The 52,101-nt window shown below is 72.8% G+C and carries 31 protein-coding genes and 2 pseudogenes (1 of these 33 cut by a window edge); 19 read left to right on the plus strand and 14 right to left on the minus strand.

Annotated elements, in window-relative coordinates:
• Positions 1–946 carry the 5' portion of an acyl-CoA carboxylase subunit beta gene (locus ABEB03_RS17780; RefSeq protein ID WP_345649421.1) on the minus strand. It extends 629 nt beyond the left edge of the window, so the window shows 946 of its 1,575 coding nt (coding positions 1–946); it begins with the start codon at positions 944–946; its stop codon lies beyond the left edge, outside the window.
• Complete coding sequence (locus ABEB03_RS17785; protein WP_345649424.1) at positions 943–2,028, minus strand: 3-oxoacyl-ACP synthase III family protein; 1,086 nt, start codon at positions 2,026–2,028, stop codon at positions 943–945. The genes ABEB03_RS17780 and ABEB03_RS17785 overlap by 4 nt, the downstream gene beginning before the upstream one ends.
• 170 nt (positions 2,029–2,198) lie before the next feature.
• On the opposite strand from ABEB03_RS17785, the gene ABEB03_RS17790 reads away from it, so the two are divergent.
• Complete coding sequence (locus ABEB03_RS17790) at positions 2,199–2,804, plus strand: TetR/AcrR family transcriptional regulator (protein WP_345649427.1); 606 nt, start codon at positions 2,199–2,201, stop codon at positions 2,802–2,804.
• Positions 2,805–3,085: 281 nt separating this feature from the next.
• Entirely contained in the window at positions 3,086–3,715 is a 630-nt protein-coding gene (locus ABEB03_RS17795) for a TetR/AcrR family transcriptional regulator (protein WP_028801927.1), read from the plus strand.
• 597 nt (positions 3,716–4,312) lie between these two features.
• Here the strand turns inward: ABEB03_RS17795 and ABEB03_RS17800 are convergent.
• Complete coding sequence (locus ABEB03_RS17800) at positions 4,313–5,374, minus strand: type III polyketide synthase (protein ID WP_345649431.1); 1,062 nt, start codon at positions 5,372–5,374, stop codon at positions 4,313–4,315.
• 579 nt (positions 5,375–5,953) lie between these two features.
• Between ABEB03_RS17800 and ABEB03_RS17805 the strand changes: the two are divergent.
• The 3 genes and pseudogenes from ABEB03_RS17805 to proB all read left to right on the plus strand — a co-directional run.
• Positions 5,954–6,208, plus strand: a pseudogene (locus ABEB03_RS17805) (WhiB family transcriptional regulator); the annotation flags it as partial.
• Positions 6,209–6,510: 302 nt separating this feature from the next.
• A complete protein-coding gene (locus tag ABEB03_RS17810) occupies positions 6,511–7,509 on the plus strand; it encodes an alpha/beta fold hydrolase (RefSeq protein WP_345649433.1) in 999 nt (332 codons plus the stop codon).
• A 38-nt stretch (positions 7,510–7,547) separates the two neighbouring features.
• Positions 7,548–8,741: a glutamate 5-kinase gene (gene proB / locus ABEB03_RS17815; protein ID WP_345649565.1), complete on the plus strand. Its 1,194-nt coding sequence runs from the start codon at positions 7,548–7,550 to the stop codon at positions 8,739–8,741.
• A gap of 397 nt (positions 8,742–9,138) precedes the next feature.
• Here the strand turns inward: proB and ABEB03_RS17820 are convergent, their stop codons facing one another.
• The 5 genes from ABEB03_RS17820 to ccrA all read right to left on the minus strand — a co-directional run bounded on the left by ABEB03_RS17820 (position 9,139) and on the right by ccrA (position 14,045).
• The gene (locus ABEB03_RS17820; RefSeq protein WP_158690555.1) at positions 9,139–9,303 is read right to left on the minus strand and encodes a hypothetical protein; all 165 of its coding nucleotides are present in this window, start codon (positions 9,301–9,303) and stop codon (positions 9,139–9,141) included.
• A 16-nt stretch (positions 9,304–9,319) separates the two neighbouring features.
• Positions 9,320–10,684: a glutamate-5-semialdehyde dehydrogenase gene (locus tag ABEB03_RS17825; RefSeq protein ID WP_425589260.1), complete on the minus strand. Its 1,365-nt coding sequence runs from the start codon at positions 10,682–10,684 to the stop codon at positions 9,320–9,322.
• Between the two features lie 80 nt (positions 10,685–10,764).
• A complete protein-coding gene (locus ABEB03_RS17830) occupies positions 10,765–10,929 on the minus strand; it encodes a hypothetical protein (RefSeq protein WP_345649442.1) in 165 nt (54 codons plus the stop codon).
• A gap of 24 nt (positions 10,930–10,953) precedes the next feature.
• Positions 10,954–12,669, minus strand: a complete 1,716-nt coding sequence (locus ABEB03_RS17835) for a 3-hydroxyacyl-CoA dehydrogenase family protein (protein WP_345649445.1) — start codon at positions 12,667–12,669, stop codon at positions 10,954–10,956.
• A complete protein-coding gene (gene ccrA / locus ABEB03_RS17840) occupies positions 12,666–14,045 on the minus strand; it encodes a crotonyl-CoA carboxylase/reductase (protein ID WP_345649448.1) in 1,380 nt (459 codons plus the stop codon). Before ccrA ends, ABEB03_RS17835 begins: the two co-directional genes overlap by 4 nt.
• A 262-nt stretch (positions 14,046–14,307) precedes the next feature.
• Here ccrA and ABEB03_RS17845 point away from each other — a divergent pair, with 262 nt between their 5' ends.
• From ABEB03_RS17845 to ABEB03_RS17865, 5 genes are all read left to right on the plus strand, one after another.
• Positions 14,308–15,642 carry a cation:proton antiporter gene (locus tag ABEB03_RS17845; protein ID WP_345649451.1) on the plus strand — a complete coding sequence of 445 codons (1,335 nt, stop codon included), beginning with the start codon at positions 14,308–14,310 and terminating at the stop codon, positions 15,640–15,642.
• 210 nt (positions 15,643–15,852) lie between these two features.
• Positions 15,853–17,268, plus strand: coding sequence for a citrate/2-methylcitrate synthase (locus ABEB03_RS17850; RefSeq protein ID WP_345649454.1), 1,416 nt, complete (start codon positions 15,853–15,855; stop codon positions 17,266–17,268).
• A gap of 51 nt (positions 17,269–17,319) precedes the next feature.
• Positions 17,320–18,459: an acyl-CoA dehydrogenase family protein gene (locus ABEB03_RS17855; RefSeq protein WP_345649457.1), complete on the plus strand. Its 1,140-nt coding sequence runs from the start codon at positions 17,320–17,322 to the stop codon at positions 18,457–18,459.
• Complete coding sequence (locus ABEB03_RS17860; protein ID WP_345649459.1) at positions 18,456–19,931, plus strand: amino acid adenylation domain-containing protein; 1,476 nt, start codon at positions 18,456–18,458, stop codon at positions 19,929–19,931. The genes ABEB03_RS17855 and ABEB03_RS17860 overlap by 4 nt, the downstream gene beginning before the upstream one ends.
• 105 nt (positions 19,932–20,036) lie before the next feature.
• Complete coding sequence (locus ABEB03_RS17865) at positions 20,037–20,567, plus strand: flavin reductase family protein (RefSeq protein ID WP_345649461.1); 531 nt, start codon at positions 20,037–20,039, stop codon at positions 20,565–20,567.
• Positions 20,568–20,808: 241 nt separating this feature from the next.
• On the opposite strand, the gene ABEB03_RS17870 is transcribed toward ABEB03_RS17865, so the two are convergent.
• Both ABEB03_RS17870 and ABEB03_RS17875 read right to left on the minus strand, forming a co-directional pair.
• The gene (locus ABEB03_RS17870; protein ID WP_345649464.1) at positions 20,809–21,579 is read right to left on the minus strand and encodes a thioesterase II family protein; all 771 of its coding nucleotides are present in this window, start codon (positions 21,577–21,579) and stop codon (positions 20,809–20,811) included.
• A complete protein-coding gene (locus ABEB03_RS17875; protein WP_345649466.1) occupies positions 21,567–22,736 on the minus strand; it encodes a 4'-phosphopantetheinyl transferase family protein in 1,170 nt (389 codons plus the stop codon). Before ABEB03_RS17875 ends, ABEB03_RS17870 begins: the two co-directional genes overlap by 13 nt.
• A 184-nt stretch (positions 22,737–22,920) precedes the next feature.
• On the opposite strand from ABEB03_RS17875, the gene ABEB03_RS17880 reads away from it, so the two are divergent.
• The 7 genes and pseudogenes from ABEB03_RS17880 to ABEB03_RS17910 form a co-directional block, all read left to right on the plus strand.
• Entirely contained in the window at positions 22,921–23,190 is a 270-nt protein-coding gene (locus ABEB03_RS17880) for an acyl carrier protein (RefSeq protein WP_095937511.1), read from the plus strand.
• A 74-nt stretch (positions 23,191–23,264) separates the two neighbouring features.
• Positions 23,265–24,623 carry an NAD(P)/FAD-dependent oxidoreductase gene (locus tag ABEB03_RS17885; RefSeq protein WP_095937510.1) on the plus strand — a complete coding sequence of 453 codons (1,359 nt, stop codon included), beginning with the start codon at positions 23,265–23,267 and terminating at the stop codon, positions 24,621–24,623.
• A 252-nt stretch (positions 24,624–24,875) separates the two neighbouring features.
• Positions 24,876–33,587, plus strand: a complete 8,712-nt coding sequence (locus ABEB03_RS17890; RefSeq protein ID WP_345649475.1) for a type I polyketide synthase — start codon at positions 24,876–24,878, stop codon at positions 33,585–33,587.
• The gene (locus ABEB03_RS17895) at positions 33,587–38,980 is read left to right on the plus strand and encodes an SDR family NAD(P)-dependent oxidoreductase (RefSeq protein WP_345649478.1); all 5,394 of its coding nucleotides are present in this window, start codon (positions 33,587–33,589) and stop codon (positions 38,978–38,980) included. Before ABEB03_RS17890 ends, ABEB03_RS17895 begins: the two co-directional genes overlap by 1 nt.
• Positions 38,981–39,071: 91 nt before the next feature.
• The gene (locus ABEB03_RS17900; protein ID WP_345649481.1) at positions 39,072–40,739 is read left to right on the plus strand and encodes an NAD(P)/FAD-dependent oxidoreductase; all 1,668 of its coding nucleotides are present in this window, start codon (positions 39,072–39,074) and stop codon (positions 40,737–40,739) included.
• Positions 40,740–40,753: 14 nt separating this feature from the next.
• Entirely contained in the window at positions 40,754–43,003 is a 2,250-nt protein-coding gene (locus ABEB03_RS17905) for a hypothetical protein (RefSeq protein ID WP_345649484.1), read from the plus strand.
• A gap of 229 nt (positions 43,004–43,232) precedes the next feature.
• Positions 43,233–43,886, plus strand: a pseudogene (locus ABEB03_RS17910) (TetR/AcrR family transcriptional regulator); the annotation flags it as partial.
• Here ABEB03_RS17910 and ABEB03_RS45355 read toward each other — a convergent pair.
• The gene (locus ABEB03_RS45355) at positions 43,830–44,822 is read right to left on the minus strand and encodes a DMT family protein (protein WP_425589257.1); all 993 of its coding nucleotides are present in this window, start codon (positions 44,820–44,822) and stop codon (positions 43,830–43,832) included. The pseudogene ABEB03_RS17910 and the gene ABEB03_RS45355 sit on opposite strands and share 57 nt — an antisense overlap.
• Before the next feature lie 401 nt (positions 44,823–45,223).
• A complete protein-coding gene (locus tag ABEB03_RS17915; RefSeq protein ID WP_345649490.1) occupies positions 45,224–46,972 on the minus strand; it encodes an MFS transporter in 1,749 nt (582 codons plus the stop codon).
• Positions 46,973–47,292: 320 nt separating this feature from the next.
• Here ABEB03_RS17915 and ABEB03_RS17920 point away from each other — a divergent pair, with 320 nt between their 5' ends.
• Positions 47,293–47,778, plus strand: a complete 486-nt coding sequence (locus ABEB03_RS17920; RefSeq protein ID WP_345649493.1) for a hypothetical protein — start codon at positions 47,293–47,295, stop codon at positions 47,776–47,778.
• A 263-nt stretch (positions 47,779–48,041) separates the two neighbouring features.
• On the opposite strand, the gene ABEB03_RS17925 is transcribed toward ABEB03_RS17920, so the two are convergent.
• Positions 48,042–49,655 (minus strand): serine/threonine-protein kinase, encoded by a 1,614-nt coding sequence (locus ABEB03_RS17925; protein WP_345649496.1) that lies wholly within the window; start codon positions 49,653–49,655, stop codon positions 48,042–48,044.
• Between the two features lie 375 nt (positions 49,656–50,030).
• Positions 50,031–50,576 carry a TetR family transcriptional regulator gene (locus ABEB03_RS17930; protein WP_345649499.1) on the minus strand — a complete coding sequence of 182 codons (546 nt, stop codon included), beginning with the start codon at positions 50,574–50,576 and terminating at the stop codon, positions 50,031–50,033.
• A gap of 355 nt (positions 50,577–50,931) precedes the next feature.
• Here ABEB03_RS17930 and ABEB03_RS17935 point away from each other — a divergent pair.
• Positions 50,932–52,101, plus strand: a 1,170-nt coding sequence (locus ABEB03_RS17935) for a 2-oxoacid:acceptor oxidoreductase family protein (protein ID WP_425589261.1), incomplete at its 3' end; no start/stop codon positions are given.

Raw genomic sequence — 52,101 nt, forward strand, 5'->3', positions numbered from 1 at the left:
TGGCCGCCCAGCGTTCGTGGATCTCCAGGTACTCGCCGTCGTCGACGATCTCCTCGACGACCCGTCGCATGTCGTAGGGCCGGTGTCCGCCGGCGGGGACGAGGTCGAGGAGCGGGTCGCAGGGCCGGTCCACCGGGTCCTCGGGGTGGACGGCGGGCGCGGTCTCGCGGTTGTTCTGCGGGAGCAGGGAGAGGAGGTAGCGGACCTCCTCCAGGCAGGTCTCCTCGTCGTCGTACGCGAAGTGCGCGACGCCCGACACCTCGGCGTGCACGTCGGCGCCGCCGAGCCCGCCCAGGGTCACCTTCTCGCCGGTGACCGCCTGGACGACGTCGGGGCCGGTGATGAACATCTGCGAGGTCTCGCGGACCATGAACACGAAGTCGGTGAGCGCCGGAGAGTAGGCGGCGCCGCCCGCACAGGGGCCGAGCATCACGCTGATCTGCGGGATCACCCCGGAGGCACGGGCGTTGCGGCGGAAGATCCCGCCGTAGCCGGACAGCGCGGTCACGCCCTCCTGGATCCGGGCGCCCGCACCGTCGTTGAGCGAGACGAGCGGGGCCCCGGCGGCGAGGGCGCGGTCCATGATGCGGTGGATCTTCTCGGCGTGGGCCTCGCCCAGGGCGCCGCCGAAGATGCGGAAGTCGTGGGCGTAGACGAACACGGTCCGTCCGTGGACGGTGCCCCAGCCGGTGACGACACCGTCGGTGTGCGGCCGGCGGTCCTCCAGGCCGAATCCCGTGGCGCGGTGCCGGCGCAGCGGCTCCACCTCGGTGAACGTGCCCTCGTCCAGGAGGAGTTCGATGCGTTCGCGGGCCGTGAGCTTGCCCTTGGCGTGCTGGGATGCGGTCGCCTTCTCGTCCGGGCCGCGGCGGACCTGCTCGCGCAGTCCGCGCAGCTGCGCCACGCGTGCCCTGATGTCGGGGGCGGCCGGGTCGTCGGCGGTCACGGCGCGAGGGGGCCGACACGGCCGCCGACGGTGAGGAGGTGGGGGACGGCGGGGTCGGCGTCGGGCGCGGGCGCGCCCGCTCGGGGCTCCATCGACCAGTTCAGCAGGGCGATGCCGAGGCTCATCCCGCCGCCGAACGCTGCGAGCACGACGAGGTCTCCCGGTGCGGCGGCTCCGCTGCGGTTCATCTCGGCGAGGGTGATCGGAACGGAGGCCGCGCCGGTGTTGGCGTAGCGCTCCAGGGTGAGGTGGAGGGCGGCGCGGTGCAGGCCGAGGTCGGGCCAGAGTTCGGCGAGCATGATGCCGTTGGCCTGGTGCGGGACGAAGTGCTGTACGGCGTCGGCCGGGACGCCCGCCCGGCGCAGCAGCCGGCCGGTCTCGTGCGGCAGGGTGCGGGTGACGAAGTCGCGCACGCCCCGGCCGTCCATGCGGAAGTAGTGGTCTCCGTCGGTCACGGTCTGCGGGGAGGGCGGGCGGCGGCTGCCGCCCGCGGTGACCTCGATCAGCCGGTGCGCGTCGCCGCGGGAGACCAGCGATATCTCGCGCAGGCCGAGTCCGGGGGCGACGGGCCCGAGTACGGTCGCGCCGGCGCCGTCCCCGAAGAGGGCGGCGGTGCGGCGGTCCCCGTAGTCGAGGATGCGGGAGTAGATGTCGGCGCCGATGACGAGGCCGTGGCGCGGCTCGCCGTCGGGAGCGTCGCCGAGCAGTTTCTCCACGGTCTTGAGCGCGTAGACGAAGCCGCTGCACACCGCGTTGACGTCGAAGGCGGCGGCCCGGCGGGCTCCGATGCGGTGCTGCACGAGGGCGGCCGTGGCGGGCTGCGGATGATCGGGGGTGGAGGTGGCGACGACCACGTAGGCCAGCTGATCAGCCGTCAGGCCCGCACTCTCCAGGGCGCGTTGCGCCGCCGCGACGGCGAGGTCCGAGGTGGCCTCGTGCGGGGCGGCGCGGCGGCGCTCGCGGATTCCGGTCTTGCGGACGATCCACTCGTCGGTCACGCCGGCGCCGTGCCCGATCTCCGCGTTGCTGATGATGGCCTCGGGCAGGTAGGAGCCCACTCCGATGATGCCGATGGACTGCACGATTCCTCCTCGGGCAGCGGCGAGCCACTCCTTAACTCACCAGGCGTTGAAATCATCGCAGAGCCGCTTGACAAATTCAACACCGAAAGAGTTCACTGACGCATGAATTAATCGGCGCGCACCGCCCGCCCCGCCGACCGAGACGCCCCACACCAACGGGAGTTGCCGCGATGACCGCCACCGACACAGCGACCACGTCCGAGGCCCGCGCCGAGGCGACCCAGGCCCTGATCTCCGCGGGCCGCACCCTCTTCACCCGGCTCGGATACCGGCAGACCGCCTTCGCGGAACTGGCCGCCACGGCCGGCCTCGACGAGGACCGCGCGCGCGAACTCCTGCCCGACAAGGCCGCGGTCTTCGGCGCCCTGGTCGAACGGACCGTCAAGGTGGCCGGAATTCTTCGCCCCTCGGTGACCGAAGGCGTCGACGAGGACCTGCCCGTCCGCCTCGCCCGCACCTATCTGTCGCTGTGGGAGCCCGGCGAGGAGGACTCCCCGATGGTCGAGCTCTACCGGGTCGCACTCTCCGACCAGGAAGCTTCCCTGATACTGCGCGACCGGGTCAGCAGGGCCCTGAACAGCCAGGTCGACCACGAGCTGCCCGGCGCCGGGGCCGAGCTGCGCACCGCGCTCTTCGGGGCGCAGCTCGGCGGAGTAGCCTTCGTGCGACACCTCATGAGGGTGGACTCCGTCGCCGCGGCGGACCTGGAGACGGTCGTCGAGACGATCGCACCGGGACTGCGGCAGACTCTGCTCGGGAGCGACACCACGCGATGACCACACCCCGGCCGCGTCGGTGAACACCACCCGGACCGGAGTCGTCGCGCACGCCAACGCCCGGACATGACCATGTACTTGCCGAGCGCTTCCTGTGGATGGAATCCCGGGGGACCGCCTGATAGGATACTTTTCACTACTCAGTGAATTATTCGCTCACGGACCCCCCGAAGTGCAGTGATCCCATGACATCCAGGCGCACAGACGGTTCGCCCACCCCCGCCCGCAAGCCCGGCTCGCCTCGGCGGGCCGCCTCTCCCGCAGCGAAGAAGCCGCGCCCGGTGCGTGCGCGCAGCGGGCGCCGGCCCGGTGACAGCGGCACGAGAGAACAGATCCTGGAGTCGGCGCTCCAGCTCTTCGCCGACCGCGGCTACGCCAGGACCACCATCCGCGCCATCGCGGAGGACGCCCAGGTGGACCCGGCGCTGGTGCACCACTTCTTCGACAACAAGGAAGGCGTGTTCGACGCCGCGGTGAACTCGCCGCTCAGCGTCTCCTCCGTCTTCGACGAGATGCCCCCCTCCGTGGAGGAGACGGGCACCTCGGAGGCCTCCTGGCTCGCCCGCGCGTACCTGACCTTCTGGGAGAACGAGGAGACCCGGCACGGCATGACCGCCATCTACCGGGCCGGCCTCGCCGACAGCGCCACCTCGGAGACGCTGCGCGCCCGTGTCGAGGCGAGCACCAAGAGCTGGGCTGCGAGTTCGGGCTACAAGGACCGGCCGGACGCGGAGACCCGCGCCGCCCTGGCCTCGGGCCACCTCGTCGGCCTGGCCCTCATGCGGTACGTGCTCAAGATCCACCCGCTGGCCTCGATGGACTTCGAGGAGTTCCTCGCCTGGGTCGTACCGGCCCTGGAACAGCGTCTGTCCAGCGAGCTGGAGCCGCGCACGGCTCCGGCGCAGGACTGACGCGCGCGGCACGGAGCCGGGCTTCGGGCCCGGCTGTCACGTCGTACGCCCTTGCGGGCCGGGGTCGGCGGCAGGCCCTGCGGGATCGCCGGTCGCCACCGGGCCGGAAGGGCGTACGGGACGGCGCGCCCGGGGGCGGTGGTCGTGCGGTACGGCGGTACGGGGGCCGCGCGTCACGCACGGGCCCGCCCCCGCGTGGGCGACGCCGGTACCGGTGCCTGCCGCGGGTGCGGATTCGGGCACGGGCACCGGTGCGGGTACGAACGGACGGCCGACACGGTCGCGCGCGCCGTGGGGGTGCGACCGATACGGTCACGGATCCGTGCGGGTGCGGCCGACGCGGTCACGGATGCGCGCGGGTGGGGCGGCCGCGGTCACCGGCCCGTGCGGGTGCGGCCGACGCGGTCGAGGGACCGGGGTGTACGGCCGGTGCGGTCGCCGGGCCGCGCGCACCGGATCGGCGCGGTCGCGGGAGCGGAGGGCGAGAGTCGGGGCGAAGGCCGGTGCGGTGTGCGCTGCGCCTCGACGGCCCGACGCACACGGCGATGTGACCGTGTGTCAGGCGGGTGCCCATTGCGCGAGGCGCGCCGGCCGGGGTCACTGCCAGGGTCGCCAGACGGCCCGGGCCGCGAACAGGGAGACACCTGGGCCGGCCGCGAGGACGAGCCCGTGATCGCCCTCGGCGGGCGACTTGACGAAGGTCCGTTCCAGGACGTCGAGGACCGAGACCGAGCCCACGTTGCCCAGTTCGCGCAGCGAGTCGCGGGCCAGGTCCACCATCGCGGGGTCGCAGCCGAGGCCACCGACGATCGCGTCCAGGATGCGGGGGCCACCGGTGTGCGAGACCACGAAACGCGGCACGGGGTCCGTGCCGGGCGGCGCGACGCGCTCCAGCCATTCGAGGATGCGCGGCATCGTGCCCTCGATCACGTTCCGCAGCTTCGGGGAGTTGTAGGCATGCAGCCCGTCGCCCTCCGTACGGCTGCCGACCAGGTCGCGGCTGTCGGGGTGGAGGTACTCCCAGGAGTGGGTGAGCTCCATGCGGGGGCCCTGGGCCTCGGGACGCACGACGCAAGCGCCGGCCGCGTCGCCGAACAACCCCTTGAGGATCATGCCGTCGAGGCCGGTGTCCCCGCGGTGCAGATAGTGGCTGAACACGTCGGCGCAGACCACCAGGACCGTGGCGCCGGGGTGGGCCGCCACCATGTCCATGGCCCGGACCAGCGCGAACACCCCACCGCCGCAGCCGACCTGGGTGACGGGTATGCGCCGCACCGACGGGGGCAGGTCGAGTCGTTCCATCAGGAGGACGTCGAGCCCCGGCATGGTGTGGCCGGTGGCGCTGAGAACGACCAGGCCGTCGATGTCGGCGGCGGTCAGGCCCGCCTCGACAAGGGCTCCGCGCGCCGCCTTCTCCGCCAGGTCCAGGCTGTCCTCCAGATGCCTGCACGTACGCTCCGCGAGCGGCAGGGTGTCGTCGAACTGCTCCTCGAGCGGCCGGGTGTACCAGCGCGCACGGACCGTGGTGGACCGGATGACCCGCCGGGCGACGGCGAGACCGGGATGACCCTCGTACAGCTCCGTGATGCGGTCGAGCAGTTCGTCGGTGGTCACTTGATGGCGCGGCAGCGTGACGACGGGCGCGGTGACGACGGACATGGGACCTCCAAGAGCTCTCGGACAGGTGCGAACTGGGAACGAGCCCGCTCAGGACGGGGCGGCGACGGCCCGGATCATCCGAGCGTGGTGCCGGCCACCGGTGCGTTCGACAGCTCTCGCCATGGAAGTCTGCGCACGCGAAACACCCCCCAGGTGTCGACCGTGCTCCCCCCGTTGGGAGCGCCGTACAGCGCGGATGGAATACGTCGAGCTCGATGGCGCATGACGTTCAAGAACATTGGTTCGCGGCACTCCCCGCGAGCGCGCAGAGGACGGTGGGGGCGTCCGGGCACAGCCCGGAGCACGTCCGTCGGCGCTTCCCGAGGCCCCGTGCGGTGGGCCCGGCGGGTGAAGCCAACGTGACCGTACGCCAGCCGAGTTGATGCCAGCAAGCCCCTATTTCAACAAGCGTGGAATCCACAGGAAGACCGTCCCACCTTCAACTTTCCCCCTCTTCCACCCCCTCGGAGCACATGACTTCAGGCCAGATATCAACAACCATTGAAATCATTACGCGTTGAGTTTACTCTCGGTTCCGTGCCCACCGTCCCCGCCCACAACGAGGAAGGGCTGACCGCCATGCACGCACCGGCGCACCACCGCGCGGACATCGACCCCTGGGTGGAGCGCGCGGCCTGCCGTGACACCGACCCCGAGACCTTCTTCCCACCCGCCGGCGGCACGGACGAGGACCGGGAGAGCCTCGCCAAACAATGGTGCGCCGCCTGCCCCGTGGCCCGGCAGTGCCTGGACGAGGCGCTCCGCAACGGCGAGAGCACCGGCATCTGGGGCGGACTCAACGTCCGCGAACGCCGCGAACTGCTCCGCGTCGCCGCCACCCTCGGCACGATCAGCTCCGAACTGGCGGCGTTCCTCGCGAACGGCGGCCGGCGCATCGAGACGCACCCACGACAGCGACCGGCGTACGTGTGGTTCCTGCGGCGCCGCGGCTGGAGTCCCCGGCGGATCGCCGGCGCGCTGGGACTGACCTTCGGCCAGGTCCAACAGGCCTGGCGCACGGCCGAGTCGGCGTCCGTGTACGTTCGGTTTCCCGAGGAGCGCGCCGCGGGCCCCGCTGCCCACAGGCCGCGTACACGCAGGACCGGGGCTCTCGCCACCGGCCATGGCGGGGCGTCATGACCGCCCTCGCCCTCGACGGACCCCGCCACCTGGCCGGACCGGTCACCACCGACGACGGCGCCGAGATCGCCGTCTACGCGCACGGCGATCCCCACGCGCCCGTCACCGTCCTGCTGTGCCACGGCTGGACGACGTCCGCCCGGGACTGGCGGCCGCACATCGACGCACTGACCCGGCCCCGCCAGGGTTTCCCGGCGGTACGCGCGATCAGCTACGACCAGCGCGGCCACGGCCGTTCGACGCGCGGCGGCGCCGTGCTCGACATGGCGCTCCTCGGCCGGGACCTCGGCCGTGTGATCGAGGAGACCGTCCGGGACGACTCCGGCGTCGTGGTCCTCGGCCACTCCATGGGCGGCATGGCCATCCAGCAGCTGGCCGCCCGGCAACCCGCCCTGTTCGGGGCGCGGGTGACCGCGGTGGGCCTGGTCTCCACCTGCCTGAACGAGGTGGCCGAGGGCCTCACCGTCCCGGCCGACCGGCCCGGGGCGGCCGTGCGCCGGCTCACCCGGGCCCGGCAGCGGCTCGCGGACGGGCTGATGCGTTCACCGCGCTCGGCCAGGACCGTGCACCGGCTGCTCACCGGGCCGCTGTCGCACCCCAGTTCCGCGCCCCTGTGGCGGGCGGCGCTGGGAGCCGGGCCGCACACCGAGACGGTCCGCGAGGGAGCCCGCGCCTTCCGGGACATCCCCGCGATGGCCATCGCCGAGTTCTACGCCGCCCTGACCACCCACGACTGCGCGGGCCGCCTCGGCGCGCTGGCCCGGGTGCCCGTGCGCATCCTGGTCGGCGCCCTGGACTGTGTCACCCCGCCCGCCCAGGCGCGACGGCTCGCCGCGGACATACCGGGAGCGGTGCTGCAGACCGTGCCGGGGCAGGGGCACGACCTGCCGTACGAACGGCCCGTGCTCGTCGTGGAGACCGTGCACGCACTGCTGCGCGAGATGTCCCGGAGCCGGCCGGCAGAGCTCGCCCTGTCCGCCGCGGGCGCCCGGTGAACCGCCCTCCGCGCTCCGGCCCGACAGGTGAACCCGCCCTGCGCACCGATGTTCTGACGGCTCGTCGCATCGTCGTCAAAGTGGGCTCCTCCTCGCTCACCACCGCCTCCGGAGGCCTCGACTCCGACCGGGTCGACGCCCTGGTGGACGTCCTCTCGCGGTCGCGGACGACCGACACCGAGGTCGTCCTCGTGTCCTCGGGCGCGATCGCCGCGGGACTCGCCCCGCTCGGCCTCACCGAGCGGCCCCGGGACCTGGCCAGGCAGCAGGCGGCGGCCTGTGTCGGCCAGGGCCTGCTGGTCGCCCGCTACACCGCCTCCTTCGCCCGCCACGGGCTGCGCGTCGGCCAGGTCCTGCTGACCGCCGACGACATCAGCCGCCGCGCGCACTACCGCAACGCGTACCGCGCGCTGGCCCAGGTGCTCGCCATGGGTGCCGTTCCGGTCGTCAACGAGAACGACACCGTGGCCACCGCGGAGATCAGGTTCGGCGACAACGACCGGCTGGCCGCGCTCGTCGCCCATCTCGTCCGCGCCGACCTGCTGGTCCTGCTCTCCGACGTCGACGGCCTGTACGACGGCGACCCCCGCAGGCCCGGGTCACGGCGCCTGCGGGAGATCCGCGGCGGCCAGGACCTCGTGGGCGTGGAGATCGGCAGCGCGGGCAGCTCGGGCGTCGGCACCGGAGGCATGGTGACCAAGGTGGAGGCGGCCCGCATCGCCACCGACGCGGGGATCCCCGTCGTCCTCACCGCCGCGCGGCACGCCGCGGACGCACTCGCCGGACGCGAGACCGGCACGTTCTTCCACCGCACCGGGGAGCGGTCCGCCGACCATCTGCTCTGGCTGGAGCACGCGAGCAGCCCGCGCGGCACGGTGCGGCTCACCCCGCCCGCGGCCCGGGCCGTCCTCCAGCGCCGCGGGCCACTGCTCGCCGACGGCGTGACGCACGCCGACGGGGACTTCGTGGCCGGCGACCCGGTCGAGCTGCTGGACGAGAACGGGCGGGTGGTGGCCCGCGGGCTGGCCGGCCTGGACGCCCGCGAACTGCCCCGGCTCCAGGGCCGTTCCACGCGTGAGGTCGTCCATCAGGACGACCTGGTGCCGCTGGTACGGCCCGCGCCGTCCGGCGACGGGGCACCTGCGCCCGCGCCGGCCCGCGTGCGTGTCCGTATCCGGACTGCGGCGGAGTACGCCCGCGCGGGCACCGCGCCGGACCGCCCCGGCGACTGAGCAGCCCGTCACGCGCACACGTGTCGTCGTCCGCACGGCAGCCGAGCAGGTACCGCGCGAGGAACACACTCGACCGCATCGGCCGCCGAGCCGCCCCGCACACGTGTGCCTGCCCCGGCGCCACCCCGTCGTGCACGGTGCGCGGCACACGCGCGCCCCGGCCGTGCGTCCGGCGGCCGGTGCGGGAGTGTCCTCTCGACGCTCCCGCGCGGGGCGGAGTCCCGAGTCCAAGTCATCGGCCGCACACCTCCGTTGAAGGTCCGAGCGCCGGTGCACGGCGGAGAGGGCGGTGGTCGCCCCTCTCGGGGTGACCACCGCCCTCCCCGGCCGGACACACAGGTGTCGCGCCCGCCTCCCGGTCCGGAGGCGGGCGCGGGCGCGACACCCCGCGCGGGGCCTAGTCGATGCCGCGCACGATGTGGAACTCGGCCGGGTCGTCGTCGACCCCGGCGAGCACCAGCCTCGGCCGTGGCGCCGGCAGCACGTGCCGTTCCCGGCGCGGCTGCTCCTCGTAGAGCAGCCGGCCCGCGGGTTCCGTCGCGGTGATGATGCGTACGTACATGACCGGACCTCCCGATCTAGGGCAGCGGGGCGGCGGCTCCGCCCCGGATGTGCCCGTCGCCCACGAGGACGTACTTGGTGGTGGTCAGCGCGGTCAGCCCCATCGGGCCGCGCGCGTGCAACTTCTGTGTGGAGATGCCGAGTTCGGTACCGAGCCCGATCTCGCCGCCGTCGGCGAAGCGCGTGGAGGCGTTGACCGCGACGACCGCCGTGTCCAGGGCCGCGACGAAGCGGCGCGCGGCGCTGTGCGAGTCCGTGACGATCGCCTCGGTGTGTCCGCTGCCGTGGCGCCGGATGTGGCGGACGGCCGCGTCGAGGGAACCGACGACGGCGGCGGCGAGGTCCAGGGAGAGGTATTCGCGCCCCCAGTCCTCCTCGGTGGCGGCCACCACCGACGGGTGGAGGGACCGTACTCGTTCGTCGCCGTGCACGGTCACTCCGTGGTCCGCGAGTGCGGACAGCGCCCGGGGCAGGAAGGCCGGTGCGACCTTCTCGTGGACGAGCAGCGACTCGGCGGCGTTGCAGACGGAGGGCCGCTGCGTCTTGGCGTCGAGCAGGATCGCCAGGGCCTTGTCGAGGTCGGCGTGTTCGTCCACGTACACATGGCAGTTGCCCACGCCCGTCTCGATGACCGGAACCGCGGAGTCGCGCACGGTGGCCTGGATGAGGTCGTGGCCGCCGCGCGGCACGAGGACGTCCACCAGGCCGCGCAGCGACATGAGTTCGCGGACGCTGTCGTGGGTCGTGCCGGGCACGAGCTGGACGGCGTCGGCGGGCACGGCGGTGTCGGCGAGGGCTTCCCGCATGGCGTGCACCAGGGCCGCGTTGGTGTGCCGGGCCGTGGAAGAGCCGCGCAGGAGGGCCGCGTTGCCGCTCTTGAGGCAGAGCAGCGCGGCGTCGACGGTCACGTTCGGGCGCCCCTCGTAGATCATGCCGACGACTCCGAGGGGGACCCGTACGCGCCGTACCTCCAGGCCGTTGGGCATGACGGAGCCGCTCGCGGTCCCGCCGACGGGGTCGGGCTCGGCCGCCAGTGCGTCCGCCGTCCGCGCGAGGCCGGCGAGCTGCCGTTCGGTGATCGTGAGGCGGTCCAGCACGGTCGCGGACCGCCCTGCGTCGCCGGCCTCCCGCACGTCCTGCCGGTTCGCGGCGAGGATCCACGGGGCCCGCGAGGTCAGCCCGCGGGCGACGGCGGTGAGCGCGGCGTTCCGCTCCGCTCCCGTGGTGGTGGCCAGCCGGGTGGCGGCGGCGCGGGCGGCCACGGCCGCCCCACGGACGGTGGCCGCACCCGGGCTTGTCGTGCCCGGGGGCGTCGTGTCCTGCGTCGTCGTGCCCTGCGTCCGCGTACCCGGGGGCGTCGTGTCCTGCCCCGTCGCGCCCAGGGCCGTCGTGCTCGGCGTCGCGTCCCCGGTCGCCGGGTCCGGATCCGTCGTAGCGGTGACTCCCCCGGTGCCGACGGCGGTCACCGTTCCGCTCCGTCCTGTGCCGCGGTGTCGGCGGTGGCCGCGGGTTCGCCGGGCGCGGGGCCACCGAGGGCCCAGGCCACGTCTGCGCAGCCGGTCAGTTCGGCCAGCATGGCCCATCCGAGCGCGTCGGCGACGCTGCGGTCGGAGTCCTGGCTCGTCATGTGTTTCCTCCTCGGGGCGGGGCGTCAGCCATAGACCCGGAATCCGGCGCCGGACTTGCGACCCGCGCGGCCGGCGGCCACCAGGTGCCCCAGCAGGGGTGCGGGAAGGGTCCGGGGGTGCCGGTCGGCGTCGTGCAGGACCCGCTGGATGCTCAGCGAGATGTCCAGGCCGATGATGTCGAGCAGTTCGAAGGGGCCGAGCGGATAGCCGCAACCCCGCTTCATCACCTCGTCTATCTCGTCGGCGGTCGCGTAGTGACTCTCCGTCAGCCGCACCGCGCCGTTGAGATAGGGGAACAGCAGCGCGTTGACGATGAAGCCGGGCCGGTCCATGCACTGGACCGGATGCTTGCCGAGCCGGCCGCACAACTCCCGTGCCGCGTCGACGTGTCGGGGCGCCGTCTCCAGCGACGGGATCACCTCGACGAGGCGCATGAGGGGTGCGGGGTTGAAGAAGTGCAGCCCGATCACGTCCTCGGGGCGTCCGGAGGCCAGACCGCACTCGATCACGGGAAGGCTGGAGGTGGTGGTGGCGAGCAGGGCGCCCGGCCGGCAGAGCCGGCCCAGTTCGGCGAAGAGCTGCTTCTTGACCTCCAGGTCCTCGGCGACGGCCTCGACGACGAGGTCGCAGTCGGCCAGCCGGGTCCGGTCGCCGACGGGCGTCAGCCGCTCCAGGGCGGCCTGCCTCTCGGCCTCGGTCAGCTTTCCGCGGCGCACGGCCCGTGCCGTCGAGGCGGCGATGGCCTCCAGGGCGGTCCTGGCACGTGCGTCGGTGCGGCCGACGAGCACGGTGGCGATCCCGCTCTTGGCGAAGACCTCGGCGATGCCGGTGGCCATGGTGCCGGTGCCGACGACGCCGACGGTGCGCAGGACGTGGCCCGCGGGCGGGCCGACGGGTGCGGGCGGTGCGGCGGCGTCCACGGCGTCGGCGGGTTGCCGGTAGTCGTAGAATCCACGTCCGGACTTGCGGCCGAGCAGACCCGCCAGTGCCATGTGCCGCAGTCTGCGGGCGGGCTGCAGCGACGGCTCGGCCGAGCGGGCGGACAGGACGTCCAGGACGTCGCAGGCGGTGTCCGTGCCGATGAGGTCGAGGAGTTCGAGCGGTCCGAGGGGCAGTCCGCAGCCGTGGCGCATCGCCGCGTCGATGTCGTCGCGGCCGGCGAGCCGCTGGTCGTACATCGTGACGGCCTGGTTGAGGAAGCCGAACAGGAGCGCGGTGGAGATGAAGCCGGGCCGGTCGCCCACGGTGACCCGGCCCAGGCCGATGCCGTCGACGAGGTCGTGGACCCGGGTGAGGGCGCTGTCGTCGGTCATCACCGTGCGGCCGATCTCGGCGAGGCCGGCGGTCGGCAGGGCGAGGTGGAGGCCGACGAGCCGTCCGGGACGTCCGGAGGCCGCCGCGAGGTCGGTGAGCGAGAGGGCCGCGGCGGTGCTGGCCAGCACGGTCCCGGGCGGGCAGACCCGGTCGAGGGCGCGCAGCACCTCGGCCTTGGTGTCGCGGCGCTCGGGCACCGCCTCCAGCACCGTGGCGGCGGGTGCGAGTTCGTCCCAGCGGTCGACGAGACGGATGCGTCCGCGTGCCTCGGGGGTCGCGTCGAGGAGCCGCGACAGCCGCTCCTTCGTGCGCGCACCGGGGTCGAGGACGAGGACGGGGTGGCCGGCCGCGGCGGCCCGGGCGGCGATCGCGCCGCCGATGGTGCCGAGGCCGACGACGCCGAGGGTGTCGTGCCGGGCGCTCATGCCGCGACCTCAGTCAGTACGGGCGCCGTGGTACCGGGCCGAGGGGTGCGGAAGCGGTTGATGGCACTCTCGTGGAGTGCGCGGAATTCGGGGGCCGTGACGCCGAGTCCCTCGGCGGGGGCGAGGCAGCGCACTCCGACCTTGCCCTGGTGCTCGTTGCGGTGGATGGACTGGACGGCCCGGGCCACCTCGTCGAGCGCGTACGTCCGGGACAGCGTGGGATGGATCCTGCCCTTGGTGACGAGCCGGTTGGCCTCCCAGGCCTCGCGGTAGTTGGCACAGTGCGAGCCGATGATCCGCTTGAGGCTCATCCACAGGTAGCGGTTGTCGTACTCGTGGGTGTAGCCGGCGGTGGACGCGCAGGTGACGATGGTGCCGCCCTTGCGGGTGACGTAGACCGAGGCGCCGAAAGTCTCGCGGCCGGGGTGCTCGAAGACGATGTCGACGTCCTCGCCGCCGGTCAGTTCGCGGATGCGCCGGCCGAAGCGCTTCCACTCCTTCGGGTCCTGGGTGTGCGGGTCCCGCCAGAAGCGGTAGTCCTCCTCCTTGCGGTCGATGATCAGTTCGGCGCCCATGTCCCGGGCGAGGGCGGCCTTTTCTGGGGAGGAGACCACGCAGATGGGGTGGGCGCCGCCGGCCAGGGCGAGCTGGGTGGCGTACGAACCGAGGCCGCCGACAGCGCCCCAGACGAGGACGTTGTCGCCCTGCTTCATGCCGGCGCCGTTCGGGGTGACGAGCTGTCGGTAGGCGGTGGAGTTGACGAGGCCGGGCGAGGCCGCCTCCTCCCAGGTGAGGTGTTCGGCCTTCGGGAGCAGCTGGGTGGCCTTGACGAGGGCGAGTTCGGCGAGTCCTCCGTAGTTGGTCTCGAAGCCCCAGATCCGCTGCTCGGGGTCGAGCATGGGGTCGCCGTGGCCCTCGGCGTCCTCCAGTTCGACGGACACGCAGTGCGCGACGACGCGGTCCCCGGTGCTCCAACGCCGAACTCCGGGTCCGCACTTGAGGACCACACCGGCGAGGTCGGAGCCGATGACGTGGTACGGCTGGTCGTGCCGGGCGGCGAGACCGCCGAGGCGCGCGTAGCGCTCCAGGAAGGCGAAGGTGGGGACCGGCGAGAACAGGGCGCTCCAGACGGTGTTGTAGTTCACGGCGCTGGCCATGACGGCCACCAGCACCTCACCCGGGCCCGGGGCGGGGGTCGGCACGTCCTGGATGTGGATGGAGTCGGCGGGGCGCCGGTCGCGCAGTTCCACTCCCTCGAACATGCCGGCCTCCTCCTTGTGGAGGACGGCCGCCCGGAAGGACTCGGGGACTCCCAGGGCCGCCAGATCGGCCGGCGCCGAGTCCGGGGACTCGATCACCTCCACCAGTTCGCGCATGGTCAGGCACCACCTTCCGCGGTTCACACTCGACAAGAACTCAACAACTAGTGAACTCAACAAGTAGGGAGTTTTGCACGAAGCGGAGACCCGGGCAAGCCCCGACCCCTTTGCCCGGCACGGCTCTTGACTTCGGGACGGACATCCCGTCGACGCCCCTTGTGTGGGCACCGCGCCGCATGCAAAACTCATCAGCAGTTGAGTTCAACGGGCAGTGAATTAAGTTCAAAACGAGACCATTTCCGATGCCGGAGGACATGCCGTGACGCATCCGCACGCCGCCGAAGCACTGCAAGCCACCGCCATCGCCGGCATCGCCGTCATCCTGATCGCGGGTACGGCCCTCGCACATGCGGCACGACGCATACGCCAGCCCGCGGTGATCGGCGAGATCACCGCGGGCATCCTGCTGGGCCCCAGCCTGCTGGGACTGCTGCCCGGGAACCCGACGGACCGTCTGTTCCCCGACGAGGTACGGCCGTTACTCTCGATGGTCGCCCAGATCGGCCTGCTCCTCTTCATGTTCACCGTGGGCTGGGAGCTCGACTGGACGACGATGCGGCGCAGGAAGAGCTCCGTCGCCGGGGTGACCGCGGGCAGCATCCTCGCCCCGATGCTGCTCGGCCTCGGAGTCGCCGCGCTGATCTACCACAACCACTCGCACGTCAACGGCGAGAAGGTGCCCTTCAGTTCGTTCGCCCTCTATCTGGGCGTCAGCATGTCGATCACCGCGTTCCCGGTGCTCGCCCGCATCCTGAAGGACAACAACCTCAGCCGCACGAAGATCGGGGCGCTCGCACTGACCAGCGCGGCCTTCGGCGACGTCCTCGCCTGGTGCCTACTGGCCGGGGTCGTCGCCATCGTCACCGCCTCCGGCCCCTCCGGATTCACCGACACCCTCTGGATGTCCGCCGGCTACGGCGTCGTGATGATCGCCGTCGTCCGCCCGCTGCTCGCCCGGGCCGTCGCCTGGATGTCCCGTCGCGGCACCGGGCTGTATCTGGCGACCCTGGTCACGGCCGGCGTACTGCTGTCCGCGTACACGACGTCGAAGATCGGCATCCACCCCATCTTCGGCGCCTTCGCCTTCGGCCTGGTCATGCCGCGCAGGCCCACGGCGCTGCTGGAGGAGAAGATGCTCCGCCCCATCCAGCACGCCGGTGAACTCATGCTGCCCGTCTACTTCATCGTCACCGGACTCTCCGTCGACGTCGCCGGCATGTCGCTCACCGCCTGGGGCGAGCTCGGTCTCATCCTCGCCGCCGCCATCCTCGGCAAACTGTTCGGAGCCGGACTGCCGGCCAAGTCCTTCGGCCTCACCTGGCGGGAGTCGACGGGCGTCGGCGTCCTGATGAACACCCGGGGTCTGACCGAACTGATCATCCTCGGCGTCGGGCTCAGTCTGGGTGTGCTCGACCAGACCCTGTTCACCGAGATGGTCCTCATGGCGCTGATCACCACGGCCATGACCGGCCCCCTCCTCCCCTTCGTCCTCCCCCGTTCCCGGATGGACCTCATCGCCAGCCCGGCCAAGACCTCCCCGCTCGTCCGGATCCCCGGTCCGGCCGACGAGCAGGCATCCGACCTGGCCGGATGACCGGGCGCGGTCCGGACCACCGGGCCGCCCCGCCGGTCGGGCTCCGCGCGCCCGGTTCCCGGGCAGGCTCCGCCCTGCCCGCGCCCGGCCCTGCCCGGGGACCGGCGCCCTGCCCGTCCCCGGAGCCGACGGCCGGCACGGCCGCCACGCGCGACACCACCCCCCTTCGTCGCTCGGCACCCGCAGGAGAGGCGACGCACAGACAAGGAGATGGCCCAGGTGCACCCCGTCATCAGCACTCTTTCCCGCGTCTTCGACATGCCGTCGGAGTTCATCGGCGACGAGATGCAGCTCCGCGCCGTGGCCAGCTGGGACGACCTCACCGCCGTGGAACTCCAGGTCCACCTGGAGCACGAGTTGGGCACCACTCTCGACGACCACCTCATCGAGCACATCGACTCGGTCGGCCAGTTGCGCGCCTTCTACGACGACCGGCTCGCCGAACTCTCGTACGTCAAGGCCCCGCCGGACGCCTCCGCCATCGCACCCGCCCTGCCCGGCCCCGTGCCACCGGCCGTCGTGCAGGAGCTCACCGACATCTCCGACGTGGTCGTCGGTGAGACGGGCATCTCCGAGGTCGACCCGGTCCGCGGCAGGCTCGCCTACCGGGGCTACCCCATCGAGGAACTGATCGGCCGGGTCACCTTCGAGGAGGTCGTGCACCTGCTGATCCGCGGCTGGCTGCCCGACGCCGAGGAGCTGAGCGCCTTCAGGGCCCGGCTCGCCGCCGCCCGTGAACTGCCGCCCATGGTCGCCACGAACCTGGTGCTCAACGCCAGCTCCAGCACCTCGTCGGTGCTGCGCACCGCGGTCCCCGCGCTCGGCGTCGCCGCGGAGGCGAACGCCGACCCGGCCGCCCACATCGACCTGCGCGAGCGCCTGGTCGCCCGCATTCCGACGATCTTCGCGACCCAGCAGGCGGCCCGCGCCGGACGGCGGCTGCCGAAACCGGCGCCCGAGCTGTCGCACGCCGAGAACATCCTCTACATGCTCGGACTGCCGCACGACCCGGAGCGGGTACGGCTGGTGGACCTCTGCCTGATCCTCCAGGCCGAACACGGCTGCAACGCCTCGGCGTTCGCGGCCCGTGTCGCGGCCGGCACCGGCGCCGACACCTTCGCCACCATCACCGTCGCGCTCGCCACCTTCACCGGGCCGCTGCACGGCGGCGCCGCCCACCAGGTGATCGACCTCGCCCGCGAGGACAGCAGCCCGGACACCGCCGCCGCCTATCTGCGCGGGCGGGCCGACCAGGCGTCCGCCACCCGTACCCGGCCCGTCGCGCCCGCCGAGGAGGACCCCCGGGTCAGGCCGCTGCGCGACGCCGCCCGGCGCTTCAACGCGGGCCCCGGCAGCGACCGCCTCCTGCGGGTCCTGGACGCCGTACGGGCCGCGGCCCACCCGTCCAAGGGGCCCCGCCCCTATCTGACCGTCGACTGCTACGCGGCCGCGATCTACCACCTGCTGGGCATGCCCGCCGACCTGTTCGTCCCGATGTTCGCGGCGGCCCGGGTCCCCGGCTGGCTCGCCCACGTCGAGGAGCAGCGCGCCCGCCAGGGACGCATCCATCCACGGCTGCGCTACGTGGGCCCGCGCAACCTGCGTCACTCCCCCGAGCAGAACTGACCAGCATCCGATGAGGGAGGGCGCCCCCTTCCCCGTACCCCAGGAGAAGATGTGGAGTTCGGCTGGAACGAGGGCCAACAGGCCCGCTACGACGAGGTACTGGAGGCGACGCGGGCGGCCTTCCCCACGCCGCCCGGCGCGGGCCACGGCTTCTACACCCGCAAGGACTGGCTCCGGCTCGGTGAGATCGGCATGCTCGGGTCCTGTCTGCCCGAGGAGTTCGGCGGGCAGGGGCTCGGCGCGCTCGACACCGCTCGCGTCGTCGAGGCCGTGGGCCGCGGCTGCGCGGACACCGGCCTGGTGTTCGGCGCGGCGGCGCACACCTTCGCCTGCGCCGTACCGATCGAGCGGTTCGGCAGCGACGCCGTACGCCGTCGGCTGCTGCCCAAGCTGGCCGCCGGCCGGCTGATCGCGGGGAACGCGATGACGGAACCGGAGGCCGGATCCGACTCCTCGCGGCTCGCGATGACCGCGACCCCCACCGACGGCGGGTTCGTCCTCAACGGCACGAAGAGCTTCGTCTCCAACGGACCGGCCGCCGACGTGTTCGTCACGTACGCGACGGTCAACCCCAAGGCCGGATTCCTCGGTGTCACGGGTCTGGTCGTCGACCGGGACACGCCCGGCGTCGTCGTCGGCAAGCCCTACGAGAAGATGGGCATGCACTCCTGCCCCGCCGGTCCGGTCACCTTCGAGGACTGCTTCGTGCCCGAGGAGCAGGTGCTCGGCGGCGCCGGCGCCGGCGCGGCGATCTTCCAGCACTCCATGGGCTGGGAACGCGCCTGCCTCTTCGCCCTGTACATCGGCCTGCTCGACCGGCTCCTCGACCAGTGCGTCACGCACGCCCGCGAACGCCGCCAGTTCGGCCGCAGGATCGGCGACTTCCAGTCGGTGTCCAACCGGATCGCCGACATGAAGGTGCGCCTGGAGAGCGCCCGGCTGCTGCTGTACCGCGCCTGCTGGTCGATGGACCGGAAGGACCCGTCCGTGCTGCACATCGCCCTGTCGAAGCTGGCCGTGTCCGAGGGCGTCCTGGCCTCCGCCGCCGACGCGGTCCGGGTCTTCGGCGGCCGCGGCTATCTGCGCGAGGAGGGCATCGAGGCCGCCCTGCGCGACGCCGTGCCCAGCACGATCTTCTCCGGAACCTCGGACATCCAGCGTCAGTTGATAGTGAAGGAGATAGGACTGTGAGGCTCCACCAGCTCGTCATCGACTCGGCCCGGCGCGCCCCGGACGCCCCGGCCGTACGCTCCTCCCAGGGGGTGTTCAGCTACCGCGAGCTGGACGACCTCGCCGACCGGTACGCGGCGGCACTGCACCGTCGTGGGGTACGCCCCGGCGACCGCGTCGTGCTGTGGACCCACAAGACCCTCGACGCCATCGCCCTCATGCAGGGCGCGCTGCGCATCGGCGCGATCTACGCGCCGGTCAGCGCCAACAACCCGGCCGCCCGGGTCCGGCGGATCGCGGAGGGCTGCACCCCGGCCCTGGTGGTGGCCGACGCGGACGGGATCCGCCGCGCGGCGGACTCCGGCTGGGACGAGGCCCTGCCGATCGCCTCCTTCGCCGAGGTGCGTGCGGAGGCACCGCCCGAGGACGCTCCGCCGCCCTACGAGAACGAGCCCGACGAGCCCGCGTACATCCTGTACACCTCGGGCTCCACCGGCGACCCCAAGGGCGTCTGCATCAGCCACCGCAACGCCCTCTCGTTCGTCGAATGGGCCGCCGGCGAGGTCGGCGTGACCGCCGACGACCGGCTCTCCAACCACGCGCCGTTCAACTTCGACCTGTCGGTCTTCGACCTGTACGCCACCTTCCTGGCGGGCGCGTCCGTGGTCCTGGTGCCCGAGGGCCTCGCCTACGACCCGGCCCAGCTCGGCGCGCTGCTGCGCCGCGAGAGGATCACCGTCTGGTACTCGGTGCCGTCCGCGCTCGTCCTGATGATGCAGCGCGGCGAACTGCTCACCGGCGAGCCGCCGCAGGACCTGCGGGTGTGCGTCTTCGCCGGGGAGCCGTTCCCCGTCCAGCAGGTCCACGAGCTGCGCAAGGCGTGGCCGGACGTGCGGATGCTGAACTGGTACGGGCCGACCGAGACGAACGTCTGCACCAGTTACGAGGTCACCGACCGCGACCTGGGCAGCACCCGGCCGCTGCCCATCGGCACCGCCGTCAGCGGCGACCGCATCCGGCTCCACCCGCCGCGCGAGCGCGAGGGCGAGATCGTGGTCAGCGGTCCGACGGTCATGCTCGGCTACTGGGGCCAGGAGCCGCAGAAGGGCCCGTACTTCACCGGCGACATCGGCCGGATGGGGCCCGACGGCATGCTGGAGTACGTGGGCCGCCGCGATCACATGGTCAAGGTGCGCGGGCACCGCATCGAGCTCGGCGACATCGAGGCCGTCGTCGCCGCCAACCCCAAGGTCGCCTCCGCGGCGTGCATCGTGGTGGGCGAGGGCCTGGACGCGAAGATCCACGCGGTGGTGGTGCCGGAGGGGCCGCAGGGACCCGGCCTCCTGGAGATCAAGCGCGACTGCGCCGACCGGCTGCCGCTGTACATGGTGGTCGACGCCGTGCACTCGCTGCCCGAACTTCCGCTGACCGGCAACGGCAAGACGGACCGTCAGGCACTGCTCAGGCAGATCACCTCGCTCGACGCCCGGTGATTCCCGATGCCCGACGACCGGCACCGTCCGACGACCGCCACCCGGTGAACCCCGATGAGCTCCGCGGCCCTGACCCGCCTCGGCCTCAGAGACGAGGACCTGCCCATGTCTGAACGACTCAGCACTTCCGATCCCCTGCCGGACCAGGTGGACCTGCACACCTTCCGTTCCGTGATGGGGTCGCTGCCGACCGGGGTGAGCGTCGTCACCAGCCTCACCGCCGACGGCGAACCGCGCGGTCTGACCTGCAGCGCGGTGTGCAGCGTGTCGGCCTCGCCGCCGCTGCTCCTGGTCTGTGTGAAACAGCCCAGCGCGACCCTCCAGGCGATCCACGACAGCTCGGTGTTCGCGGTGAACTTCCTGTCCGCGGGCATGACCGAGACGGCCCGCACCTTCGCGTCACCGGTGCCCGAGCGGTTCGAGGGCGTCGGGTGGACGCCGGGCAAGCGCACCGAGGCACCGGTGCTCGACGACACCGTGGCGTTCGCCGAGTGCATTCTGACGAGCAGTCATCTGGCGGGCGACCACCAGGTGCTGATCGGCCGGCTGGTGCACGGCGACGTCTCGGCCACCCACACGCCGCTGACGTACTGGCGGGCCCAGTTCTCCGAACTCCAGGCCCACTCCGCCGCCTGATCCGGCCCCTCCCTGTGCCGCCGGCCCTCCCCCGCACTCCGGGGCGAGGGCCGGCGGCGTGCTGTGCGGCCGTGTCCCGCCACGTCGTCCGGCCGTCGCCCCGGGGTCTCGTCGGCCCCGGAGCATCGTCGGCCCCGAGGCGTCGTCGGTACCGGGCGGGCGGCCACCGGCCCGGACGGCGTCGGCCCGGCAGCGCAGGCCACCGCCCCCGGGCGGCGCGCACCCGGGGGCGGTCCGGCCGTCAGTGCGTCGTGCCGGTGCGCGGCAGGGTCCGCAGCACACCCGCGACGTACGCGTGGAACGCCGGGTCGTCGAGGATGAAGTGGTCGCCGGGCAGCCACTCGATGGCGACGTCACCGGCGCCGTGGTGCTCCCAGTCGCGCAGTCCCGCGTCGTCGACCATCGGGTCGTCGACGCCGGCGCACACCCACAGCGGGCAGTCGAGCGGCGGCCCGGGCAACGGTGTGTACGTCTCCGAGATGGTGAAGTCGGCGCGCAGCACCGGCGTGAACAGCTTGATCAGCTCGGGGTGTTCGAAGAGCTGCGGCGGGGTTCCGCCGAGTCGGCGTACGGATTCCAGGAAGGCCGGGGCCGACAGCGTGTGCAGATCGGGCAGGATGCGCCGGGCCGTGGGGCCGTTGCGGCCGACCACGACGACTCCGGCCGGGGGGCGGCCCAGGGCGCTCCAGTAGCGGCCCGCCTCGTACGCGAACGCCGCGCCCATGCTGTGCCCGAGGAGCACGTACTGCCCGGTGGTGTGCGGTGCGGAGCTGCGGATGAGGTCCTCGAAAACCGCGCCGAAGTCGTCGCGCACCGGCTCGGCCATCCGGCTGCCGTGGCCGGGCAGTTCCAGCAGGGCCGTCCGTGCCGCCCGCGGCAGCGCCGCCTCCAGGCCGGCGAAGGCCCGTGCGGCGCCGCCGGCGTGCGGCAGGCACAGCAGTGTGGGGAGGTCCTGGGAGGCGTCCTCGGCGACGGCGCCGGTGTCCGGGCCGGGGGTGCTCAGCTGCGGCATGACGGGGTCTCCTTCGTGGGGTGGGAGCCGGTGGCGGCCCGCGGCCGGTCACCGGACTCCGAAGGGCTCGCCGACCGCGAGGGCCAGGCGCGTACTGCGGGCTCCGGGGCACCGGGCGGTGCCCCGGACGCGGACTGGACGGCCCTGCCCGACGTACCGTACGGAGGGCGGGAGTCGGCGCCCGAGGAACCGGCCAGGGGCCGAATTCCACCGCCCGAAGAACCCGCCAGGGACCGGGTTCCACCGCCCGAAGAACCGGCCAGGGACCGGGTTCCACCGCCCGACGGACCGGACGGAGGCGGGGCCTCCGCACCCGAAGCGCCGGACATGGAGCGGACACCGGCGCCCGAGGAAGCGGGCAGCGACCTGGCGTCGGCGCCCAAAGGACCTGACCGGTAGGGCGGGCGGGGCCGCTCGCCCGGTTCGAGGGCGAAGAGCCGGACGGTTCCGCCCCCGCCCGCTACGGCGACGGCGGCCCTGAACTCGGAGCCCACGTCCACGAGCCGGAGGTTCCAGACGCGTGCGGCGGAACCGGGCGCGGCGTGCACCCGGACGGGTCCCTCGCGCCGTGCGCCCGGGTCGACCCGTACGGCGGTGAGGCCGCCGGCCAGCCCGCTGCCGAGGGCCTTGAGGACGGCTTCCTTGCACGCCCAGTGAGTGAACAGGCCGCTGTTCAGGGGGCCTTCGCGATCGGCGGGCCAGCGCTCGGCCTCCTCGTCGGAGAGCACCTGGCGGCGCAGTCCGGCGGGGTCCCGGAGCGGTCTGATCCGTTCGACGTCGACGCCGACGGGGCCGTCGCGGCTGACCGCCACCAGGGACACGCCCTCGGTGTGCGCCAGGCTGACCCGCAGGCCCGGGTCGCCGGCCACGTGCGGCTTGCCCAGCCTGCCCTGAACGAAGGCGACTTCGGACGGATGCTGCCCCGCGTAGGCGGCGGTCACCGAGCGCAGCGCGGCGTGCGCCGAGGCGTGGAGGGCACGCTGTGAGGGCACCATGGTGCGCCAGCGACGCAGCTCCCCCCGCGAGAGCAGGGACAGACAGCGCCAGAGCGCCTTCTCGTTCCCCGGGTCGGGCTCCCGCACCGCCCAGACGTGGACTTCTCCGGCGGGCGGTCCGAGCCTGCGTGCGGCCGTGGTCCGGGTCATCACTTGGGTCATCGCATCTCCAACCAGTCGGTCATCGCTGTCCGTTGGCCTCTTGACGATGAACTCAACACTAGTAGAGTTCATCAGGAAATGACATCATCAGGTGTTGAAATCAACGGGCGTTGAACTCCATCGGGTCCCCCGTTGACTCCCGGCGGGACCACCCGCCCCTCAACGCATCTCCAGGAGGTACGGCGTGGCCAGTGACCGCGACGAACTGATCAACCAGCTCACCGAGTTCATCCAGGAGCGGCTGCTCGCGGAGCCCGACGCCCAGGGCATCGCCCCGGACACCCCGCTGCTCGAGTGGGGAATCCTCACCTCGATCAACACCGCTCAGCTGCTCACCTTCATCCGGGACGAGCTGGGGACGAACATCCCGCCGACCGAGCTGACCGGCACCAACTTCCAGAACCTGGACAGCATCACCGACCTGCTGCTGTCCCTGCGCACGCCCGCTCACTGATCCAGGGCCTGCCCGACGGGCCCTCGCGGCCACGGCACAGCGCCACCCACCCGAATTCGCGACAGGAGATCACGTTGTCCGAGACATCGGCGAACTACGACTACGACATCGGCATCATCGGCGGCGGGCCGGCCGGCTCCACCGCCGCCTCCTACCTCGCCAAGGAGGGGCTGTCCGTGGTGGTCTTCGAATCGGAGACCTTTCCGCGCGACCACGTCGGCGAGTCGCTGGTCCCGGCCACGACTCCGGTGCTCATCGAGACCGGCGCCATGGAGAAGGTCGAGGCCGCGGGCTTCCCCAAGAAGTACGGCGCCGCCTGGACCTCCGCGGAGGACCGGGACATCGACCACATGGGCTTCCAGGGCCTGGACCACGACTTCCGCGCCGCCGAGGTCCTGTTCAGCGAGCGGGACCAGGCGGGCGTCGACCGGGACCACACCTTCCACGTGGACCGCAGCAAGTTCGACCAGATCCTGCTCCAGCACGCGGAGAGCCTGGGCGCGAAGGTCTACCACGGCGTGCGCGTGAACCGGGTCGACTTCACCGACCGGGACCGCCCCGTCATCCAGGCGAAGGTCGGCAACCAGTCGGTCGGCGTCCCCGTCCGCATGGTCATCGACGCGAGCGGCCGGCGCACCATGATGGGCAGCCAGCTCAAGGTCAAGGAGCCGGACCCGGTCTTCAACCAGTACGCGGTGCACACCTGGTTCGACGACTTCGACCGCAAGGCCCTCGCGGTCAACAAGGACCAGGCGGACTACATCTTCATCCACTTCCTCCCGCTGGAGGACACCTGGGTCTGGCAGATCCCGATCACCGACACCATCACGTCCATAGGTGTCGTGACCCAGAAGGCGCGCTTCAAGGAGGCCAAGAACGACCTGGAGACCTTCTTCTGGGACACCATCGGGAGCCGTCCCGCCCTCCAGGACGCGCTGAAGAACGCCAAGCGGGTCAAGGAGTTCAAGGCCGAGGGCGACTACAGCTACGCGCTCACCAAGATCGCCGACGACTCCCTCGTGATGATCGGCGACGCGGCCCGGTTCGTGGACCCGATCTTCTCCAGCGGTGTCAGCGTCGCGCTCAACAGCGCCCGTCTCGCCACCGCCGACATCATCGCGGCGCACAAGGCCGGCGACTTCCGCAAGGAGCGCTTCGACGGCTACGTCAACACCCTCCGCGGCGCGGTCAACAACTGGTACGAGTTCATCTCGATCTACTACCGCCTCAACATCCTCTTCACGGCGTTCGTCCAGGACCCGCGCTACCGCCTGGACGTCCTCAAGATGCTCCAGGGCGACGTGTACGACGGTGAGCCCAAGGCCCTCGCCGCGATGCGGGAGATCGTCGAGGCCGTCGAGAACGACCCCACCCACCTGTGGCACAAGTACCTGGGGACGCTCAAGGCGCCGTCCGCGGCGGCCAAGTTCTAAGGGCCCCGGGGAAGTCCCGGCACGCACCGGGCACCACGGAGCCGCACCGGCACCTCCCCGCCGGCACTCCACGGGTCCGCCGGGTCCGGTACCGGCGGCCCAGGGCCCGACCGGCCCCGTCCCGGCCGGCAGGCACCACGGCAGCCGACCGCTGCCGGGCACGACCCGGGTGGCGTGGACGCCCCTCCCGCCACCCGGCCCCGGACCTCGTCCGCACCCACTGTCCGTCGCACTCCCGGAGGGGGATCAGCCATGCCCGCCCGCAACGGAATCACCACCGATCCGGCCATAGCCCTTGTCGGCATCGGCTGCCGTTACCCGGGCGGGGTGGACGGTCCCGAGTCCTTCTGGCACGTCCTGCGGGACGGCGTCGACGTCATCGGGGAGATCCCGCCCGAACGATGGGGACCCGAGTACATCAGTGAGGACGGGGCCGCGCCGGGCACCGGCTACTGCCGCTACGCGGGAGTCCTGCCGGGGCTCGACCGGTTCGACGCCGACTTCTTCGGCATCTCGTTCCGCGAGGCGCGCGAGATGGACCCGCAACAGCGGCTCCTGCTCGAAGTCTCCTGGGAGGCCCTGGAGCACGCAGGGCTCACCAAGCCGCAGCTCGCCGGCTCCCGCACCGGCGTCTTCTTCGGCATGCTCGGCATGGACTACACGCTGCTGCACTCCAAGACGCGCGGTGTGAAGGCCATCGACCCGTACTACGCGAGCGGCAAGGAGTTCAGCTTCGCGCCGGGCCGCGTCGCCTACACGCTGGGGCTGCACGGGCCGGCGCTCGCCGTGAACACCGCATGCTCCTCGTCCCTGGTGGCCGTGCACCTGGCCTGCCGGGCGCTCGCGAGCGGCGAGGCGGATACGGCGCTCGCCGGCGGTGTGAACGTCCTCGCCGCCCCCGAACTGTCCATCTTCATGAGCAAGGTGCAGGCCCTGTCGCCCACCGGACGGTGCAAGCCGTTCGCCGCCGACGCGGACGGCATCGTCCGCGGCGAGGGCTGCGGCGTCGTCGTGCTCAAGCGGCTCGACGACGCGCTCGCCGACGGCGACCGGGTGCTCGCGGTCATCCGGGGCAGCGCCTTCAACCACGACGGCCGCAGCGCCGGCCTGACCGTGCCCAACGCCTCCGCGCAGGAGGCACTGCTGCGGGAGGCGCTGCTGCGCGCGGACGCCACCCCCGACGAGGTCGCCTTCGTCGAGGCCCACGGCACGGGCACACCGCTCGGCGACCCGATCGAGGCCTTCGCCCTGTCCGAGGTGTTCGGGCCCGGCCGCGACCCCGGTCACAGGCTCCACGTCGGCTCGCACAAGGCCAACTTCGGGCACACCGACGCGGCCGCCGGCGTGGCGGCGCTGATCAAGACCGTACTGACCGCGCGGCACCGGGTGATACCGCCGCAGCTGCACCTCGGCACGCCCAACCCCGCCATCCCCTGGGACGACGGCCCGCTGAGCGTCTCCGCCGAGGCCCGGCCGCTGGACGAGGACGCGGGCACGCTGTTCGGCGTGAGCGCCTTCGGCCTCAGCGGCACCAACGCCCACCTGCTGCTGTCCGCGCCTCCGGTCCCCGCCCCCGAGTCCGCCGCTCCCCCGCAGGACGGCCCCCGGGTGCTGCTGCTCTCCGGATCCACGGAGGCCGCCCTCCAGGCACGCGCACGGGACCTCGCCGAGACGCTCGACGGCCCACAGCCGCTGTCCGACGTGCTGCACACCGCGGCGGTGCGCCGCACTCACCACGAGGCGCGGGCCACCGTGATCGGCGCGGACGCGCACGAGCTGCGCGCCTCGCTGCTCGACCTGGCCCAGGGCGGCCAGGACGAGCGCACCGTCACCGGCACCGCTGAGCCCCGGCGACGCCACCACACCGTGTTCGTCTTCTCCGGGCAGGGCTCGCAGTGGCGCGGCATGGGCCTGGACCTGTGGGACCGCGACCCGGTCGCCGCGGCCTCTCTGGAACGCGGCGACGCCGTCCTGCGCGAACTGGGGCTGCCCGGCCTGCGCCGGCTGCTCGGCGACAGCGATCTCTCCGCCACCGAGCTCGCTCAACCGGCCCTCGTGGCGGTCCAGTTGGCCCTGGCCGAGGTGTGGCGCTCGCGCGGCGTGGAACCGACCAAGGTCGTCGGGCACAGTCTCGGCGAGATCTCGGCCGCCTGTTTCACCGGCGCCCTCGACCTGCCCACGGCGCTCGACCTGGCCGTGCGGCGCGGGCGCATCATGGCCGCCGCCGCGGGCACCGGGCGGATGCTCGCGGTGGCACTCTCCGAGGAGGAGGCGGCCGAGACCGTCGCCGGGACCGGCCGCGCGGTCACGGTCGCCACGGTCAACGGACCGGGCGCCACCGTGCTCGCCGGTCGTGAGGACGATCTGGCGGCGATCGCCTCGCTGCTGCGCGAGCGGTCCGTCCCGGCGCGCTTCGTGCCCGGCGACTACGCGTTCCACAGCCCTGCCATGGCGCCGTTCGCGGACGAACTGCGCGCGGAACTGGGCGACTTGACGGCCGACCGGCCCGAGGCGTTCGTGTCCACCGTCTGGCCCGACGAACCCCCGGCCACGCTGGACGCGGCCTACTGGGCCGCCAACGTGCTCCGCCCGGTCCGCTTCTGGCCCGCCGTGCGCACCCTCCTGAAGGACCGCGGCGCGGACTTCGTCGAGATCGGCCCGCACCCCACGCTCGTACGCCCGCTGACCGAGGCCCTCACGTCGTTGCGGCGCCAGGGCGTCGCGGTCGGTTCGTTGCGCAGGGACACCGACGGGACGGCGACGATGCTGTCCTCGCTCGCCACCCTGCACTGTGCCGGCGCCGACGTCCGCTGGGCGGACCTCGTCCCGGGCCGGCTCACGGAGCTGCCGCGGCACCCCTGGCAGCACGAGTCGTTCTGGCTGCCCGACGTGACCCCCGGCACGCAGTACGCGCCGGCCGCGCGGCCCGACGCACAGGCCGCGCCCGCCCGGCTCGCCGTACAGCTGCTCGACCCGTCGGGCAGACCGCTCGGGCCCGCGCGCCACCTCGACCTCGGCGGCACGCCCGAAGACGCCGCCACGAACCCGCCGGAGCCCCTCGGTTCCGGCGGCACCGCCCCGGTCGCCGCCCCGACCCCCCTCGGGGCCGACCGGGAAGCCGCCTCGTCCGTCACCGCCCCGTACCATCCCCCGGCGGGAGCGGTGGCGGACGGGACCGGAACCGGCCCGGCCACGACGGCGGCCGGGAACACCCGGGACGCCACGGCGCCCGGCTCCGCACCGGATGCGGCGAGCGCCGACCGCGAACGCAGGACCCTGATGCGCACGACGTCCGAGGTGCTCGCGGAGACCCTCGGCCAGGACCCGGGCCGGCGCATCCCGCCCCGGCGCGGCTTCGCCGACCTCGGTCTGGACTCGCTGAGCATCGTGGAGTTCGTGGACCGTCTGGGGATGCGGGTCGGCCTGGACATCCCGCTGTCGACCCCCTTCGAACGCCCCTGCCTGGACGAGCTGGTCGACCATCTGCTCCCGCAGGTGCTCGCGAAGAAGGCGCCGCGGCCGTCCTCCGCGGAGCCCGCCGCGACCGACCGGACGCAGACCCCGCAGGCCGGCGCGCCCGCGCCCGCCGACGACCCGATCGCGGTGGTCGGCATGAGCTGCCGGTTCCCCGGCAGCCCCACGGTGCGGGACTACTGGCGGCTTCTGCTCGACGGCCGCGAGGTCATCCGCGACGTGCCCGCGGACCGCTGGGACGGCCAGGCCTTCCTGTCGGACGGGCCGTGGACGCCCGGCACGATGACCTCGCTGCGCGGCGGGTACCTCGACGACGTGCGCGGCTTCGACGCGGCGTTCTTCCGGGTCTCGCCGCGCGAGGCCCGCAGCCTCGACCCGCAGCACCGGCTCTTCCTCGAAGTGGCCTACGAGGCGCTGGAGGACGCCGGCGCGACCCGCGACCGGCTGCGCGGTTCGGCGACGGGTGTGTTCGTCGGCATGAACAGCTCGGACCACGCGCAGCACGTCGGCAGCCATCTCCAGGACGTCGACCTCTACTACGGCACCGGGAACTCCTTCGCCGGAGCGTCCGGACGGCTCTCCTACTTCCTGGGCCTGACCGGGCCGAGCATGGCCGTGGACACCGCCTGCTCGTCCTCGCTCACCGCCGTGCACCTGGCCATGCAGAGCCTGCGCCAGGGCGAGAGCGACCTCGCGGTGGCCGGTGGCGTCAACGTGATCCTCAGTCCGGTGATCCCGGTCGCGGTGTCGGCCGGCGGCGCCCTGTCCCCCAGCGGCCACTGCCGTACGTTCGACGAGGCGGCCGACGGCTATCTGCGCGGCGAGGGGTCCGGTGCGGTCGTCCTGAAACGGCTGTCGACCGCGCTCGCCGACGGCGACCGGATCTACGCCGTGCTGCCCGGCAGCGCGGTGAACCAGGACGGGGCGAGCAGCGGACTGACCGTGCCGAACGGCACGGCGCAGCGCGCCCTGATCGAACAGGCCCTGAGTCAGGCGGGACTGACCGGACGCGACGTCGGCTACGCCGAGGCGCACGGCACCGGCACACCGCTCGGCGACCCCGTCGAACTGCGGGCGCTCGCCCAGGCCCTGCGCCCCGAAGGCGCCGACGGCGCCCCGCTCCTGGTCGGCTCCGCCAAGCCCAACATCGGGCATCTGGAGGCCTCGGCCGGCATGGCCGGGCTCATCAAGGCGGTCCTGTCGGTGCATCACGACCGGATCGCGCCGCACATCGGGGTGAGCACCACGCCGACGCGGCAGGTCGCCTGGGAGCGGCTGGGCCTGGAGATCGCCGAGGGAAGGGAGGCGTGGCCCGAGGACGGCCGGCGCCGGGTCGCGGGGGTGAGCTCCTTCGGGTTCACCGGGACCAACGCGCACGTCCTGGTCGCCCAGGCACCGGTGGCGGCGGAGAGCGGCGAGGCCCCGGCCGCGCAGAGCGGCGGCGAGCCCCCGGCACGCTTCGCGCTGCCGCTGTCCGCCGCGCAGGAGGCCGCGCTGCCCGCCGCCGCGAAGCAGTACCTCGCGCTGCTGGAGCCGGGCGACGCGACGGCCCTCGCCGATCTGGCGTACACAGCGTCGGCGCGCCGCAGTCACCTCGACCACCGGGCCGTCGTCGTCGGCCGGGACGTGGTCGGCGTCCGCTCCGCGCTGCGTGCCCTGAGCAAGGGCGAGGAGCACGCCCAGGTCCTCACCGGCACGGCCGAGCTGGAGCGCTCCTGCGTGTTCGTCTTCTCCGGCTTCGGCTCCCAGTGGGCGGGCATGGGCCGCCGGCTCCTCGAGAGCGAGCCGGTGTTCCGGGACGCGGTGCTGGCCTGCGAGGAGGAGATGCGGAAGTGGATCGCCTGGTCCCCGCTGGCCTCGCTGCGCGGCGAGCCGGACAGCCGCCCCTTCGACGAAGGCATCCCGCAGGAACTCATCTTCACCGTGCAGGTCGGCCTGGTCGCCCTGTGGCGCAGCTGGGGTGTGGTGCCCGAGGCGGTCGTCGGGCACAGCATGGGCGAGGTGGCCGCCGCCTGGGCCGCAGGGGCACTGACCCTGGCGCAGGCCGCGGAGATCCTGTGCCTGCGCTCGCGGCTCCTCGACACGCTCGTGGGCACCGGCGGTTCGATCGTCGTCGGGCTGCCCCGTGCGGAACTGGCGCCGTATCTGGTGCTGTACGAGGACAAGCTGGGCGTCGCGACGATCAACGGGCCGCGCACCACGGTCGTCGCGGGCGACGTCGACGCCCTGGAGGAGCTGACCGAGGAGCTCACCGAGGCGAACGTGTTCGTCCGCCGCGTCAAGGTACCGGTGGCGCCGCACTCACCGCTGATGGAGCCGCTGCGTGAGCGGCTGGTGGCGGGGCTCGCGGATCTGGTGCCCGCCGAGGCCCGCATCCCGTTCCACTCCTCCGTCGAGGGCCGCGAGGTGGCGGGATCCGCGCTCACCGCCGAGTACTGGGGCCGCAATCTGCGCAACACCGTGCTCTTCCAGGACGCGGTGAGCTCGGTGGAGGACCCGCAGGACCGGGTGTTCGTGGAGGTGTCCCCGCATCCCGTGCTGGTCTCCGGCACCGAGGAGTCCTTGCGGGCCGCCGGTGCGGCACAGCCCGTGGTGCTCCCGTCCCTCGTCCGTGACGAGGACGAAGTGGGCACGCTGCTCGGCTCGTTGGGCACGCTGCACGCACAGGGCGTGCCGGTCGACTGGGCGGCGTTCGCCGGTCCCGGTCGCGCGGTGGTGGACCTGCCCGGCTATCCGTGGCAGCGCAAGGAGCACTGGCTGCAGGACACGCCCGTGGACCGTGCCGGCGGCTCGGGCTCCCTCGTCGGCGCGCCGGTCCGGCCGACGACCGCGCCGTGGACGGCGCTGCTCCCGGTGACGGTCGACGGCACCCGCAGCCCGTGGCAGATCAGCGGCGCCGGAGCCGGTACGACGGTCTCGGCGCCCGCGCTCCTGGAGGCCGCCCTCGCCGGGGCCGCGGCGACGGGCTCCCCCGCGCCGGTGCTCCACGACGTGCGGTTCGGCACGCCGCCGCGAGCGGACGAGGACGGTCGTGCCGGTCTCCAGGCCGTCGTCGACACCCGGCAGGGCACGGTCGTGCTGCGCCGGCTGTCCGGTGACGGCGACGGCGACGGGCCCGCGCTGACCGCGTCGACCGACGGAGCGCACGGGCCCGCCGCGAGCGCCCCCGATCCGTCGGCGCTCGCCGACGACGAACCCCTCAGGGCCACGCTGGCCGAGCGTTTCCCCGCGCTCGGGGTGCGGGCGGCCGGCAGCGGCCGGGGCGGCGCGGACGTCACCGTGGAACTGGCGGACGGCGCCTCCCGGCACCGGCTGCCCGCCGAACTGCTGCGGCTGGCGCTGCATCTCGTCGCGGACGGCGCCGGCGGCGACGCGGGAGGGGACGGCGAACCGCGGCCGGCCGCCATCGCGTCGGTCCGGGTCCGCGCCGCCGTGGAGGGCACCGTACGACTGCTGCGGGGTCAGGTCCGGATGGGCTCGGACGGGCGGCCCGAGGCCGATGTGGCCGTCCTCGACGCGGCCGGACGTGCGGTCGTGGAGCTGGCCGGGCTGCGCCTGGCGGGCCCGCCCGAGCCGGCCGCGGCCGACGCGGACCGGGACCGGGTCGCCGACCTGCTGTACCGGATGGTCTGGCACCCCGCGGGCCAGCGGCCGGCGGGCCGCGACGGCGCGCAGGCCGCGCCCGCGACGCGCTGGCTGGTGTGCGGCGACACCGAACATCTGGCGGGTGTCGTCGCCGACGGGCTGCGGGCGGCCGGCTGCGAGGTGCGCCGGGTGCGCTCCGCGGACGTACCCGGCGAAGAGGGGCTCGTCGTCGATCCCGCCGACCGGGAGGCATGGCGGACGTTTCTCGCGGTGCACGCGAACGAGGGGACCACGGGCATCTGCGACCTGTGGCCGCTGGAGGACCTCGACTCCCGGCCGGACGGGTGGCGCGTCACGACCGCGCTGACCGCCGCCCTGGCAGAGGCCGAGGGGACTCCGCCCCGCCTGTGGCTGATCACCCGGCACGCCCTGCTGCCGGCCGGTCACGAAGGCTTCCCCGACGGGAACCAGGGCGCGCACGCCGGGCTCGGCCGGACCCTGGCGATGACCCGCCCCGAGGCCTGGGGCGGCCACGTCGACCTGAGCCGCGGCAGTGCCGAGGAGCTGCGGGCCCTGGTGACACGGCTGTTGTGCGCGCCGGGCGACGAACACGTCCGCGTCGAGCACTCCTCCGTCCAGGTGAGCGCGCTGGTGCGGGCCGACGTACCGGACCGGCCCGGCAGGCGGCCGCTGTCCGCGGAGCGCTGGCATCTGGTGACCGGTGCGGGCGGCGCCCTGGTGCCCCCGGTGGTGGACTGGCTCGTCGGCGCGGGCGCCCGGCGGATCGTGCTCGCGGACACCGAGCCCGAGCAGGCCGAGCGGCTGCCGGTCGACGACCGGATCGCCGGATGGCGCGCCGCGGGCGCCGAGGTCCGCACGGTCCGTACCCGCGGCGCACGCGAGGAACTGGCCTCGCTGGTGGAGGAGTTGCGTGCCGACACCGGGATCGCCGGTGTGGTGTGTGCGGCGGCTCCGGAGCTGGCGACCCCGCTGGAGGAGACCACCGAGGCCGCGTTGCGGGCGGAGTGGAACCGCGCGGAGACGGCCGAACTGCTGCACCGGCTGACCGCGAAGGACCCGGTGCGTCTGTTCGTCCTGCTGGGGTCCGTGCCCGGCACCTGGGGCGGCGCGGTGACGGGCGCCGCGGCGCCCTCCGACTGGTCGCTGCGGGCGCTGGCCGCGCGCCGCAGGGCCTCGGGACTCCCGGTGGCGCACGTCGAGCTGATGCCCCTCGAAGGCAGTCAACTCCTCGACGAGCGCACGACTTTACTGCTGAAGTCGAGCGGGGTCGCCCCGCTGCGCGAGCGGGACCTGACCACCGCCCTCGACCTGCTGGCCTGGGACCACACGGTGCACGCCTGCGTGGCCGACGTGGACTGGGAGCTGTTCGGGAGCGCGCTCGCCGACGCCCCGCACCGGGAGCTGTTCCGCACCGTCCTGGGGGCGGCGCGGCAGACCGGCGGCACCGAGTTCGTGGCCGGACTGCGGAGCCTGGATCCCGGGCAGCGCCGGGACCGGATGCTCGACTGGGTGTGCGCGCAGGTCGCCGCTGTGCTCGGGCTCGCGGAGGACGATCTCCGGGCCGACCAGGGCTTCTTCGAGCTCGGCATGGACTCGGTGATGTCGCTGACGCTGCGGCTGCGGCTGTCCCGGGAGCTGGAGACGGAGCTGTCCTCGACGGTCGCCTTCGAACACCCGACGGCGCTGGCGCTCACCGCGCACCTGCTGGAGCAGCTCGGCCTCCCGGCCGCCGGCTCCGACGACGCGGCCGCGGATCCGGTCGCGGTCGACGAGGACGGTGCCGAGCCCGCCGACGACCTGGACGACCTCGACGACGACGAACTGCTACGCCAGCTGGAGGCGGAGATCTCCGACTCACGGGCGCTTGGATTTGAGGAGAACTGATGACGAAGAGCCAAGCCGAGCAGCCGAGCCAGGAGGTCCTCCGCGGTCGGCTCAAGGACTCCCTCGGCACGATCCGCAGTCTGCGCGCGCGGGTTCAGGAGCTCCAGCAGCCACAGCCGCTGGCCGTGATCGGTCTGTCCTGCCGGCTGCCGGGCGGCGCGACGCCCGAGGCGTTCTGGGAGTCGCTCGCCGAGGGCCGCGACTCGACGTCCCGGTTCCCCGAGGAACGGCACTCCGTCGCGGGGTTCTACAACCCGGACCCGGACCACCCGGGTACCGCGTACACGCTGTCGGGGAACTTCCTCGACGGCCCGGTGGACACCTTCGATCCGACCGTGTTCGGGATCTCGCCGCGGGAGGCGGCGGGCATGGACCCGCAGCAGCGGCTGGTGCTGGAACTGGCCTGGGAGGCCATGGAGAACGCCTGTCTGCCGCCGAGCGAGCTGGAGGGCAGCCGGGTCGGCGTGTTCCTCGGCGCGAGTACCAGCGACTACGTACGGATGCGGCAGCAGAAGGGCTCGATGGCGGACGTCGACGCCTACCAGCTGATCGGCGAGCCGAGCTTCCTGGCCGGGCGGATCTCCTACACGTTCGGGTTCCAGGGTCCCAGCATGGTGATCGACACGGCGTGCTCGTCGTCGCTGGTGGCGCTGGAGCAGGCCGTCCTGTCGCTGCGTTCGGGCGCCTGCGACATGGCGCTGGTCGGCGGCGTGAACCTGATGCTGTCGCCGTACGGATTCGTCCTGGTGAGCAAGTTGCGGGCGCTGTCGCCGGACGGGCGGTGCAAGACGTTCGACGCCTCCGCGGACGGATACGCGCGCGGGGAGGGCGGCGCGCTGTTCGTGCTGAAGCGGCTGAGCGAGGCGGAGGCCGCCGGGGACCGCGTCCTCGCGGTGGTGCGCGGCGTGGCGACGGAGCACGACGGGCGCAGCAGTGGTCTGACGGTCCCCAACCCGGCCGCGCAGCAGAACGTCATCACCTCCGCGCTGAAGGACGCGGGGGTCTCCCCCGCCGAGCTCACCTACGTCGAGGCGCACGGCACCGGCACCCAACTGGGCGACCCGATCGAGCTCAAGGCGCTGAACGCGGTCACCAGCACCGGGCGTGCGGCCGACCGTCCGCTGCTCGTCGGCTCGGTGAAGACGAACATCGGCCATCTGGAGCCGGCCGCGGGAGCGGCGGGTCTGCTGAAGGTCGTCCTCGCCCTCCAGCACGACACGCTGCCCCGGCATCTGCACCTGAAGGACCCCAACCCGCAGGTCCCCTGGGACGCCATCAATCTGAAGGTGACCGCGGAGGAGACCGTCTGGCCGGACGGGCCGAGGATCGCCGGGGTGAGCAGCTTCGGGGCCAGCGGCACCAACGCGCACACCGTGCTCGCCGAGGCGCCCCGGCCCGCTCCCCGCGAGGGCACACCGCGCGAGGTGGGACTGCTCACACTGAGCGCCAACAGCCCCGAGGCGCTTCGCGCGATGGCGGGCGTGTACGAGGAGCGGGTGCGGGAGGCGGACCCGCGGACCCTGTCGGACATCTGCTACTCGTCGCACATCGGGCGGGCCCGGATGAAGCACGGCCTCAGTGTGACCGGCGATCGCGGTCAACTCGCCGCGGGGCTGGCCGCGTTCGCCGCCGGTGAGCGGGCCGACCAGGTCACGGCGCACGGCCCGTCGGGTGCCAAGGCACGCCGGCTCGGCTGGATGTTCACCGGGCAGGGCTCGCAGTACGCCGGGATGGCCGCCTCCCTCACGGCGACGGAGCCGGTCTTCGCGGACGCCCTGGCCCAGGTGGTCGAGGCCCTCGACCGCCACCTCGACGAGCCGCTCGGCCCGGTCCTGTCCGACGGCGAGCGCGTCAACCGGACGGGGTTCACCCAGCCCGCGCTGTTCGCCGTGCAGTACGCGCTGGCGAAGATGTGGGAGTCGTGGGGGGTCCGGCCGACCGCGCTGATCGGGCACAGCCTGGGCGAGATCACGGCGGCGTGCGTCGCGGGCGTGCACTCGCTCGACGACGCCGCGCGGCTGGTCACGGCCCGCGCCCGGCTCATGGAGGCACTGCCCGCGGGCGGTGTGATGGAGACCCTGGTCTGCGACGAGGAGACCGTGCGCGCGGCGATCGCCGAGGCGGGCCCGGTGCCTCTGGTCTCGGTGGCGGCGGTCAACGGCCCGACGGACGTGGTCCTCTCCGGGCCCGAGGACGAGGTCGCCCGGGTCGTCGAGGTGCTGGCGGGCCGAGGCGTGAAGCACCGCAGGCTCGTCGTCTCGCACGCGTTCCACTCCCCGCTGATGGCGCCGATGATCGACGAGTTCCGCAAGGTCACCGAGACGCTGACCTTCCATCAGCCCAGGTACCCGATCATCTCGAACGTGACGGGCCGCGAGTGGGGGCCCGAACAGCTGCGCCCCGCCTACTGGTCCGAGCACGTGCTGGCGCCCGTGCGCTTCTACGCGGGCGTCACCACCCTGTACGAGACGGGCTGCCGCACGTTCCTCGAACTCGGCCCGGCGCCGGTTCTCCTCGGTCTGGGCGCGCGCTGCCTGCCCGAGGACGGCGTCGGCTGGATCCCGTCGCTGCGCCGTGACCGCGAGGACGCGCACATCGTGGGCCAGGCGCTGGGCGCGCTGCACCACCGCGGTGTACCGGTCGACTGGAACGCCGTGCACCGCGACGAGAAGCCGCGCCGTACCTCGCTGCCCAGCTACCCGTGGCAGCGCGAGCGGTACTGGTTCAACGACGACGCGCCGGGCGACGCACCGGAGTTCGCGGCAGACGACGCGCCGGGGGCGCTCTTCGAGGGCCATCTGCTGTCCGGCGCGCCCACCTTCTCGCCCCAGCTGGACGACCTGTCCGACGTGTTCGTGCAGACGGGGCCGGACGGCCGGCGGTCCGTGTCGGCGGGCGGCTTCTGCCACTGGGCGCTGGCGGGCGCGGCGAAGCTGCCCGGGGCGCAGCCCCGCCTCGTGGACCGTTTCGTGGTGGGCGAGCCGCTGCTCCTCGACGCGGAGCACCGCCCCGCCCGCATACGGGTCTACGTGCTGCCGCAGGACGACGAGGGCCGCTCGCTGTTCCTGTGCTTCTCCCGGCAGGGCGTCGACTCGGTGGAGAGCGGCAGCTGGCGCCTGCACGCCCGCGGTGTGCTGGTGCGCCGTCCCACGGACACCCGGCGCGCCGACGGCGACCTCGACGCCGTACGGGCCCGGTGCGTGCCGGTCGACCCGGCCGACATCACGGTGCCCGGCTGGGCCGAACCGGTCCTCAACGAGGTGTACCAGGGACCCGGCGAGGTGCTCGCCGAGGTCAACCGTGCGGCCGAGGACCTGCCCCGCGGCGCCCTGCTCGACCTGACGCTGGGCCTGCTGCGCCAGTCCGAGAACGCCCCGCGTCCGGGCGGCACCCCGGTGCCCACTGCGGTGCCCGAGGGCACCCGGCGTTACGTCCACGGCTGGCTGGACCCGTCCGGGGAGGACGGTGAGCTGCGCGGCGGCCTGGAGATCCTGGGATCCGACGGCAGCGTGCTGATCATGATGCGGGACGTCCATCTGCGGTCGTCGACGCAGCCCGCGCCGGACGTGCCGCGCACCGCTCGCGAGGAGACGGTGTGGGAGCAGGTCTGGCGGCCCGCGGCCCCGGAGGCGTTCGCCGAGGGGAGTCTGCGCGACGAGCGGGTGCTGCTGGTCGGCTCGGGTGGCGCGGACACCGCACTGCTGGAAGCGGTGGCGAAGCAACTGACGCTGCGCGGCGCGGTGGTGGCACAGTCCGAGCCGTCGGCCGAGGCGGTGCTCCAGGCGCTGGACGCGGGCCGTCCGTACGGACATCTGGTCCTGCTCAGCGGCCTCGAACTCCCGCTGACCGGCTACGACGCCGGGTCCGTGGGACAGGCACGGGCCGCGGCGGAGCACGTCTTCCTGGCCGCCGCCCGGCAGCTCGCCCTCGACGGGGCGGCCACGCGGCTGTGGGTGGTGACCCGCGGCGCCCAGTGGACCGGCACCGGGCAGCACGAGATCTGTCTGCCGGCGGCTCCGCTGTGGGGTCTGGGCAAGGTGGCCGCGCTCGAACACCCGGAGCTGTGGGGCGGACTGCTCGACCTGGACCCGGCCGGAGAGGCGAACGAGGCGGAACGGGTCGCGGACCTCGTCGCGACCCGCAGCGCCGAGGATCTGACGGCCCGGCGCGGCGGCACCGTACTGGTGCCCCGGCTGGTGGCGGCCGGCTCGGGCGACGAGGACACTCCCCGGCCGTCCCCGCAGCTGAGCGACCTCGGGAGCTATCTCGTCACCGGCGGACTCGGCAGCCTCGGCCTGCTGATGGGCGAGTGGCTGGCCCGCAACGGCGCGGGCACCGTCGTCCTGGCCGGGCGGTCGGGTCTGCCGGACCGCGCGGCCTGGGACGACCCGCAGCACGACGACACCACCGCCTCCCGGATCGCCGGGGTGCGCCGTATCGAGGCCCAGGGCGCGGACGTACGGGTGGTGGCGCTGGACGCCGCCGACGAGACGGCGCTGCGCTCGCTGACCGACCAACTGGGCCTGGCGGGCCGTCCGTTGCGCGGTGTGGTGCACGCGGCGGGCCTGTCGGAGCCGCAGTTCCTGCGGGAGAGCGACCCGGACACCTACGACCGCTGCCTGCACGCGAAGGTGGACGGCACCTGGGCGCTGCACAACGCCACCGTCGACCAGGACCTGGAGCTGTTCGTCTCCTTCTCCTCGATCGCCTCGGTGTGGGGCTCGCAGCACCTGGCGGGGTACTCCGCCGCCAACGCCTTCCTCGACTCCTTCGCCCACTTCCGGCAGCTGCGGGGACTGGCCGCCACGACGGTGAGCTGGGGGCCGTGGGCCGCCAGGTCCGGGCTCGCGGACGACTCGGTGATGGCGTTCCTGCGCTCCATCGGGCTGCACCAGCTCAACCCCGACCACGCGCTGGAGCTGCTCGGTGAGGCCGTGGTCGACGGCGTCGCGCACCGCACCGTGTGCTCCGCGGACTGGACGCTGTTCCGCGACCTGATGGAGGCGCGCAGGGAGCGGCCCATGCTCAGCGAGGTCCGCAGCGCGCCGGCCGCGGGCCGGACGGACGACTCCGAACTCGGGCCGCTGACCGCGCGGTTGATCGGTCTGCGTCGTACCGAGCGGCTGGCCGAGCTCAACGAGTACATCCGCGTGCAGCTGTCGGAGATCCTGCGTCTGGAGCTCGACACCCTCACCGAGGACACCCGGCTCGCCGACATGGGCCTGGACAGCCTCATGGTGATGGAGCTGATCAGCCGGTGCCGCGACGACCTGGGTCTGGAGATCAACAGCCGCGACTTCTTCGCCTGCCCCGGCATCCACTGGGGCTCCTTCCTCCACGAGCTGATCGAGGAGAAGTTCCCGGCCGGCAGCCGGCCGACGGACCCGGCATGACACCCCTGGGTCCGGGGCGCGCGGCACGTGCCGCGCGCCCCGGACCCTCCCGTACCACCACTCCGCCCCGACCTCTGGAGGAACGAGCATCATGCAACCGCTGCCCGCGTCCGACTCGCCCGACAAGGCCGTCCACGACGTCGCCATCCTGGGCGCCGGAATCGCCGGCTCCATCCTCGCTGCCATCCTGAGCCGCAACGGGGTGAAGACGGTCCTGATCGACGCCGGCACCCACCCGCGCTTCGCGGTGGGCGAGTCCACGATCCCGTACACGTCCGTGATGCTGCGCATCCTCGCCGCCCGCTACGGAGTGCCGGAGATCGCGCATCTGAGCCACTTCTCGACGATGCGCTCCAAGGTGTCCTCGAACTCCGGCCAGAAGCGGAACTTCGGCTTCGTCTACCACCGCGAGGGCGAGAAGCAGGTCGCCAACGAGATCAACCAGTTCGTGATCCCGGTGGCGCTGTCCACCGAGTCCCACATGTTCCGTCAGGACGTCGACTCGTACATGTTCAACGTGGCCGTGCGCCACGGCGCGGTGCCGCGGCTCGGCACCCGGGTGTCCGAGGTCGAGGTGGACGGCTCGGGCGTCACGCTCGCCGTGGACGGCGGACCCTCGATCCGCGCCCGCTACGTCGTCGACGCGGGCGGCCACAACTCGCCGCTGGCACGGAAGTTCGGGCTGCGCGACGAGGTGCCGCAGCAGCGCACGCACTCGCGCACCCTCTTCACGCACATGATCGGGGTGCGTCCGTACGACGACTGTCCGGCCGGCCGGGCGCACGACAACCCGAGTCCGTGGCACCAGGGCACCCTGCACCATGTCTTCGACGGCGGCTGGGTGTGGGTCATCCCGTTCGACAACCACCGCGGCGCCACCAACCGGCTGTGCAGTGTCGGTCTGACGCTGGACCCGCGCAAGCACCCGAAGACGGATCTGCCGGCCGAGCAGGAGTTCGCGCAGTTCCTGGAGCGGTTCCCGGACATCGCCCCGCAGTTCAGGCACGCCAAGGCCGCCCGCCCGTGGGTGTCCACCGGACGTCTGCAGTACTCCTCGCACCAGGTCGTCGGCGACCGCTTCTGTCTGACCTCGCACGCCGCGGGATTCGTGGACGCGTTGTACTCGCGCGGACTGACGAACACCACCGACGTGGTCAACTCGCTGGCCTGGCGGCTGATCGAGGCGGCGAAGGACGACGACTTCTCCGCCGAACGGTTCGGGCACATCGAGACGCTCCAGCAGGGTCTGGTGCGTGCCCACGACGAGGTGGTCGCCTCCTCGTTCACGTCGTTCCGGGACTACGGGATGTGGAACGCCACGTTTCGTATGTGGGCGCTCGGCACGGTGCTCGGCACGCTCAACGCGCAGGACGCGCTCGTACGCTTCCAGCGTTCCAAGGACCCCATGATCTGGCGGGAGTTGGAGGCACAGCCGCACCCGGGGGCGCTGTTCCCCGCGAGTGTCGGCTTCAACAAGATCACCGATGCCGCGTGGGGGGCCTGCCGGGACGTCGAGGCCGGTCTGATGACCCCGGACCGGGCCACCGGCGAGCTGTTCGACCTGTTGCAGGACGACGGCTACGCGCCGCCGCCGTTCGGTCTGCACGACCCGGCGAACCGGTTCTACAACCCCAATCCGGCCCGCATGATCCGCACCATGCACTGGGCCCGGCGCGGCTCCGCGGCCGCGGACACCGGCCCCGTGGTGGCCGGCGCACTCGGCGGATTCCTGCGCTCCCGGCTGCGCAGGCACTCATGAGGAAGGACCGGCGCATGCCCAAGGAAGAACGCACGCAGCGACCGTCCCCGGCGGGCCCGGCCCGGCCGCCGGACCAGAGCTGGGCGGAGGGCGCCGAGGCGGTGGGAGCGGCCGAATCGGCGCTGCCCTACGAGCCGACGACCGGCGCGGAGCCGTCGAGCCGGGCGGGCGGGGCCGGCCCCCTGGCGGGCACGCCGGCGACGGCCGCCGCCCGGACAAGGACCGGCACGGCGCCGGCCGCCCCCCACTCGAAGACCGGCACGGCGCCGGCCGCCGGCGCCCCGGACAGCGGGTCGACCACCGGCACCCGCACGGGCGGTGACGCAACAAGCGCCGTCCGCACGGGCGGTGACGCGCCGGACTCCGTCCGCAGGGGCGCTGAAGCGACGGCCTCCGGCCGCAAGGGGGGTGACGCAACGGCCCCCGTCCCCGCGGGCGGTGACGCAACAGCGCTCGGCCGCACGGGCGGTGACGCGCCGGTCTCCGGCCCCACGGTCGGGACGGCGGACGCGTCGGCCCGGTCCGCACGGCCCGTCGGCGCGAGCGCACCGACCGGTGCCGCACAGCCTGTCGCCGCCGGCACGCCCGCGGGTGCCGACGCCTCGGCCCGCCCGGCGCCGCGGCCCGGCCCCGCACGCCCCGGCGGCCGGACGCGGCACACCGTGGCCGTGCTCGGCGCGCACCTCGGCGGCGGCATGCTCGCCGCGATCCTGGCCCGCGCCGGGATCGACGTGGTGCTGGTGGACTCGCCGCACGACGCGACGACCCCGGCGGGCGAGACGACCGTCCCCTACACCGCCGAGGTCTTCGAACTGCTCGCACGTCGCTACGACGTGCCCGAGCTGTCCGCCCTCGGTCACTTCGGGCAGCTGCCTGCGGAGGTGCGCAGGACCTCCGGGGTCAAGTCGAGCATCGGCTTCGTGTACGCGCGCCCCGGCGCTCCCGTACGGCCGCACCAGGTGGTGCAGTTCAACGTCCCCAGCGAGCACGGCGAGTCGCACCTGTACCGGCCCGACGTCGAGGCCTGGGTGCACCGCCTCGCGGCGGGACACGGCGCGAAGGTTCCTCAAGGCCGCCCGGTCTTCACCGAAGTACGGGGTGAGGCAGGCGACTTCACGATCGAACTGGCCGACGGAAGCGAGGTCGGGGCGGCGTTCGTGGTCGACATGTCCGGTCCCGACGCGCCGATGCTGCGCCGCCTCGGACCCGACCCGGCCCTGCGTCCGCTGCGCCATTCCTCACGGGTCCTCACCGCGCACCTGCGGGGGGTGCGTCCGCTGGAGCGGCGGGTGGACCCCGGCGAGGGCGGCACGCCCTGGACGGGCGGCACCACGCAGGTGGTCTTCCCGGGCGGCTGGATCCAGCTCGTCCCGTTCGGTGACGACCGTACCGGCGAGACCGGTCTGACCAGCGTGGCGGTCAGTCTCGACGCCAAGCTGTGGCCGCAGCGGTCGGCGTCCGCCGAGGAGGACTTCCAGCAGCTGATACGTCAGTTCCCGGATCTGGAATGGCAGTTCGCGAAGGCCACGGCGGTGCGTCCGTGGACCGGTTCCGAGCCGTGGCAGTACGGCGCCAACACGGCCGCCGGCGACGGTTTCGTGGTCCTCGACCGTTCCGCCGTGCGCTGCGACTTCACGTTGTCCCGGGACGTCACCCTGACCGCGGAACTGGTCCACGAGGCCGCCGCGCATCTCATCGCGGCGGCGGACAGCGGTGACTGGTCGGTGGAGCGCTTCCGGCCCCTGGAGTCCTTCCAGGACGCGCTGATCGAACACGGCGACCGGCTGCTGCGTACGGCACTCACCGCGACCACCGACTTCCGGCTCTGGAACGCCTTCTGCCGGGTCTGGCTGCTGCACTCCATGTTCGCCGCCCTCTCCCTCAAGCGGGCCCGCAACGACGCCCTGGCCGCGCCCGGACGGGCCGACCGGTGGCGGGAGCTGGAGCGGTACCGCGGCGCGGGGCTGTGGTTCCCGGTCTACCCGGGCTTCGTCGCCCTGTTCGACGACATGGACCGGCTGGCACGGCAGGTGGCCGACAACCGGCTGGCCCCCGGTGTCGCGGCCGAGCGGATTTTCGGCCAGTTGCGCAGGGCGTCCTTCGTGCCGCCGCTGTTCGCCTTCGGTGATCCCACCGACCGCTACTACAACTTCACCCCGCTGAAGCGGGTCAAGGTCCTGCTGTGGGCGAAACGCCGGGCACCGTACATGGTCCACCGGGTCCTCACCCGGGGGGCCACCGTACTGCCCGACGTGGAGCGGTAGGCGGACGCTTCGGGGAGATCGAAGGAATTCGGGCACACGAACCGCCGTCCCGCAAAGGCTCGCCCGAACGGGCCCGGGACGGCGGTTCCTTGTCGCGCGAGGGCCGCGGAGCGCGAAAAGGAACCGCCGCTGATCGGATCCGGCCAGCCCGCGCGCGGTCGCGCGATTCGGGCTCGACACCGCCGCGTCCTGCCGGAATGCTCCCTACCGGGGAGTCTTCCCATGTGGGATGCTGATATCGTCGATTTCCTACACGCATGAATTAATACCCGAAGGGGGACTGGTGAGCGCCGGAAACGGGATCCCCTGTGCCACGCAGGCGAACGCACAGCCGGGCGACGCAGCCCGTGGCAGGCGGTCGTCCGCACGCGGCGGAGGCCGGCGTCCGGGGCAGAGCAGCACCAAGGAGCAGATCCTGTCGGCCGCGCTCGCCCTCTTCGCCGAGAAGGGCTATTCGGGCACCACGATGCGTGGCATCGCACAGCAGGCACAGGTCGACCCGGCCCTCATCCACCACTTCTTCAGCAACAAGGAAGGCGTGTTCCAGGACGCCGTCCAGTCCCGCCTCGATGTGTCGGCCCTCTTCGACCCGCTGACGGACGACGACGCCGAGCCGGTCCTGGAGCGCCGCGGCGAGCGGATCGTGCGTACGTTCCTGTCGTACTGGGAGGACGAGTCGACGCGGCCCGCGCTGGTCGCGATCTATCGCACCGGGCTGTCGGACGAGTCGACCTCGAAGGCGTTCCGTGACCGCATCGAGGAGGGTTTCGCGGCCTGTGTGCGGCGGATCGTCCCCGAGCGGAGCGACCGCACCCAGGCACTGGCGTCACTGGTGTCCGCGCAGCTCGCCGGCCTGGTGATGCTGCGGTACGTCCTGCGGATGGAGCCGCTCGCCTCGCTCGACCTCGAGGAGCTCGTCGAGTGGTTCGCGCCCGCCGTGGACGTGCACTTCGACCGGCTCTCGGAGGGCTAGCCGCCCCCTGGCGGCGGCCTCGGTGTGCGTGCGCGCGAGGACGAGGACGCCCCGTGCGGCGGCGGCCGCCGCGGCACATCCCGCCAGCGCCGCGGGAAGGCCACCGGGGTAGCGGTCCCCCAGGACCAGGACCCCGACGACCACGGCGAAACCGGGGTTGACCAGCGTGAGGGTGGCCAGTGGCGCCTCCAGGCCTCCCCGGTAGGCGAGTTGGGACAGCGTGAGGCCCGCGACGGCCAGGCAGGCCACGCCGGCCGCGAGCGCGGCGGCGGAGGGCGGCAGCCGCAGGGCGCCGTCCCGGGTCAGTTCCAGGACCGCCGTCTGGGTGAGCGCCGAGGCCGCGCCGAACGCCACCCCCGCGGCCACCGCGTACCAGAGGCTGGTGGTGATGCCGCGCCGGGCGGTGGCAGCCGCCACGACGGCGATTCCGAGCACGGCGACGGTCAGGCCCAGGACGCCGGCCGTCTGCGCCGCGGTCAGTGTCCGGCTCGCCTGTGCGGACCGGGTCAGGAAGAGCAGTCCGGCGACACCGGCGACGGCGCAGGCGATGCCGGAGCACTGGGCCGCGGTGGTACGGCGCCGGCGCGCCGGCGCGGACAGCAGGGGCGCCGCGACCAGGGTGAGCACACCGAGCATCTGCACGGCCACCAGCGAACCGAAGCGCAGTGCCGCCGTGTGCAGCGCCGCGCCCAGCAGGTTGAGTGTCAGGGACACCCACCAGGTCGCTCCGCGCAGGGCGGCGCGGCGCCCGTGTCCGGTCGCCGTGGTGGCCACCGCCCGTTGTGCGACGGCCGCACCGGCGTACGCCAGCGCCGAGGCGGCGCCGAGCGCGAGGACCGACAACACGGTTCGTCCTACCTTTCAAGGGTGGTTGCTCTGGTCATTCGTAAGATCGGAGAGCCCAGGGGTTCTGGGTATGGCTGTCACGGTTGCGCCGGTTCGACGGCTCAAAGGACTTGGCCGCCCGGAGCCCCGCGACGACTCGACCGCCAATTGGGAGACGCGACTCGATCGCTGCTGTCCTTTCACCGCGCGGGCGCGGGTGCTGGAGGGCGGACCGGCACAGGGCCGGAACGAACGGGAGCACGGGGAACGGGCAACGGGGAACGGGAGAACGAGCAACGGAGTGGGAGGTGGGAAGGGTCGGCGGCGAGGGGCCGCGCACGACGGCGCCGCCCGCCCGGTCGCGACGGGCGTGTGCCCGTCGCGACCGCCGCCGGCGGCGTGCCGCTCCGCACCGGGCCGGGTCAGGCTCCCCCGGGCACGTCCTGGACGTCCTCGGGACGGATCTTCGGAAGGGCGAGGACGAGCAGGCAGGACAGGCCGAAGCAGCCGATCTGCCAGAACACCACCTGTTCGAAGCTGTCGCCGAAGTTGGACTTGCGCGCCTCCGGCACGGCCTTGCCGAGCACCGCGGCCTGCACCTGCGCCTTGGTCCGCGCCGGCACCGGCGCGCTCGCCATCTGCTTCTCGATGCGCGCGCAGCTCGCCGGTGTGGCGGTCAGGTCCTTCTGGTTCATCTTGTCGTGGAAGCAGGTCCGGAATCCGGTGGTGACCTGCGTCTGCTGCGCCTCGGAGAGTCCGGCCGCGGCGAGATCGGAGCGCAGTTCGGGCAGCGCGGTCCGGCTGGCGCCGTCGGCGTTCGAGCCGAGCAGTCCGTAGAAGAGGATGCCGGCGACGGCGATGCCGATGGCGATGCCGACCTGCTGCACGGTGGCGAGCATGCCGGACGCCGAACCGGCCTCGCGGGAGCGGATGCCGGCCAGGATGATTCCGGTGCAGGGGGCGAGGAAGAAGCCGCCACCGAGGCCGGCGACCATCAGCGACGGGACCAACTGGTAGCCGTGCAGGTCCGATCCGGCCCAGTGCAGGGTGCCGATCACACCCGACATGCCGACGAGCAGCAGGCCGGTGCCGACCGCGAGGGTCTTCGTGCCGAGCCGCTTCACGACGGCTGCCGAACGGGCCGAACCCACCGCGATGAGCGCGGCGAAGCCGAGGCTGACCAGTCCCGCGGAGATCGGGGTGTAGCCGAAGCCGATCTGCAGGCTCATGAAGAAGACCATGAAGAACGACGGGATGCCGGCGAAGAACACCACACTGATCACGAGGCCGACCGTGAACGAGCGCTCCTTGAACAGCCCGCTCGGCACCAGCGGTGACCTGTCGGCCAGCTTCGACAGCTTGTTCTCGTACACGAAGAACTCGGCGAGCACGAGCGGACTCAGCACGAGGAGCACCAGGCTCCAGCCGGGCCAGTCGTGTTCACGGCCGATGACCAGCGGCAGGATCAGGCTGAAGAGTCCGGCGCTGAGGATGATCGCGCCGGTGACGTCGAGCCGCCGGGCACCGCCGCCCGAGGACTCCGGGATCTTGGCGAGGCCGAGGAGCAGGGCGATCAGGCCGACCGGCAGGTTGACGTAGAAGATGGCCCGCCAGTCGGTGTCCATGATGTTCAGCTCGATCAGCCAGCCGCCGAGCACCGGACCGAGCACTGTGCCGAGTCCCACCGAAGCGCCGTACATCGCGAGCGCCTTGGGGCGCTCCTTGGCCGAGAACGTGACCTGGATGATCGACAGCACCTGAGGGAACATCAGGCCCGAGCACATGCCCTGGAGCACCCGGGACACGATCAGGAAGGTCGAGCTGGGGGCCGCGCCGCACAACGCCGAGGCGAGGGTGAAACCGAGCATGCCGATGAGGAAGATCTTGCGGCGCCCGTAGATGTCGCCGAGCCGGCCACCGGTCACCAGGACGCACGCGAAGGCGAGCGAGTAGACGGCGACGACCAGTTGGATCTCGGCGAACGTCGAGCCGAGGTCGCTCTGCAGCGAGGGCAGGGCGACCATCGTGATCGTGGTGTCCAGCATCTGCATGAAGATGGCGGACAGCGTGACGGCGAGGATCACCCAGCGTGCGGGGTTGGCCGGGGATCCCGGGACGGGCGAAGTGCCGGGCGGGGCCGCCGCCTTCACGCCCGCGTCAATCGATTCCATGTTCCCTCCTTGGGTACGCCGTCCGCTGACAGCACCCCGAGTTATTCATTCTCCAATGAAGTCTACGAGTACTGAATTCCAATCCGCAAGGTCGATGGCCGTGTTCCGGACAGCGTCCACCGCCGCAACGGCCGTTCATGTGCGTCTCGTTGACGTGCGGGTACTGCTGCGGGACAGTCAGGAGCGGCTGTGCGCACGTGCGTTCCGGATCAGCGACGGGCGGCCGAGTCCGGCCTCCTCGCGCTCCCGTGCCGTCGCCGGGTCAACACCTGCCGAACCGCCCGGCACCTGTGGCCGGACCGGCGTGACAGCATGCGGTCATGTCTGTCCGGCACCCCGGCGGCGCGCCCTGTGCGATCACCGTGCCGCACTCCGTGCCCGATGACGCCTGGTACCCGGAGCGGGAGCTCGTCGGCGAGCGACGAGCCCTGGTGACCGCGATCGTTCCCGACGAGGACCCGGCACGGGAGCCGACGGTCTGCTTCGACCCCGGGCGGCACCTGGACGTGCCGTTCGAGGTGATGCGCTGGTTCATGGACCAGGTCGAGGAGGAGATCCGCACGTCCCGCGCCTGGATGCGGCCGCGCCCCGAACTCGTCGAGGCCATCCACCAACTACGCCAGGAGCACATGGGCGTCGTCGACGACGACCGCTTCCCTCAGGTCCTGGCAGAGGTGCGCGCGGCGGTCCCGGAGGCGGATCTCCCCGCCGTGCTCGCCGCGGCGTTCGGGCGTGGGCCCGACGGGACCACCATGGACGGTCCGCGGGCGCCCCGGCCTGCGGACGACCAGGGAGCCGACACCTGAGTGGACTTCAGGAGAGGGCTCGCGACGCTTCCACGGCCTCGATCAGGCACGCGCGGCCGTCCGCGCCGATCACCCCGTCCGGCATCGTCCCGTCGTCCGCCGGCGCGCGCGGAGCGAAGGCGTGTGCGGCGAACGCGGCCCGGCGCCGGGCGCGTTCCGGGCCGGGTGATCGCGGTCGGCACCGAGGAGCAGCACCCGGCCTTCGTCGTCCGCGTCGGCGGGCCGGGACAGTTCAGCGGCGACGCATTCCGGCACGCCCGCCTTCAGGCCGCCCGCCAGACCGTCATGTCCGCGGTCAGGAAGCTGGACCCGCTCTCCGGCAGCGCGGTCGACTTCACCTGGATCACCAGCAGCGCGATGTCCCCGGAAGGGTGCTTGACGCAGATCTCGCTGCCGGCCGCCACCGCGGCGAGCGGCAGACGGTGACTGTCGGCGCCCTTGAGCGTGAGACGGCACGAATCGAGGGTGGCCCCCGGCTCGCCGTACACCATCGCGATCACGCTGCTGTCACTCTCCAGCGCGCAGGAGTCGCCGCAGACGAAGCGGACGTCCCCCTTGCGGTCCTTCCGCTCGACCGGTTCCTCGATGTCCAGCGAGTTCTTCTCGTCCAGCCACTGGAGGGGGTACGGGACGGCCCGCGGCGGCGCGGACGCGCTCTGGGAGGGGTGCGCGGCTCCGGCTGCCCGGCCGTCCGCTCCCGAGGTCGCCACGGATGCGGGTGAGGACGCCGACGAGCGTGCGGACGCCGCCGGACCGGACGCCGAGGGTCCGGCCGCGTTCCGATGGCCGAGCCGGTCCTTCACGTCCATCACCGTCCACGCCAGGCCGACCAGGCCCGCCAGCAGCAGCGCGCCCGCCGTGACGACGGCGCCCGTGACCAGTGCGGTGCGCCGGCGGCGGAACCGCCGGACGTCCGTTCCGGCCGACTGCGGGCCGGCGAGCAACGGCAGCGTGTGCACCGGGGTGGGGTCGGGGACCGGAGGGGGTACCGTCACCTCCGGCCCGGCGACCTCCCGCCACACGGACGGCCCCGCGCCCCTGTCGGCGTCCGGGCCCAGCCGCTGCCGGCACCAGGCGACGACCTCCGCCGGGGTCACCCGCTCCTCCGGATCGGCCGCCAGACACCGGGCGACGAGCGGACGCAGCTGCTCGGGAAGGAGGGACAGGTCGGGTTCCGAATGCACGATCCGGTAGAGCACGTTGACGGCGGGTCCGTCCCCGTACAGCGGCTCGCCCAGTGCCGCGAACGCCGCCGTCTGGCCGAGCGCGAAGACGTCGCTCGCCGCGGTGACCTCCCCCGCGGACGCCTGCTCGGGCGCCATGAACGACGGGGTGCCGATGGCGGTGCCCGTGACGGTGTGCGACGTGGCGTCGGAGGCCAGCGAGATGCCGAAGTCGATCACACGCGGCCCGTCGGCGGCCAGCAGCACGTTGGAGGGCTTCAGGTCCCGGTGCACGATGCCGGCACCGTGGATGGCCTGAAGCGCCTCGGCGATCCCCGCCATCAGCCACAGCACGGCGGGCACCGGCAGCGGTCCGCGCCGCGCCACGGCCTCCGCCAGGGAGGGCCCGGGCACGTACAGCGTGGCCAGCCAGGGCGGTACGCCTTCCGCGTCGGCGTCGATCAGCTCGGCGGTGTACGCGCCCCGGACCCGCCGCGCCGCCTTGATCTCCCGGCGGAACCGCCGGCGGAAGTCCGGGTCGTCGGCCAGCTCCGGGCGCACCACCTTGATCGCCACCGGTCGCCCGCCCTGCGTGTGGGACAGGTAGACCCGGCCCATGCCACCCACGCCGAGCCGGGCGGCGAGGCGGTACCCGGCCACCAGGGCCGGATCGTCCGCCCGAAGTGGCTGGAACACCTCGGTGGCGTTGTCCATCGGCCCTCGTCCCCCCGCTCCCCTGGCCCCTCGCTGCGATGAGTTGACCAACAGCAGGAGCCTAAGTGCCCCGTGAAACCTGTTCGGAGCCGGGTCACGTGGTGCCAACAGGGTGCGGCTTCTTACGGGTCCTCCGACTCGACCAGGGTGCCGCGCCGCGGCACCACATACGAGAGGCCGCCGACGAAGGCGGCACCGTCGTCCCGAAGCCGCCGGGCCGCCGAGCCGCCGGGCGGGAGAGCCGGAGACGGGTGAGCCGGTGACCCCGCGAGCGGGTCAGCCGGTCAGCCCGTGAGCCGGTCAGCCCGTGAGCCCGTAAGCCCGTGAGCCCGTAAGCCCGTGAGGGGCAACGACGGCCGCGGCCCGCGACGCTCCTCAGTCCCCGGCCGGAGCAGGAACCGCCCCCGCCGGATCCGCCGTCAGAAACGCGGCCACCGCCGGGGCGAGCACACGCACGAGTTCCGAGGAGTCGCCCTCGGCACTCAACTCGGGAGGCAGGAGACCCATGTGACGTGACGTCATGACACCGACGAGCAGACTGCTGATCAGCGCCAGCCTGATCTCGTCCGCTCCCCCGACCCCTTCCGGGACCAGGGACTGGCTCATCCGTTCCCGGGCCGCGGGCAGGTCGAGCGCGGAGCGCAGCACACCGAGGATGCGCCGCCGCTGGACAGGGTCGCCCCAGTCGGTCACCGCGTGCCGCAGGAGCCACTCGGCCGTACCCGGATCGCGTCGCGTCATCGCCTCGCGGAAGATCTCGGCCGGCCTGACCGTCTCCGCGACGACGGCGTCGTACAGCGCCTCCTTGGAGGTGAAGTAGTGGCCGATCAGCGCCGGATCACAGCCGGCGTCCGCGGCCACCGCGCGGAGCGAGGTGTTGCGGTAGCCGAGTTCGGCGAAGAGATCCGCGGCGGACCGCATGATGGCCCGACGACTCCCGGCTGCGCCTCTGGTTTCGGCCAAGGCGGCACTTCCTCTCGATCACGAGTTCCCCCGAAGGACGTGCCTCCCGCCCGGTCTCCACACGGGTGCTTTCGCGGCGACGGGGCAGCGTGACGCCACCCTCCACATCAATTCATCCAGCCATGAAGTCTACACACAGTGACTTCTTGGGTCAAAGCTTTCACGACATCCGAGACGTACCCCAACACCCTTACGGGCGTGGGCGTTTGTGACGTTACCAGCACTGGTGATCGATACCCGGAACACGCGCCGAGTGCGCGCCACCAGACCTCCTCCGCGCCCCGCCGCGCTCAATTCAACGCCCATTGAAATTATTCGGCGATCCCCCTACGCTCGCAGCGGGCGCCCAACCCTCGTTCAGTGCGACGGCTCTGCGGGTGCGCATGCCCGCGCACGCGCACTCCGCCCCAGGGAGAGGCACTTGCAGGTGACGAAACAGACGGACCGGCTCGACCGGGTGATCATCCGGTTCTCGGGTGACTCGGGCGACGGCATGCAGCTCACGGGTGATCTGTTCACCTCTCAGACGGCGTCCTTCGGCAATGACCTGGCGACGCTGCCCAACTTCCCCGCGGAGATCCGCGCGCCCGCAGGCACCCTGCCGGGCGTGTCGAGCTTCCAGTTGCATTTCGCGGACCACGACATCCTCACGCCGGGTGACGCGCCGAACGTGCTGGTCGCGATGAATCCGGCCGCCCTGAAGGCGAACATCGGGGACGTGCCGCGCGGCGCGGAGATCATCGTCAACACGGACGAGTTCACCAAGCGGGCGATGACGAAGGTCGGCTACGCGAACAGCCCGCTGGAGGACGGCTCCCTGGACGGCTACCGCGTCCATCCCGTACCCCTCAACACCCTCACCGTGGAGGCGCTCGCCGACTTCGGCCTGGCCCGCAAGGACGCCGACCGCTGCAAGAACATGTTCGCGCTGGGTCTGCTGTCGTGGATGTACCACCGGCCGACCGAGGGGACCGAGAAGTTCCTGCGGAACAAGTTCGCGAAGAAGCCGGACATCGCCGCCGCGAACATCGCCGCCTTCCGAGCCGGCTGGAACTTCGGCGAGACCACCGAGAGCTTCGCCGTCTCCTACGAAGTCGCCCCCGCGGCAGAGGCCTTCCCCGCCGGCACCTACCGGAACATCTCCGGGAACCTGGCACTCTCGTACGGCCTCGTCGCAGCCTCCCAGCAGGCCGACCTGCCGCTGTACCTCGGCTCGTACCCGATCACCCCGGCCTCCGACATCCTGCACGAGCTGAGCAAGCACAAGAACTTCGGCGTCCGCACCTTCCAGGCCGAGGACGAGATCGCCGCCGTCGGCGCGGCCCTGGGCGCGGCATTCGGGGGTTCACTCGCCGTCACGACCACCTCCGGCCCCGGCGTCACCCTCAAGGCCGAGGCTGTCGGTCTGGCGGTGTCGCTCGAACTGCCGCTGCTGGTCGTCGACATCCAGCGCGGCGGCCCCTCCACCGGCCTGCCCACCAAG

Origin of the sequence: Streptomyces siamensis (genome assembly GCF_039543605.1) — a bacterium.
Lineage (GTDB): Bacteria > Actinomycetota > Actinomycetes > Streptomycetales > Streptomycetaceae > Streptomyces > Streptomyces siamensis.

What these genes read in the sequence shown, in the direction of transcription:
- ABEB03_RS17790 (WP_345649427.1), top strand. Translation starts at nt 2,199, where the DNA reads ATGACCGCCACCGACACAGCGACCACGTCCGAGGCCCGCGCCGAGGCG.
- ABEB03_RS17800 (WP_345649431.1), bottom strand. Translation starts at nt 5,374, where the DNA reads ATGTCCGTCGTCACCGCGCCCGTCGTCACGCTGCCGCGCCATCAAGTG.
- ABEB03_RS17810 (WP_345649433.1), top strand. Translation starts at nt 6,511, where the DNA reads ATGACCGCCCTCGCCCTCGACGGACCCCGCCACCTGGCCGGACCGGTC.
- ABEB03_RS17820 (WP_158690555.1), bottom strand. Translation starts at nt 9,303, where the DNA reads ATGTACGTACGCATCATCACCGCGACGGAACCCGCGGGCCGGCTGCTC.
- ABEB03_RS17830 (WP_345649442.1), bottom strand. Translation starts at nt 10,929, where the DNA reads ATGACGAGCCAGGACTCCGACCGCAGCGTCGCCGACGCGCTCGGATGG.
- ABEB03_RS17835 (WP_345649445.1), bottom strand. Translation starts at nt 12,669, where the DNA reads ATGAGCGCCCGGCACGACACCCTCGGCGTCGTCGGCCTCGGCACCATC.
- ccrA (WP_345649448.1), bottom strand. Translation starts at nt 14,045, where the DNA reads ATGCGCGAACTGGTGGAGGTGATCGAGTCCCCGGACTCGGCGCCGGCC.
- ABEB03_RS17850 (WP_345649454.1), top strand. Translation starts at nt 15,853, where the DNA reads ATGGCCCAGGTGCACCCCGTCATCAGCACTCTTTCCCGCGTCTTCGAC.
- ABEB03_RS17865 (WP_345649461.1), top strand. Translation starts at nt 20,037, where the DNA reads ATGTCTGAACGACTCAGCACTTCCGATCCCCTGCCGGACCAGGTGGAC.
- ABEB03_RS17870 (WP_345649464.1), bottom strand. Translation starts at nt 21,579, where the DNA reads ATGCCGCAGCTGAGCACCCCCGGCCCGGACACCGGCGCCGTCGCCGAG.
- ABEB03_RS17875 (WP_345649466.1), bottom strand. Translation starts at nt 22,736, where the DNA reads ATGACCCAAGTGATGACCCGGACCACGGCCGCACGCAGGCTCGGACCG.
- ABEB03_RS17890 (WP_345649475.1), top strand. Translation starts at nt 24,876, where the DNA reads ATGCCCGCCCGCAACGGAATCACCACCGATCCGGCCATAGCCCTTGTC.
- ABEB03_RS17895 (WP_345649478.1), top strand. Translation starts at nt 33,587, where the DNA reads ATGACGAAGAGCCAAGCCGAGCAGCCGAGCCAGGAGGTCCTCCGCGGT.
- ABEB03_RS17900 (WP_345649481.1), top strand. Translation starts at nt 39,072, where the DNA reads ATGCAACCGCTGCCCGCGTCCGACTCGCCCGACAAGGCCGTCCACGAC.
- ABEB03_RS17905 (WP_345649484.1), top strand. Translation starts at nt 40,754, where the DNA reads ATGCCCAAGGAAGAACGCACGCAGCGACCGTCCCCGGCGGGCCCGGCC.
- ABEB03_RS17915 (WP_345649490.1), bottom strand. Translation starts at nt 46,972, where the DNA reads ATGGAATCGATTGACGCGGGCGTGAAGGCGGCGGCCCCGCCCGGCACT.
- ABEB03_RS17920 (WP_345649493.1), top strand. Translation starts at nt 47,293, where the DNA reads ATGTCTGTCCGGCACCCCGGCGGCGCGCCCTGTGCGATCACCGTGCCG.
- ABEB03_RS17925 (WP_345649496.1), bottom strand. Translation starts at nt 49,655, where the DNA reads ATGGACAACGCCACCGAGGTGTTCCAGCCACTTCGGGCGGACGATCCG.
- ABEB03_RS17930 (WP_345649499.1), bottom strand. Translation starts at nt 50,576, where the DNA reads ATGCGGTCCGCCGCGGATCTCTTCGCCGAACTCGGCTACCGCAACACC.